The sequence below is a fragment of the Cryptosporangium japonicum genome, assembly GCF_039524755.1.
GTDB classification, from domain to species: Bacteria; Actinomycetota; Actinomycetes; order Mycobacteriales; family Cryptosporangiaceae; genus Cryptosporangium; species Cryptosporangium japonicum.
This window is the reverse complement of the sequence record NZ_BAAAGX010000028.1, coordinates 269,376-323,956: the sequence shown is the minus strand read 5'-3', so window position 1 is coordinate 323,956 and position 54,581 is coordinate 269,376. Positions and strand designations below refer to the sequence as shown.

56 protein-coding genes and 2 pseudogenes (1 of these 58 only partly in view) are annotated in these 54,581 nt (G+C 72.2%); 38 read left to right on the top strand and 20 right to left on the bottom strand.

Features of this window, described 5'->3' with window-relative positions:
- The 4 genes in view from ABD437_RS33080 to ABD437_RS33065 are tightly spaced (at most 10 nt apart) and all read left to right on the top strand, a layout consistent with a single transcriptional unit that may run on beyond the window.
- On the top strand, positions 1 to 879 hold the 3' portion of the coding sequence (locus ABD437_RS33080) for a cytochrome P450 (protein WP_344652883.1). The gene continues 408 nt to the left of window position 1, outside the view; 879 of the gene's 1,287 nt are visible here — the last part of the coding sequence; the start codon falls outside the window, past its left edge; it ends in the stop codon at positions 877 to 879.
- Positions 876 to 1,550, top strand: coding sequence for a TetR/AcrR family transcriptional regulator (locus ABD437_RS33075; RefSeq protein ID WP_344652882.1), 675 nt, complete (start codon positions 876 to 878; stop codon positions 1,548 to 1,550). The genes ABD437_RS33080 and ABD437_RS33075 overlap by 4 nt, the downstream gene beginning before the upstream one ends.
- A gap of 10 nt (positions 1,551 to 1,560) precedes the next feature.
- Complete coding sequence (locus ABD437_RS33070) at positions 1,561 to 2,403, top strand: sterol desaturase family protein (RefSeq protein WP_344652881.1); 843 nt, start codon at positions 1,561 to 1,563, stop codon at positions 2,401 to 2,403.
- Positions 2,400 to 3,080, top strand: a complete 681-nt coding sequence (locus ABD437_RS33065; protein WP_344652880.1) for a FadR/GntR family transcriptional regulator — start codon at positions 2,400 to 2,402, stop codon at positions 3,078 to 3,080. Before ABD437_RS33070 ends, ABD437_RS33065 begins: the two co-directional genes overlap by 4 nt.
- Here ABD437_RS33065 and ABD437_RS33060 read toward each other — a convergent pair.
- A complete protein-coding gene (locus ABD437_RS33060; RefSeq protein WP_344652879.1) occupies positions 3,074 to 3,580 on the bottom strand; it encodes a nuclear transport factor 2 family protein in 507 nt (168 codons plus the stop codon). The two genes, ABD437_RS33065 and ABD437_RS33060, sit on opposite strands and share 7 nt — an antisense overlap.
- Before the next feature lie 97 nt (positions 3,581 to 3,677).
- Between ABD437_RS33060 and ABD437_RS33055 the strand changes: the two genes are divergently transcribed.
- Positions 3,678 to 4,727 (top strand): MFS transporter, encoded by a 1,050-nt coding sequence (locus tag ABD437_RS33055; protein ID WP_344652878.1) that lies wholly within the window; start codon positions 3,678 to 3,680, stop codon positions 4,725 to 4,727.
- 109 nt (positions 4,728 to 4,836) lie between these two features.
- A complete protein-coding gene (locus ABD437_RS33050; protein WP_425558296.1) occupies positions 4,837 to 6,027 on the top strand; it encodes a metallophosphoesterase in 1,191 nt (396 codons plus the stop codon).
- On the opposite strand, the gene kstR is transcribed toward ABD437_RS33050, so the two are convergent.
- Positions 5,996 to 6,661, bottom strand: coding sequence for a cholesterol catabolism transcriptional regulator KstR (gene kstR / locus ABD437_RS33045; protein ID WP_344652877.1), 666 nt, complete (start codon positions 6,659 to 6,661; stop codon positions 5,996 to 5,998). The genes ABD437_RS33050 and kstR overlap by 32 nt on opposite strands.
- Positions 6,662 to 6,846: 185 nt before the next feature.
- On the opposite strand from kstR, the gene ABD437_RS33040 reads away from it, so the two are divergent.
- From ABD437_RS33040 to ABD437_RS33015, 6 genes and pseudogenes are all read left to right on the top strand, one after another.
- Entirely contained in the window at positions 6,847 to 7,878 is a 1,032-nt protein-coding gene (locus ABD437_RS33040; protein ID WP_344652876.1) for an acyl-CoA dehydrogenase family protein, read from the top strand.
- The gene (locus ABD437_RS33035) at positions 7,872 to 9,041 is read left to right on the top strand and encodes an acyl-CoA dehydrogenase family protein (protein WP_344652875.1); all 1,170 of its coding nucleotides are present in this window, start codon (positions 7,872 to 7,874) and stop codon (positions 9,039 to 9,041) included. The genes ABD437_RS33040 and ABD437_RS33035 overlap by 7 nt, the downstream gene beginning before the upstream one ends.
- Entirely contained in the window at positions 9,038 to 9,931 is an 894-nt protein-coding gene (locus ABD437_RS33030) for a bifunctional MaoC family dehydratase N-terminal/OB-fold nucleic acid binding domain-containing protein (protein WP_344652874.1), read from the top strand. Before ABD437_RS33035 ends, ABD437_RS33030 begins: the two co-directional genes overlap by 4 nt.
- Entirely contained in the window at positions 9,928 to 10,296 is a 369-nt protein-coding gene (locus tag ABD437_RS33025; RefSeq protein ID WP_344652873.1) for a MaoC family dehydratase, read from the top strand. The genes ABD437_RS33030 and ABD437_RS33025 overlap by 4 nt, the downstream gene beginning before the upstream one ends.
- Positions 10,293 to 11,459 (top strand): lipid-transfer protein, encoded by a 1,167-nt coding sequence (locus tag ABD437_RS33020; protein ID WP_344652872.1) that lies wholly within the window; start codon positions 10,293 to 10,295, stop codon positions 11,457 to 11,459. Before ABD437_RS33025 ends, ABD437_RS33020 begins: the two co-directional genes overlap by 4 nt.
- A gap of 111 nt (positions 11,460 to 11,570) precedes the next feature.
- A pseudogene (locus ABD437_RS33015) lies at positions 11,571 to 12,278 on the top strand (leucine zipper domain-containing protein).
- Here ABD437_RS33015 and ABD437_RS33010 read toward each other — a convergent pair.
- Complete coding sequence (locus tag ABD437_RS33010) at positions 12,275 to 13,069, bottom strand: SAM-dependent methyltransferase (protein WP_425558298.1); 795 nt, start codon at positions 13,067 to 13,069, stop codon at positions 12,275 to 12,277. The pseudogene ABD437_RS33015 and the gene ABD437_RS33010 sit on opposite strands and share 4 nt — an antisense overlap.
- A gap of 56 nt (positions 13,070 to 13,125) precedes the next feature.
- Between ABD437_RS33010 and ABD437_RS33005 the strand changes: the two genes are divergently transcribed.
- Complete coding sequence (locus ABD437_RS33005) at positions 13,126 to 13,743, top strand: class I SAM-dependent methyltransferase (protein WP_344652870.1); 618 nt, start codon at positions 13,126 to 13,128, stop codon at positions 13,741 to 13,743.
- On the opposite strand, the gene dmpG is transcribed toward ABD437_RS33005, so the two are convergent.
- Genes dmpG through ABD437_RS32990 form a run of 3 tightly spaced genes read right to left on the bottom strand, consistent with a single transcriptional unit; the run spans position 13,692 to position 16,397 of the window.
- Positions 13,692 to 14,729 (bottom strand): 4-hydroxy-2-oxovalerate aldolase, encoded by a 1,038-nt coding sequence (dmpG, locus tag ABD437_RS33000; RefSeq protein WP_344652869.1) that lies wholly within the window; start codon positions 14,727 to 14,729, stop codon positions 13,692 to 13,694. The genes ABD437_RS33005 and dmpG overlap by 52 nt on opposite strands.
- Positions 14,726 to 15,598, bottom strand: a complete 873-nt coding sequence (locus ABD437_RS32995) for an acetaldehyde dehydrogenase (acetylating) (RefSeq protein ID WP_344652868.1) — start codon at positions 15,596 to 15,598, stop codon at positions 14,726 to 14,728. Before ABD437_RS32995 ends, dmpG begins: the two co-directional genes overlap by 4 nt.
- Before the next feature lie 25 nt (positions 15,599 to 15,623).
- Entirely contained in the window at positions 15,624 to 16,397 is a 774-nt protein-coding gene (locus ABD437_RS32990; protein ID WP_344652867.1) for a 2-keto-4-pentenoate hydratase, read from the bottom strand.
- Positions 16,398 to 16,497: 100 nt separating this feature from the next.
- On the opposite strand from ABD437_RS32990, the gene kstD reads away from it, so the two are divergent.
- On the top strand, positions 16,498 to 18,153 hold the full coding sequence (gene kstD / locus ABD437_RS32985; RefSeq protein ID WP_344652866.1) for a 3-oxosteroid 1-dehydrogenase: 1,656 nt from the start codon (positions 16,498 to 16,500) through the stop codon (positions 18,151 to 18,153).
- 7 nt (positions 18,154 to 18,160) lie between these two features.
- A complete protein-coding gene (locus ABD437_RS32980) occupies positions 18,161 to 18,904 on the top strand; it encodes an SAM-dependent methyltransferase (RefSeq protein ID WP_344652865.1) in 744 nt (247 codons plus the stop codon).
- 43 nt (positions 18,905 to 18,947) lie between these two features.
- Here ABD437_RS32980 and ABD437_RS32975 read toward each other — a convergent pair whose 3' ends face one another.
- From ABD437_RS32975 to ABD437_RS32960, 4 genes are read right to left on the bottom strand one after another with little or no spacing between them, the layout of a single operon-like run.
- Positions 18,948 to 19,427 (bottom strand): nitroreductase family deazaflavin-dependent oxidoreductase, encoded by a 480-nt coding sequence (locus ABD437_RS32975; protein WP_344652864.1) that lies wholly within the window; start codon positions 19,425 to 19,427, stop codon positions 18,948 to 18,950.
- Positions 19,424 to 20,431, bottom strand: a complete 1,008-nt coding sequence (locus ABD437_RS32970; protein WP_344652863.1) for a 2Fe-2S iron-sulfur cluster-binding protein — start codon at positions 20,429 to 20,431, stop codon at positions 19,424 to 19,426. The genes ABD437_RS32975 and ABD437_RS32970 overlap by 4 nt, the downstream gene beginning before the upstream one ends.
- Positions 20,428 to 20,670 (bottom strand): hypothetical protein, encoded by a 243-nt coding sequence (locus tag ABD437_RS32965; protein ID WP_344652862.1) that lies wholly within the window; start codon positions 20,668 to 20,670, stop codon positions 20,428 to 20,430. The genes ABD437_RS32970 and ABD437_RS32965 overlap by 4 nt, the downstream gene beginning before the upstream one ends.
- Positions 20,667 to 21,812, bottom strand: coding sequence for a 3-ketosteroid-9-alpha-monooxygenase, oxygenase component (locus ABD437_RS32960; protein WP_344652861.1), 1,146 nt, complete (start codon positions 21,810 to 21,812; stop codon positions 20,667 to 20,669). Before ABD437_RS32960 ends, ABD437_RS32965 begins: the two co-directional genes overlap by 4 nt.
- 153 nt (positions 21,813 to 21,965) lie before the next feature.
- Here ABD437_RS32960 and hsaA point away from each other — a divergent pair, with 153 nt between their 5' ends.
- The 7 genes from hsaA to ABD437_RS32925 all read left to right on the top strand — a co-directional run bounded on the left by hsaA (position 21,966) and on the right by ABD437_RS32925 (position 27,190).
- Positions 21,966 to 23,141, top strand: coding sequence for a 3-hydroxy-9,10-secoandrosta-1,3,5(10)-triene-9,17-dione monooxygenase oxygenase subunit (gene hsaA / locus ABD437_RS32955; RefSeq protein ID WP_344652860.1), 1,176 nt, complete (start codon positions 21,966 to 21,968; stop codon positions 23,139 to 23,141).
- Entirely contained in the window at positions 23,141 to 23,980 is an 840-nt protein-coding gene (gene hsaD / locus ABD437_RS32950) for a 4,5:9,10-diseco-3-hydroxy-5,9,17-trioxoandrosta-1(10),2-diene-4-oate hydrolase (RefSeq protein WP_344652859.1), read from the top strand. Before hsaA ends, hsaD begins: the two co-directional genes overlap by 1 nt.
- Positions 23,977 to 24,876 carry an iron-dependent extradiol dioxygenase HsaC gene (gene hsaC / locus ABD437_RS32945; RefSeq protein ID WP_344652858.1) on the top strand — a complete coding sequence of 300 codons (900 nt, stop codon included), beginning with the start codon at positions 23,977 to 23,979 and terminating at the stop codon, positions 24,874 to 24,876. The genes hsaD and hsaC overlap by 4 nt, the downstream gene beginning before the upstream one ends.
- Positions 24,848 to 25,387: a 3-hydroxy-9,10-secoandrosta-1,3,5(10)-triene-9,17-dione monooxygenase reductase subunit gene (hsaB, locus tag ABD437_RS32940; RefSeq protein ID WP_344652857.1), complete on the top strand. Its 540-nt coding sequence runs from the start codon at positions 24,848 to 24,850 to the stop codon at positions 25,385 to 25,387. Before hsaC ends, hsaB begins: the two co-directional genes overlap by 29 nt.
- Positions 25,388 to 25,446: 59 nt before the next feature.
- On the top strand, positions 25,447 to 25,638 hold the full coding sequence (locus ABD437_RS32935) for a hypothetical protein (protein WP_344652856.1): 192 nt from the start codon (positions 25,447 to 25,449) through the stop codon (positions 25,636 to 25,638).
- 137 nt (positions 25,639 to 25,775) lie between these two features.
- Positions 25,776 to 26,300: a hypothetical protein gene (locus ABD437_RS32930; RefSeq protein ID WP_344652855.1), complete on the top strand. Its 525-nt coding sequence runs from the start codon at positions 25,776 to 25,778 to the stop codon at positions 26,298 to 26,300.
- On the top strand, positions 26,297 to 27,190 hold the full coding sequence (locus ABD437_RS32925) for a hypothetical protein (RefSeq protein ID WP_344652854.1): 894 nt from the start codon (positions 26,297 to 26,299) through the stop codon (positions 27,188 to 27,190). Before ABD437_RS32930 ends, ABD437_RS32925 begins: the two co-directional genes overlap by 4 nt.
- Here ABD437_RS32925 and ABD437_RS32920 read toward each other — a convergent pair.
- The gene (locus tag ABD437_RS32920; protein WP_344652853.1) at positions 27,174 to 28,880 is read right to left on the bottom strand and encodes an AfsR/SARP family transcriptional regulator; all 1,707 of its coding nucleotides are present in this window, start codon (positions 28,878 to 28,880) and stop codon (positions 27,174 to 27,176) included. The two genes, ABD437_RS32925 and ABD437_RS32920, sit on opposite strands and share 17 nt — an antisense overlap.
- A 235-nt stretch (positions 28,881 to 29,115) precedes the next feature.
- Between ABD437_RS32920 and ABD437_RS32915 the strand changes: the two genes are divergently transcribed.
- Both ABD437_RS32915 and ABD437_RS32910 read left to right on the top strand, forming a co-directional pair.
- Positions 29,116 to 29,847, top strand: a complete 732-nt coding sequence (locus tag ABD437_RS32915; protein WP_344652852.1) for an ATP-binding cassette domain-containing protein — start codon at positions 29,116 to 29,118, stop codon at positions 29,845 to 29,847.
- Positions 29,844 to 30,545 carry a hypothetical protein gene (locus ABD437_RS32910; protein WP_344652851.1) on the top strand — a complete coding sequence of 234 codons (702 nt, stop codon included), beginning with the start codon at positions 29,844 to 29,846 and terminating at the stop codon, positions 30,543 to 30,545. The genes ABD437_RS32915 and ABD437_RS32910 overlap by 4 nt, the downstream gene beginning before the upstream one ends.
- Here the strand turns inward: ABD437_RS32910 and ABD437_RS32905 are convergent.
- A complete protein-coding gene (locus tag ABD437_RS32905; RefSeq protein ID WP_344652850.1) occupies positions 30,532 to 31,662 on the bottom strand; it encodes a steroid 3-ketoacyl-CoA thiolase in 1,131 nt (376 codons plus the stop codon). The genes ABD437_RS32910 and ABD437_RS32905 overlap by 14 nt on opposite strands.
- A gap of 103 nt (positions 31,663 to 31,765) precedes the next feature.
- Between ABD437_RS32905 and ABD437_RS32900 the strand changes: the two genes are divergently transcribed.
- Both ABD437_RS32900 and ABD437_RS32895 read left to right on the top strand, forming a co-directional pair.
- The gene (locus ABD437_RS32900) at positions 31,766 to 32,998 is read left to right on the top strand and encodes a cytochrome P450 (RefSeq protein ID WP_344652849.1); all 1,233 of its coding nucleotides are present in this window, start codon (positions 31,766 to 31,768) and stop codon (positions 32,996 to 32,998) included.
- A gap of 88 nt (positions 32,999 to 33,086) precedes the next feature.
- A complete protein-coding gene (locus ABD437_RS32895; RefSeq protein ID WP_344652848.1) occupies positions 33,087 to 34,139 on the top strand; it encodes an LLM class F420-dependent oxidoreductase in 1,053 nt (350 codons plus the stop codon).
- Here the strand turns inward: ABD437_RS32895 and ABD437_RS32890 are convergent.
- Positions 34,101 to 35,633: a long-chain-fatty-acid--CoA ligase gene (locus tag ABD437_RS32890; RefSeq protein WP_344652847.1), complete on the bottom strand. Its 1,533-nt coding sequence runs from the start codon at positions 35,631 to 35,633 to the stop codon at positions 34,101 to 34,103. The genes ABD437_RS32895 and ABD437_RS32890 overlap by 39 nt on opposite strands.
- A 233-nt stretch (positions 35,634 to 35,866) precedes the next feature.
- Between ABD437_RS32890 and ABD437_RS32885 the strand changes: the two genes are divergently transcribed.
- Both ABD437_RS32885 and ABD437_RS32880 read left to right on the top strand, forming a co-directional pair.
- Positions 35,867 to 37,474 (top strand): acyl-CoA synthetase, encoded by a 1,608-nt coding sequence (locus ABD437_RS32885; RefSeq protein ID WP_344652846.1) that lies wholly within the window; start codon positions 35,867 to 35,869, stop codon positions 37,472 to 37,474.
- Positions 37,475 to 37,487: 13 nt separating this feature from the next.
- Entirely contained in the window at positions 37,488 to 38,585 is a 1,098-nt protein-coding gene (locus ABD437_RS32880; RefSeq protein WP_344652845.1) for an NAD(P)H-dependent flavin oxidoreductase, read from the top strand.
- Here the strand turns inward: ABD437_RS32880 and ABD437_RS32875 are convergent.
- The 3 genes from ABD437_RS32875 to ABD437_RS32865 are packed head-to-tail and all read right to left on the bottom strand — an operon-like array spanning position 38,574 to position 41,662.
- Positions 38,574 to 39,434, bottom strand: coding sequence for a TIGR03619 family F420-dependent LLM class oxidoreductase (locus ABD437_RS32875; protein ID WP_344652844.1), 861 nt, complete (start codon positions 39,432 to 39,434; stop codon positions 38,574 to 38,576). The two genes, ABD437_RS32880 and ABD437_RS32875, sit on opposite strands and share 12 nt — an antisense overlap.
- Before the next feature lie 11 nt (positions 39,435 to 39,445).
- Positions 39,446 to 40,495, bottom strand: a complete 1,050-nt coding sequence (locus ABD437_RS32870; RefSeq protein ID WP_344652843.1) for an acyl-CoA dehydrogenase family protein — start codon at positions 40,493 to 40,495, stop codon at positions 39,446 to 39,448.
- A gap of 3 nt (positions 40,496 to 40,498) precedes the next feature.
- The gene (locus ABD437_RS32865; protein ID WP_344652842.1) at positions 40,499 to 41,662 is read right to left on the bottom strand and encodes an acyl-CoA dehydrogenase family protein; all 1,164 of its coding nucleotides are present in this window, start codon (positions 41,660 to 41,662) and stop codon (positions 40,499 to 40,501) included.
- 104 nt (positions 41,663 to 41,766) lie between these two features.
- On the opposite strand from ABD437_RS32865, the gene ABD437_RS32860 reads away from it, so the two are divergent.
- The 4 genes from ABD437_RS32860 to ABD437_RS32845 all read left to right on the top strand — a co-directional run bounded on the left by ABD437_RS32860 (position 41,767) and on the right by ABD437_RS32845 (position 46,197).
- Positions 41,767 to 42,627 (top strand): SDR family NAD(P)-dependent oxidoreductase, encoded by an 861-nt coding sequence (locus ABD437_RS32860; protein WP_344652841.1) that lies wholly within the window; start codon positions 41,767 to 41,769, stop codon positions 42,625 to 42,627.
- 3 nt (positions 42,628 to 42,630) lie between these two features.
- The gene (locus ABD437_RS32855; protein ID WP_344652840.1) at positions 42,631 to 43,395 is read left to right on the top strand and encodes a glucose 1-dehydrogenase; all 765 of its coding nucleotides are present in this window, start codon (positions 42,631 to 42,633) and stop codon (positions 43,393 to 43,395) included.
- A gap of 27 nt (positions 43,396 to 43,422) precedes the next feature.
- Positions 43,423 to 45,354 carry a protein kinase domain-containing protein gene (locus ABD437_RS32850; protein ID WP_344652839.1) on the top strand — a complete coding sequence of 644 codons (1,932 nt, stop codon included), beginning with the start codon at positions 43,423 to 43,425 and terminating at the stop codon, positions 45,352 to 45,354.
- 63 nt (positions 45,355 to 45,417) lie between these two features.
- Entirely contained in the window at positions 45,418 to 46,197 is a 780-nt protein-coding gene (locus ABD437_RS32845) for a hypothetical protein (RefSeq protein ID WP_344652838.1), read from the top strand.
- Here ABD437_RS32845 and ABD437_RS32840 read toward each other — a convergent pair.
- Positions 46,190 to 47,266: an epoxide hydrolase family protein gene (locus tag ABD437_RS32840; RefSeq protein WP_344652837.1), complete on the bottom strand. Its 1,077-nt coding sequence runs from the start codon at positions 47,264 to 47,266 to the stop codon at positions 46,190 to 46,192. The genes ABD437_RS32845 and ABD437_RS32840 overlap by 8 nt on opposite strands.
- Positions 47,267 to 47,338: 72 nt before the next feature.
- On the opposite strand from ABD437_RS32840, the gene ABD437_RS32835 reads away from it, so the two are divergent.
- Positions 47,339 to 47,797, top strand: coding sequence for a MarR family winged helix-turn-helix transcriptional regulator (locus ABD437_RS32835; protein ID WP_344652836.1), 459 nt, complete (start codon positions 47,339 to 47,341; stop codon positions 47,795 to 47,797).
- On the opposite strand, the gene ABD437_RS32830 is transcribed toward ABD437_RS32835, so the two are convergent.
- Positions 47,764 to 48,384 (bottom strand): L-threonylcarbamoyladenylate synthase, encoded by a 621-nt coding sequence (locus ABD437_RS32830; protein WP_344652835.1) that lies wholly within the window; start codon positions 48,382 to 48,384, stop codon positions 47,764 to 47,766. The two genes, ABD437_RS32835 and ABD437_RS32830, sit on opposite strands and share 34 nt — an antisense overlap.
- A 25-nt stretch (positions 48,385 to 48,409) precedes the next feature.
- Between ABD437_RS32830 and ABD437_RS32825 the strand changes: the two genes are divergently transcribed.
- Positions 48,410 to 49,666 (top strand): MFS transporter, encoded by a 1,257-nt coding sequence (locus ABD437_RS32825; RefSeq protein ID WP_344652834.1) that lies wholly within the window; start codon positions 48,410 to 48,412, stop codon positions 49,664 to 49,666.
- Here ABD437_RS32825 and ABD437_RS32820 read toward each other — a convergent pair.
- Complete coding sequence (locus tag ABD437_RS32820; RefSeq protein WP_344652833.1) at positions 49,663 to 51,072, bottom strand: AAA-type ATPase lid domain-containing protein; 1,410 nt, start codon at positions 51,070 to 51,072, stop codon at positions 49,663 to 49,665. The two genes, ABD437_RS32825 and ABD437_RS32820, sit on opposite strands and share 4 nt — an antisense overlap.
- A gap of 128 nt (positions 51,073 to 51,200) precedes the next feature.
- Between ABD437_RS32820 and ABD437_RS32815 the strand changes: the two genes are divergently transcribed.
- From ABD437_RS32815 to ABD437_RS32800, 4 genes are read left to right on the top strand one after another with little or no spacing between them, the layout of a single operon-like run.
- The gene (locus ABD437_RS32815) at positions 51,201 to 52,232 is read left to right on the top strand and encodes an amidohydrolase family protein (RefSeq protein WP_344652832.1); all 1,032 of its coding nucleotides are present in this window, start codon (positions 51,201 to 51,203) and stop codon (positions 52,230 to 52,232) included.
- Positions 52,229 to 52,957, top strand: coding sequence for an iron-sulfur cluster assembly protein (locus tag ABD437_RS32810; RefSeq protein ID WP_344652831.1), 729 nt, complete (start codon positions 52,229 to 52,231; stop codon positions 52,955 to 52,957). Before ABD437_RS32815 ends, ABD437_RS32810 begins: the two co-directional genes overlap by 4 nt.
- The gene (locus ABD437_RS32805; RefSeq protein WP_344652830.1) at positions 52,954 to 53,979 is read left to right on the top strand and encodes an NAD(P)-dependent alcohol dehydrogenase; all 1,026 of its coding nucleotides are present in this window, start codon (positions 52,954 to 52,956) and stop codon (positions 53,977 to 53,979) included. Before ABD437_RS32810 ends, ABD437_RS32805 begins: the two co-directional genes overlap by 4 nt.
- A 9-nt stretch (positions 53,980 to 53,988) precedes the next feature.
- A complete protein-coding gene (locus ABD437_RS32800; RefSeq protein ID WP_344652829.1) occupies positions 53,989 to 54,312 on the top strand; it encodes a putative quinol monooxygenase in 324 nt (107 codons plus the stop codon).
- Here the strand turns inward: ABD437_RS32800 and ABD437_RS32795 are convergent.
- Positions 54,305 to 54,581: pseudogene (locus ABD437_RS32795) on the bottom strand (LLM class F420-dependent oxidoreductase); the annotation flags it as partial. The gene ABD437_RS32800 and the pseudogene ABD437_RS32795 sit on opposite strands and share 8 nt — an antisense overlap.

Below are 54,581 nucleotides of genomic sequence, written 5' to 3'. Positions count from 1 at the left end.
CTGGTCTCCCGCGTCTTCACCGCGCGCGCGATGGCGTCGCTGCGCGGGCGGGTCGGTGAGCTCGCCGACGAGCTGCTCGACCGGGTCGACCCGGAGACCGACCTGATCAGCAACTACGCGAGCATGCTGCCGGTGACGATCATCGCCGAGATCCTCGGCGTGCCGGCCGACATGCGCGCGCAGTTCGTCACCTGGGGGAGCACGGCCGCGCCGGTGCTCGACATCGGACTCTCCTACCGCGAGTACCGCCGGGTGGACCACGCGATCCGTGCGCTCAACGACTGGATGTCCGGCCACTTCGCCCGGCTGCGTTCCGACCCCGGCGACGACCTGATCAGCCGCCTCATCCACGACGACAACGATCTCGACGAGAACGAGCTGCTGGCCATCGCGGGCCTGCTGCTCGCCGCCGGGTTCGAGACGACGGTCAACCTGATCGGCAACGGCGCGGCGCTGCTGATGTCCCACCGCGACCAGCTCGACGGCCTGGAGTGGAGCAACGCGGTCGAGGAGATCCTGCGCTACGAGTCGCCGGTGCAGAACACGGCCCGGCGGGCGCTGCGCGACACCGAGGTCGCGGGCGTTCCGGTGCGCAAAGGCACGTTCCTGTCGATCCTGATCGGCGGCGCCAACCGGGACCCCGCGGTCTTCGACGACCCGGAGCGCTTCGACGTGCACCGCGCGAACGCCCGGGAGCACCTCGCGTTCTCCAGCGGCGTCCACTACTGCCTGGGTGCCTCGCTCGCCCGCATCGAGGGTGAGGAGGCGCTCCGCCGGCTCTTCGAACGCTATCCGGACGTGCGGCCGGCCGGCCCGGCCCGGCGTCGTCCCACCCGTACCCTGCGGGGCTACGACGAGCTGCCGGTGCGGCTGACGTGAACGCCGCGCGCCGCGGTCCGGAGCCGGTGGTGCGGCTGGTGCTCACCCGGGAGCGGATCGTGCACGCCGCGGTCGAGCTGATCGAGCGGCACGGCGTGGACGCGCTCTCGATGCGCGCGGTGGCGGCCGAGCTCGGCGTCGCGGTGATGTCGTTGTACAACCACGTGTCGAACAAGGCCGCGCTGCTGGAAGGCGTGGCCGAGTACGTCGTCGCGGGGCTCGACACGGTGCCGTCGGGAACCGGCGACTGGCGGGCGGAGGCCCGGGCGCTGGTGCGCGCGTTCCGGACGGCGGCCCACGAGTACCCGCACGCGATGCGCGTGGTGCTGACCCACTCGATCGACAGCACCGCGGCGTCGCGGCTGGCCGAGCGGTCGCTCGCGCTGGCGGCGGAGGCGGGGTTCCGGGGCGCCACCGCGGTGCGCATCGTGCACACGCTGATGGCGTACGCGGTGGGGTCGCAGCTGCAGGCGCTCTGGCTCGGGCAGCTGATCGACCGGGTGTCCGAGGGGCCCGGCATGGCCCGCGTGGACCCGGCGCGGTTCCCGCACGTCGTGGCGTCCGCGTCGGCGTTGCTGGCGCACGACCCCGAGGCCGACTTCGAGTTCGGCCTGGACCTGCTGATCACGGCGATCGAGCGACTGGTTGAACCAGTGGACCAATCCACGTAGGCTGCGCGGCATGACCGAATACGTGCTCGTGTTCGCCGTACCGGTTTTTGTGCTGTTCGTAGCGCTGGAGATCGCCTCCTACCGATTCCTGAGCGACGAGAGCGAGCTCGGCTACACCGCGTGGGACACGGTGACGAGCCTCTCGATGGGGCTCGGGTTCCTCGTCGTGGAAGCGTTCTGGAAGATCGTGACGCTCGCGGCGCTGGCCGGGGTGTACGCGCTCACCCCGGTACGGCTCGACCCGACGTCGATCTGGACGTGGGTGCTGTTGTTCGTCGCCGACGACCTGGCCTACTACTGGTACCACCGGTCGCACCACGAGGTGCGCATCCTCTGGGCCTCGCACGTGGTGCACCACTCCAGCCGGCGCTACAACCTCTCCACCGCGCTCCGCCAGCCCTGGACGCCGTTCACCGCGCTGCCGTTCTGGTTGCCGCTGGCGGCGATCGGCATCCCGCCCTGGATGATTTTCTTCCAGCTGTCGGTGAATCTGATATATCAATTTTTCCTCCACACCGAACGCATCGATCGGATGCCGCGCTGGTACGAGGCGGTGTTCAACACCCCGTCCCACCACCGTGTGCACCACGGCACGCAGCAGGTGTACCTCGACCGCAACTACGGCGGCATTCTGATCGTCTGGGACCGGCTGTTCGGCACGTTCGAGCCGGAGGGTGAGCGGGTGATCTACGGCCTGACCACGAACATCGGCACGTACAACCCGATCCGGGTGGCGTTCGGGGAGTACGGGAAGATCGCCCGCGCCGTGCGGGACGCGTCGTGCTGGCGCGACCGGGTGGGCCACCTGCTGCGCGGGCCGGGATGGGCGCCGCCCGTAAAGTCGGTGACGTGACCTTCAGCCCGATCGCGCGCACGGCCGTCTCCGACGCGGTGTACCGGCAGTTGCGTAACGCGATCCTGGCCGGATCGCTGGCGGCCGGATCGGCCCTGCCCGGTGAGCGGGCGCTGGCCGAGGAGTTCGGGGTGGCGCGCCACGGGCTGCGCGAGGCGATCCGGCGGCTGCAGCAGGCCCGCCTGGTCGAGGTGAGCCACGGCGGCGCCACCCGGGTGCTGGACTGGCGGGTGTCCGCCGGGCTGGAACTGCTCGGCGAGTTGGAGCTGCCCGACGAGCTGATCCTGCGCTCGGCGCTGGAGATGCGGCTCGCGATCGGCGTGGACGCGGCCCGGCTGGCGGCCACGCGCGCCACGGCGGGCGCGGCCGCCGAGATCGAGGGGTTCGTCACCGGGTCGGTCGGGGTGACCGACCCGGTCGTGCTGGCCGAGCGGTACGAGCAGTTCTGGCGGTTGATCATCGTCGCCGGGGACAACCTCGCCTACCAGCTGTCGTACAACAGCCTGGTGCTCGCGATGAACCGGAACCCCGAGGTCACGCGCGAGTTGTCCGCACCGGAGGCCGCCGATCTGGCGACCCAGCGGGTGCTCGCCGCGGCGATCGCGTCGGGCGACGTCGACGGCGCCGCCTCGGCCGCGCGGCGGCTGACGTCGGTGATGCTGGCGCGCCTTCAGTGACCGCGGTTCGGGTCGGCCAGCGGCACCAGGGTCCGCTCGCCGAGGCGCGTCATCGCGTGCAGCGGCACGGTCGCGGCCCGGATGACGCGGGCCAGCCCCGGGCGCCCCTGGGCCCGGACCAGCGCCGGCCCGATCGTGCTCATCACCTGCGTGAGCGCGGGCAGCGGGCGGCCGAACAGGGTCAGCTCGACGACGCGGCCCTCGTCGTCGAAGCGCAGTAGCTGCGCCTCCTCGAACGGTTCCTTTCCGGCGCGGCCGGTGAGGAACAGCGACCGGGTGCGCTCGTCGCCGACCTCGGTGTGGTAACGGATGTCGTCGAAGACCTGCATGGCGGCGACGAGCATCTGACGCACCTGTTCGCGGCCTTCGAAGCGGAAGGCGGCGGTGAGCGGGGAGATCGCGACGGCGTTCTCCGCCAGGCAGGCGGTGGCCGCCTCGGCGTCACCGCGCTCCCCGGCCGTGCGCCAGGCGGCGGTCGTGGTTTCGGTGGTGGTCGGCATCGCTACCTCCTCGACGGGGTTGCCGTCGACGGTAGCGCGAATGTCTACACCGTGTCGACGACTATTTCTGTCGTAGGTCGGGGCTAGCTTCCCGGTCGTGGGTCACCTGCTGGCCGATACCCGTCCACTCCGGACCTCACCCGAGTTCCGGAGGGTCTGGGGTGGCCATCTGGTGTCGGCCATCGGCACCGGGATGACCGGGGTGGCGCTGGCGATCCAGGTCTGGGGCATCACCGGGTCGTCGTTCGCGGTCGGCGCGATCGGCCTGGCCACGATGGTGCCGACGCTCGCTCTCGGGCTGCTGGGCGGCTCGATCGCCGACGCCGTCGACCGGCGGCGGCTGGTGCTGGCCACCAGCCTGGGCCTGACGCTGGTGGCGGCGCTGCTCGCCGTCCAGGCCGTGCTCGACCTGCGGCAGCTCTGGCTGCTCTACCTGCTGGCCGCGGCGCAGTCGGGTCTCTCGGCGGTGGACGCGCCGGCCCGGCGTACGTTCGCGCCGCGCCTCCTGCCGCCGGCCCTGATCCCGGCCGCGGCCGCGCTCACCCACCTCGGGTGGCAGGTCAGCGCGCTGGTCGGGCCGCTGGTCGCCGGCAGCCTGCTCGCCGATCTGAACGCGATGGTGCTGGCGATGCCCGCGGCGTTGTTCCCGGCGCTGGCCGACGCCCGGTTCGGCGGTGGGGAGGCGACCGCGGCGCTGCTCTACGCGGCGATCGGTCTGGGTGGTCTGGTGGCGGGCGTGCTGTCCGGCCCGCTGGGCCGGATCCGGCACCAGGGGGCGGCGATGCTGGTGGCGGTCGGGGCCTGGGGAGCGGCGATGGTCGGTCTCGGGGTGAGCCCGGCGCTCGGGCTCGGGGTGGTGTGTCTGGTGGTCGCCGGCGCGGCGGACGTCGTGACGGTGGTGCTCCGCGGTTCGATCCTGCAGCTGACCACGCCCGACGCGCTACGGGGCCGCATCGGCGGCGTCGACTTCGTGGTCGGGGCGGGCGGGCCGCAGCTCGGTAATGCCCGCGCGGGAGCGGTGGCGGCGGTGGTCGGGCCGGCGGCGAGTGCCGCGTTCGGGGGCGTGGCGTGCGTGCTCGGCGCGATCGGGATCGCGGCGGCCATTCCGGCGGTCCGTCGCTACCGCGTCGAGAGCGAGGGCGGCTAGGGCGCCGGTGCGGGTTACGCCGGGTTGGCGGAATCACCGGGAGTAGCGTGCCGTTGGCATTAACGGAGCCGTCGCTCCGCTAGTACGCACCGTCGAACAGGAGTACGTCGTGGCCGAGCCCTCTCCCCGCGTCGCCGACGCCGCCCCGGCACCCACCCCGGAGCGCGGCCGGCGCCCCTCCGCGTTCCTCGGCGTCGTCGTCGTCATCTCGCTGCTGCTCTTCGGCGTGCCGTGGTGGACGCTGCTCGGCCCGGCCAACGACTGGCCGCTCGCCGTCGTGCTGGTCGGGTCGCTGGTGTTCCTGGCCGGCTTCGTCGGGCTGCCGGTCTCGATGATGCGTGGCCACGGCCGCCACGACGACCGGGCCGCGCGGATCGGCGACACGCTGCTCGGCGTCGTCTGGGTGCTGTTCGTCTGGTCGTTGATCGGCACCGTGCTGCGGCTCGCGCTGGGGCTGGGCGGGGTCGACGACGCGCCCCGGATCGCCGCGGTGTTCACGCTCGTCGTGAGCGCCGTGCTGCTGGCCTGGGGGCACTACGAGGCGATGCGTGTCTCCCGCGTCCGCGAGGTCGACGTCACGCTGCCGCGCCTGGGCGCCGGGCTGGACGGCACCCGCGTGGTGCTGATCGCCGACACCCACTACGGCCCGATCGACCGGGCGGAGTGGTCACGCAAGACCGCGGAGCTGGTGAACACGCTCGACGCGGACGTCATCGCGCACGCCGGTGACATCGCCGACGGCACGCCCGACCAGCGCGCGGAGCAGGCCGCGCCGCTCGGCACGCTGAACGCCACCCTGGCCAAGGTGTACGTCACCGGCAACCACGAGTACTTCAACGAGGCCCAGGGCTGGCTCGACCGGATGACCGACCTGGGCTGGAACTCGCTGCACAACCGGCACGTGGTGGTGGAGCGCGGCGGCGACCGGCTGGTGGTCGCCGGCGTCGACGACGTCACCGCGAAGTCCTCGGGGCTGCCCGGCCACCGCACCGACCTCGCGGCGGCGCTGGACGGCGCCGACGAGGAGTTGCCGGTGCTGCTCCTGGCCCACCAGCCGAAGTTCATCCGGCACGCCGCCGAGGCCGGCATCGACCTGCAGGTGTCGGGGCACACGCACGGCGGCCAGATGTGGCCGTTCAACTTCCTCGTGCGGCTCGACCAGCCGGTGGTGCGTGGCCTGTCGCGGCACGGCGAGCGTACGCAGCTCTACACCAGCGGGGGCACCGGTTTCTGGGGCCCGCCGTTCCGCATCTTCGCGCCGAGCGAGATCACGGTGCTGACGTTGCGCTCCGCTCGCTGACGTTGTCCAGGAGGAGGTGCACGGTGAGTTCGAGGCGGGCCGCGACGTCGCTGACCGAGGCCCGCCGGGTGACCCAGGCGACCAGGTTGGAGAGCCACACGTCGCCGATCACCCGGGCGATGGCCAGGTCCTCGGCGTTCGGCTCCTCGTGGATGGCCTGCCCGAACATCCGCTCCATCAACCGGGCCACGGTGTCGACCTCGGCCGACACGCTGGCGTCGGCGAACATGAACGCGCGCGTCATCGCCTCGGTGAGCTGCGGGTAACGCTGCAGCTTGCGGGTGACCCGCCCGAGCACGAACAGCACCCGCTCGCTGGGCGTCTCCCCGGGGATGTCGATGCGGTCGAGCCGCTCCTGGGCGTTCTCGAACTCCCGGGCGAGGCCGGTGACCAACAGGTGGTTCTTCGAGGGGAAGTACCGGTAGAGCGTGCCCAGCGCGACGTCGGCGTTCTCGGCGACCGCGCGCATCTGCACGGCCTCGTAGCCGCCCTTGGTGGCCAGCGCGATCGTGGCGTCGAGCATCCGCTTGCGCCGGTCGCGCTGCGCGGCCGAGCCGAGGTCGTCCTCGGTGAGTGCGTTGAGCGTGTTGAGGACGCTCGGCCCGCCACCGCGCGCACGAGATGGTCCGGCCATCGGGTTCTCCCTGGGTCTCAGCGATACCCGCACAGAATACCCCGAGCCAGGAGTCACACGTTCTAGTGTCGGGGGTCCGTCACGTTCCCGTAACGCACGATCGTCCCTTCGTGACAGTGGAGAAACCGTTCTCTTCACCGCGGAACGCCGCGACGCATGGATAGAACCTGTTCTAGTATCCGGTGGTGGACTTCACTGCCGAACCACCGCTGCGTGACGCCGCGGAGCTGGCCGCGCTGGTGGTCGAGCGCTCCGCCGGCGACGGACTGTGGGACGCGCTCGTCGACGCCGGGCTCGTCGAACTCTCGTTACCCTCCGGCGTCGGCGGCGACGATCTCGGGCCCGCCGGAGCCGCGGCCGTCCTCACCGAGCTCGGGCGCCGGGCGGCCTCCACCCCGTTCTACGCGACGCTCGGCGTCGGCGCGCTGACGCTGGCCCGGTGCGGTGCGGCCGAGCAGCTGCTCCGGCGCGTCGTCGACGACGGCACCGTGATCACCGCGGCGTTGCACGAACCCTCGGCGCCGTTCCCGGCCGAGCCCCGCACGGTGGCCGACGGCCGCTCGGTCTCGGGGGTCAAGGTGGGGGTCCCGGACGCCGACGCGGCCGAGTACGTGCTGGTGCCGGTGGCCGGCCCGGCGCTGCTGCTGGTGAACCTCTCCTCGCCGGGCGTGGACGTCTCCCGGGTACCGGGCGCCGGGCCGAACGCGCCGTACCGGGTGGCGTTCGACGCGGTGCCGGCCGAAGCCGTGGTCGGCGGGGCCGACGCGGTGCGTGACCTGTACCGGCTGGCGCTGGCGGCCGCGGTCAGCTACGCGGACGGGCTCCTCGCCGGTGCGCTGGAGCTGACCGTGGCGCACGTGGCCGCCCGGCACCAGTTCGGGCGTCCGCTGGCCACGTTCCAGGCGGTCGCCCAGCAGATCGCCGACGTCTACCTGGCCTCGCGCACGCTCCACCTGCTGGCGCAGTCCACGGTCTGGCGGCTGCAGCACGACCTCGATCCGGGCACCGACGCCGAGGTGGCCGCGTACTGGGTGGCGACCGAGCTGCCCGCGGCGATCGGCACCTGTCACCACCTGCACGGCGGTCTCGGCCTCGACCGGGACTACGCGCTGCACCGGTTCTCGGCCGCGGCGAGCGACCTCGCGCGGCTCGTCGGGGGCCCGTCGGACACGCTCGACCGGCTCGGCGCGCGGTACCTGGGGGGCGAGAAGTGCTGATCGATCTGACGCCGGAACAGCGGGCGCTGCGCGACGAGATGCGCGCGTACTTCGCCGGTGTGCTCTCGCCCGCCGAGCGGAGCGCGATGCTCGTCGACCGGCACGGCCCCGAGTACCGGGACCTGATCCGCCGCCTGGGCCGCGACGGGTGGCTCGGGCTCGGCTGGCCCACCGAGTACGGCGGGCGGGGCCTCGGCCCGGTCGAACAGCAGCTGTTCGTCAACGAGGCCACCCGCGCCGACGTGCCGCTGCCGTCGGTGACGCTGGAGACCGTCGGCCCGACGTTGCAGCGCTTCGGCACCGAGGACCAGAAGGCGAAGTTCCTGCCCGGCATCCTGCGCGGCGACGTCCACTTCGCGATCGGCTACACCGAGCCCGAAGCCGGCACGGACCTGGCGTCGCTGCGCACGCGAGCGGTCCGCGACGGCGCCGACTACGTCGTCAACGGGCAGAAGATCTTCACCACCGGCGGGCACGACGCCGATTACGTCTGGCTGGCCTGCCGCACCGATCCGGACGCGCCGAAACACCGCGGCATCTCGATCCTCATCGTCGACACCCGCGACCCCGGCTACTCGTGGACGCCGATCATCACGTCCGACGGCGCGCACCACGTCAACGCCACGTACTACCGCGACGTGCGGGTGCCGGTCACGATGCGTGTCGGCGAGGAGAACCGCGGCTGGCGGCTGATCACCACCCAGCTCAACCACGAGCGGGTGATGCTCGGCCCGGCCGGGCGGCTCGGCGGCCTGCTCGACCGGGTGCGCTCCTGGGCGTCCACCCGTACCGACCCGGACGGCACGCCGCTGCTCGACCGCCCCGACGTACGCCGCTCCCTCGGCCGGGTGCACGCGTTCCAGCGCGCCAACGAGCTGCTCAACTGGCAGGTGGCCGCGGCGGCCGGCGGCTCGGGGGAGATCGCCGACGCGTCCGCGTCGAAAGTGTTCGCCGCCCAGGCCGCCCAGTGGGCCGGGCCGCTGCTGGAGGACGTCGTGTCCCGCCACGGCGACCCGGCCGACCCGGAGACCGCCGCGCTGCTGCGCTGGCTCGACGTCCACCGCAAACGCAACACCGTGCTGACGTTCGGCGGCGGCGTCGACGAGATCCAGCGCGAGCTCATCGCCACCGCGGGCCTGGGCCTGGAGAGGGTGCCCCGATGACCGACATCCTCGAAGCCGCGGAGAAGATCCGGGCCCGCGGCGAGAGCGCGCCGTTCGTCGCCCGCGACCCGGTGAACGAGCCGGTGATGCACGCCTGGCTCGACGCGCTGGGTGACCCGAACCCGATCTACGTCGACGAGGACGCGGCGCGCGCGGCCGGTCACCCCGGCGTCGTCGTGCCGCCGGCGATGATCCAGGTCTGGACGATGCCGGGCCTGGGGCGGGTACGCGACGCCGACGACCCGCTCTGGCTGATGCTCGGGGTGCTCACCGAGGCCGGCTACCCCTCGATCGTCGCCACCGACTGCGACCAGACCTACCACCGCTACCTACGCCCCGGCGAACAGCTGACGGTGCGCTCCCGGCTGGGTGAGGTCACCGGTCCGAAGCAGACCGCGCTCGGCGAAGGCTGGTTCGTGACGACGCACAACACCTGGTACGCCGGCGACGAGCCGGTCGCCGAGATGGCGTGGCGGGTGCTGAAGTTCCGCCCGGCACCTCCGCCGCCGGCCGTGCTGCGCCCGGTGGTCAGCACGGACACCGCGTTCTTCTGGGAGGGCACCGCGGCCGGTGAGCTCCGCATCCAGCGGTGCGAGAAGTGCGGAACGCTGCGTCACCCGCCCGGGCCGTTCTGCCGGTCGTGCGGCTCGGAGTTCACCGGCTACCTCGTCGCGTCCGGGCGCGGCACGGTGTTCAGCTACGTCGTGCACCACCACCCGCCGGTTCCCGGGCGGCCGACGCCGTACGTCGTCGCGCTGGTGGAGCTGGAGGAGGGGGTGCGCATCCTCGGCGAGGTGCTGGACGGGCCGCCGGAAATCGGCACGCCCGTCGCGGTGGTGTGGCAACGCATCGATGATTCGCTGACTTTGCCCGCCTGGAGGGTTCGATGACGGAGCTACCTCCGCTGGTTCTCGACGTGACACCGACGTTCATCGTCAGCACCGCGATAGCGACGCGCGACTTCCAGGAGGTGCACCACGACCGTGACCTCGCGGTGGCGCGCGGCTCCCAGGACATCTTCCTCAACATCCTGACCACGACCGGCCTGGTGCAGCGCTACGTCACCGACTGGGCGGGCCCGTCGGCGCGGGTGGGCGGGGTGAAGATCCGGCTCGGCGTGCCCTGTTACGCGTACGACCAGCTGACGTTCTCGGGCTCGGTGACGTCGTCCGAGGGGACGGAGCTCACGGTGGCGGTGGTCGGCCGGGTGAGTCGTGGTGACCACGTCCGCGGAACCGTGAGGGTGACGCTGTGAGTCTGTCCGGCCGGGCCGCGCTGGTGGGGATCGGCGCCACCGACTTCTCCAAGGACTCCGGGCGCAGCGAACTCAAACTCGCCGCCCAGGCCGTGCGGGCCGCCCTCGACGACGCCGGGCTGACCCCCGCCGACGTGGACGGGCTGGTGAGCTTCACCCAGGACAACAACACCGAGATCGCGGTCGCCCGCGAGGTGGGCATCCCGGAGCTGACGTTCTTCAGCCGGATCCATTACGGGGGCGGCGCCGCCTGCGCCACCGTGCAGCAGGCCGCGATGGCGGTGGCGACCGGCGTCGCGTCGACGGTGGTCTGTTACCGGGCGTTCAACGAACGCTCGGGGCACCGGTTCGGCCAGGTGCAGGCGAACCTCGCCGTCGCACCGACGACCAGCGGTGTCGACGCCGGCTGGTCGTACCCGTTCGGGCTCGGCACGCCGGCCAGCTGGGTCGCGATGTTCGCGCAGCGCTACCTGCACACGTACGGCGCCACGTCCGAGGACCTGGGCCGGGTGGCGGTGACGATGCGCGCCCACGCGGCGACGAACCCGGCGGCCTGGTTCTACCAGCGCCCGATCACGCTGGAGCAGCACCAGGCGTCGCGGTGGATCTGCGAGCCGCTGCGGCTCTTCGACTGCTGCCAGGAGAGCGACGGCGGGGTGGCGCTGGTCGTGACGTCGGCCGAGCGTGCCCGTGATCTCCGGCGCAAGCCGGTGCGCATCGCCGGCGCGGCCCAGGGCAGCGGCGACGACGAGTACCTGATGACCAGCTACTACCGCGACGACCTGACCCGGCTGCCGGAACTGGGGACGGTGGCGCGCCAGCTGTGGGGGCAGGCCGGGCTGGGTCCGTCCGACGTGGACGTCGCCGTGCTCTACGACCACTTCACGCCGTTCGTGCTGGTGCAACTGGAGGAACTCGGCTTCTGCGGACGCGGCGAGGCCGCCGGGTTCGTCGCCGGCGGGGCGCTCGGGCTCGACGGCGCGCTCCCGACGAACCCGCACGGCGGGCAACTGGGGGAGGCGTACATCCACGGGATGAACGGCATCGCGGAGGCGGTGCGCCAACTGCGGGGCAGCGCGGTGAACCAGGTGGCGGGCGCGTCGACGGTGCTCGTGACCGCGGGCACCGGCGTCCCGACCAGCGGCCTGGTACTCACCGTCTAGGTGTTCTGTCCATGGACGTTGGTGACGGCCGGGGGTGACGTGAGGGAGGACCTCCGGGCAGGTGTGTAGCTGCCAAGCACACACAGCCTGTCGGTCCACGGAGGTCCTCCAGTGCCCCGCCGTAATGCCCCGCTGACCGAACTCGGACGGCTGCGGCTGGCCCGCTGCGTCGTCGAGGCCCGGTGGTCGTTGCGGCGGGCCGCCGACCGTTCCCAGGTCTCCCACCACCGCGGCCCGCTGGGCCGAGCGTTACCGCCGCCACGGCGCGGCCGGCATGGCCGACCGGTCCAGCCGCCCGCATCGCTCGCCGGCCCGCACCCCGATCAGCGTCGAACGCCGGATCGTGAAGATCCGGGTGGCCAAGCGCCTGGGACCAGCCCCGATCGCCGCCCGCCTGGGCCTGAACCCGGCCACCGTCCACCGCATCCTGACCCGCTACCGCCTGTTGCACACCGCCCTCGACGACCACTCCCGCCTGGCCTACACCGAAATCCTCGGCGACGAACGCGAACACACCGCCGCCGCGTTCTGGACCCGCGCCCAGGCCTGGTTCGCCGCCCGCGGGATCACCGTCGCCCGGGTCCTGACCGACAACGGCGCCTGCTACCGATCCCAGCCCTGGGCCCAAGCCCCGGCCGCGACCGGCATCCGACACAAACGCACCGGGCCCTACCGGTCGCAGACCAACGGCACAGTCGAACGGTTCCACCGCACCCTGTCCGAGGAATGGGCCTACGCCCGCCCCACCGCGGCCACACCGCCCTCGGCGGCCTACCACCGGCAGCCCGCGTCACCAACCTGTCGGGACAGAACATCTAGGGCTTGCGGGCCACCGCCCCGTAGCAGCTGGCCTCCGGCGGTGGCACCGGCACGCCCTCGGGGCGCCACTCGCTCACCGGCACGATTCCCGGCTCGACGAGCTCCAGCCCGGCGAAGAACCCCGCGACCTCGTCCTTCGAGCGCACCTGGGACGGGGTCGGGCTCGTCGCGTCGGCCGCCGCGACCCTCGCACGCACCGCCTCCGGCACCAGGTCGGCCGTGCCGTGCGAGATCACCAGGTACGACCCGGGCGGGAGCGCCTCCACCAGCGTCGCGACGTGCGCGTACGGCCGATCGGAATCCCGGACCAGGTGGAGGAGCGCGACGAGCAACAGCCCGATCGGCTCGTCGAAGTCGAGCGTGGACGCCGCCCGGTCCAGGATCACGCCCGGGGTCCGGAAATCGGCCTCCAGGTAAGCCGTGCCCCCGCCGCGCAGCAACGCGCGGGCGTGCGTCAACACAATCGGGTCGTTGTCGACGTAGACGACGCGCGCGTCGGGCGCCAGCGCCTGCGCGACCTCGTGGGTGTTGTTCGCGGTGGGGATGCCGGTGCCGATGTCGAGGAACTGCCGGACACCCGCCGCGCCGGCCAGGAACGAGACCGCGCGCCGCAGGAAGCGCCGGTTCTCGACCGCGAGCGTGCGGATGCTCGGATACGCGGCGGCGATCGCGTCGCCGGCGGCCCGGTCGACCGCGAAGTTGTCCGTGCCGCCGAGCCAGTAGTCGTACCGCCGGGCCGGGTGGGCGATGGACGTGTCGATACCGGGAGGCGCTGCTTCCACGTCCCTGATCCTAGATGGAGGGCACTCCGATTGCGTGGCCGACGATTCGGCGCGATCGTGGACGGGTGCCCTCGTTCGCGCGTGACCCCGGAACGGCGACGTACTACGAGCAGCGCGCCGCCGAGTACGACGAATGGTACGAGAGCCTGGGGCGGTTCGCTTCCCGCCCGCGCCCCGGCTGGGACGCCGAAGTCGATGATCTGTGCCGGTTCGTGCACGCCCTGGCACCCGCGCGCACGCTCGACGTCGCCTGCGGCAGTGGGTTTCTCACCCGGCACCTGCGTGGCTTCGTGGTCGCGCTCGACCAGAGCCCGTCGATGGTGACGCTGACCCAGCGACGCCTGCCGGCCGGTATCGCGATGCGCGGTGACGCGCTCGACCTGCCGTTCGCCGACGACAGCTTCGAGCGCGTGTTCACCGGCCACTTCTACGGGCACCTGCCCCCGGCCGAGCGCGCGGTGTTCCTCGGCGAGGCCCGCCGGGTGGCGAACGAGCTCGTCGTCGTGGACACCGCGCTGCGCCCGGGCGAGACCGCCGAACAGCTCCAGGAACGGATCCTCAACGACGGCTCGCGCCATCACGTGTTCAAGCGTTTCCTGAGCGCCGAGCAGCTGGCCGACGAGATCGGTGGTCAGCCGGTGCTGGCCGGGGACTGGTTCGTCGCGGCCGCCGCCTCACGCTGAATTTCCAGCGCGATGTCGATCAGCTGGTCCTCCTGGCCGCCGACGAGCTTGCGCGCGCCCGCCCGCACCAGGATCTCGGCGCCGGACACCTGGTAGCGCTCGGCCTGCCGGAACGCGTGCTTGAGGAAGCTGGAGTACACCCCGGCGTAGCCCATGATCAGCGCCATCCGGTCGAGACGGCACTCCTCGGGCATCGTCGGCAGCACCACGTCCTCGGCGGCGTCGACGATCGCGAAGAAGTCGATGCCGGTCTCGATGCCCAGCTTGTCGCACACCCCGACGAACGCCTCGACCGGCGTGTTGCCGGCCCCGGCCCCGAACCGCCGGGTGGACCCGTCGATCTGCTGCGCGCCGGCGCGGACGGCCAGCACCGAGTTGGCCACGCCCAGCCCGAGGTTCTCGTGCCCGTGGAAACCGACCGTCGCGTCGTCGCCCAGCTCGGCGACCAGCGCCGAGACCCGGTCACCCACCTGGTCCATCACCAGGGCGCCGGCCGAGTCGACCACGTAGACGCACTGGCAGCCGGCGTCGGCCATGATCCGGGCCTGCTTCGCCAGCTCCTCCGGTGGGATCGAGTGCGCCATCATCAGGAAACCGACGGTCTCCAGCCCGAGGTCGCGCGCGAGGCCGAAGTGCTGGATCGAGACGTCGGCCTCGGTGCAGTGCGTGGCCACCCGGCAGATCGCCGCGCCGTTGTCGGCCGAGGCCCGGATGTCGTCCTTCACCCCGACGCCCGGCAGCATCAGGAACGCGATCTTGGCCTGCGTGGCGGTGGCCACCGCGGTGCGGATGAGTTCCTGCTCCGGCGTGTGGCTGAACCCGTAGTTGTACGAGGAGCCGCCGAGCCCGTCCCCGTGGGTGACCTCGAGCACCGGCACCCCGGCGGCGTCCAGCGCGCCGACGACCGCGCGTACCTCGTCGACCGTGAACTGGTGGCGCTTCGCGTGCGAGCCGTCCCGCAGCGACGTGTCAGTGATGCGGATCATGCCGTCACCTTCCGGGAAGCGAGCTCGGCGCCGACCCGGGCGGCCGCCGCGGTCATGATGTCGAGGTTGCCGGCGTACGGGGGCAGGTAGTCGCCGGCGCCCTCGACCTCGATGAAGATGCTCACCCGGTCCTCGTCGAACTGCACCTCGTTGAGGAGCCGGTAACCGGGCACGTAGGTGGCCACGTCGGCGACCATCCGCTCCACCGACGCGGTGATCGCGGCCCGGTCGGCGTCGGGCGAGACCTGGCAGAAGATCGTGTCGCGCATGATCATCGGCGGATCGGCCGGGTTGAGGACGATGATCGCCTTGCCCTTTTCGGCGCCGCCGATCGTCTCGAGCCCGCGGCTGGTGACGCGGGTGAACTCGTCGATGTTGGCGCGGGTGCCCGGCCCGGCCGATTTCGACGCCACGGTGGCCACGATCTCGGCGTAGCGCACCGGAGTGGCCCGCGACACCGCCGCGACCATCGGAATCGTCGCCTGCCCACCGCAGGTGATCAAGTTGACGTTCGCCGCGCCCAGTTCGTCGCCCAGGTTCACCGACGGGATCACGGCGGGCCCGACCGCGGCCGGGGTCAGATCGACCGCGACGATGCCGGCCTCCGCGTACCGCGGCGCGTTGGCCCGGTGCACGGACGCCGAGGTGGCCTCGAACACCAGCTCCGGACGCTCGTCCCGCGTCAGGAGCCAGTCGACGCCCTCGGCGCTGACCTCCAGGCCCGCTTTCGCCGCGCGCCGCAGGCCCTCGCTGGCCGGGTCGATGCCGATCATCCACTGCGGCTCGACGGCGTCGGAGCGCAGCAGTTTGTACATCAGGTCGGTGCCGATGTTGCCGGAGCCGACGATCGCTGCCCGTGCTTTGCTCATGCGTCACCTCGCTGGGGTGGGGGAGTCACTTGAACGTGAGGCGCACCGCGCCGAGCGCACCGAACTCGGCGCGGAAGACGTCACCGGGGCGTGCGTCGACCGCGCGGGTGCAGGAGCCGGGCAGCACGACGTGCCCGGCGCGCAGCCGCACCCCGAACCGCGCGACCGTGCGGGCCAGCCAGGCGACCGCCACCAGCGGGTTGCCGAGCACGGCGGCCGACGTGCCCACGCCGACCTGCTCGTCGTTGCGGTGCAGGAGCACCGGGAGCGCGGTGAGGTCCACCGTGCGGGGATCGACGCGTGACTTGCCCAGCACGAAGCCGGCCGAGGAGGCGTTGTCGGCGATCGTGTCGGCCAGGGCGATCTTCCACTCGACGATGCGGCTGTCGATGAGTTCGAGCGCGGGCGCGATGGCCTCGGTGGCGGCGAGCGCCTGCTCCTCGGTGCAGTCCTCCGGCAGGTCCTCGCCGAGGATGAAACCGACCTCGGGCTCGACGCGCGGGAGCAGGTAGCGGCCCGCGTCGACCGGTTCGTCCTCGGTGTGGCGCATGTCGGCGAGCAGGTGCCCGTAGTCGGGCTCGTCGACGCCCATCATCTGCTGCATGGCCTCGGAGCTGAGCCCGACCTTGTGGCCGACCACCGCCGCGCTGCGCCGCTCGATGTTGAGCAGCTGGATGCGGTAGGCATCGCCGGCGCCGATGCCGGGATACGTGGTGATCAGCGGGGGGATCGCCACCCGGTCGCGCTCGGCCGCCCGGAGGGCGTCCGCCGCTGCGTGCAGTTCGACGTCGTCGAGCATGAGGGCTCCGGTCTAGAACGCGTTCTGATTCAAGCCTGGTCACACCATAGCGGTGCGGTCCGACTTTTCTATAACGTGTTACAGATCGAGAGGAGCTTCGATGTCCGCAGCGAAGAAGTTCGACCTGGTCGTCGTGGGTGCCGGCGGCGCGGGCATGACCGCGGCGCTCACCGCGGCCACGTCGGGCCTGCGCGCGATCGTGCTGGAGAAGTCGCCGTGTTACGGCGGTTCCACCGCCCGTTCCGGCGGCGGCGTCTGGATTCCGAACAACCACGTGCTCCAGCGCGACGGCGTCGTCGACGACGCGTCGGCGGCGGCCACCTACCTGGAGCACATCGTCACCACCGCGGCCCGCCCCGGCGACCCCGACGGCGCCGCGCTGCGGGAGGCGTTCCTGCGCCACGGGCCGGCCGTGCTGGCACTGCTGGAGCGCGAGACGCCGCTGCGCCTGGGCTGGGTGCGCGGCTACTCCGACTACTACCCGGAGGCGCCGGGCGGCCGTCCGATGGGGCGGTCGGTGGAGCCACGCCCGTTCGACGCGAGCGTGCTCGGGCCGCTGCGGTCGACGCTCGAACCGCCGTACCTGGCGGCGAAGGGCGGGCTGGCGATCACGCAGGCGGAGTTCCGCTGGCTGAACCTGGCGATGCGTCACCCGCGCGGGGTGTCCACCGCGGCCAGGGTCGGCGCGCGGGCCTGGGCGAGCCGGATGCGCCGGCGCGAGCTGCTGACGATGGGCCAGGCGCTGGCGGCCGGGTTACGGGCCGGGCTGGCGCGCCACGACGTGCCGGTGTCGCTGTCGACGCCGATGGCCGAGCTCGTCGTGGAGAACGGCCGGGTCGTCGGGGTGCGCACCGAGTCGGACGTGCTGCTCGCCGAGAAGGGGGTCGTGCTCACCGCGGGCGGGTTCGAGCGCGACGACACGATGCGCAAGAAGTACCAGAAGGAGCCGATCGGCACCGAGTGGACCGTCGGGGCCGAGGCGAACACCGGCGACGGTATCCGCACCGCGCAGGACCTCGGTGCGGCGGTGCAGCTGATGGACGACGCGTGGTGGGGCCCGTCGGTGCCGCTGCCCCGGGGGCCGTACTTCCTGCTCGCGGAGCGGTCGCTGCCGGGGTGCGTGCTCGTCGACGTCCAGGGCAGGCGGTTCGTCAACGAGGCCGCGCCCTACGTCGACGCCGTGCACGCGATCTACGAGCAGGCCGACCCGGCGGTGCCGGCGTGGCTGGTGTTCGACCAGCGCTACCGCGACCGGTACCTGTTCACCGCGAAGGGCCCGCGGCAGCCGCTGCCCGGCTCCTGGTACCGCGCGGGGGTGGCGGCGAAGTCGTCGTCGCTCGCCGGCCTCGCCGAGAAGATCGGGGTGCCGGCGTCCGCGCTGGAGGCCACCGTCGCCCGCTTCAACGGGTTCGCGTCGACCGGGAAGGACGAGGATTTCGGGCGGGGCGAATCGGCCTACGACCGCTACTACGGCGACCCGAGGGTGAAACCGAACCCCAACCTCGCGGCGCTGGTGAAGGCGCCGTTCTACGCGGTGAAGATCGTCCCGGGTGACCTCGGGACGAAGGGTGGCCTGGTCACCGACGAGCGCTCGCGGGTGCTGCGTGAGGACGGCGGCGTCATTCCGGGCCTCTACGCGGCGGGCAACACCAGCGCACAGGTGATGGGCCGCACCTACGCCGGCCCGGGGGCCACGCTCGGGCCCGCGATGACGTCGGGGTATCTGGCGGCGCTCGACGCGGCGGGTGCGCTGTAATTCCACTGTGAACCCGGAGATTGACACCTCGGTCGCCCATCCGGCCCGGCGCTACGACTACTGGCTCGGCGGCAGCGTGAACTTCGCTGCCGACCGGGCGTCGGGCGACGCCATCGCGGCCGCGTTCCCGAGCACCCGCACCGCCGCGGTGGAGAACCGCCGGTTCCTGCAGCGGGCGGTGAAGTATTTGTTCGACTCCGGCATCCGGCAGTTCCTGGACGTGGGCACGGGGATCCCGAGCGCCGGAAACGTGCACGAGGTCGCGCCCGACGCGCGGGTGGTCTACGTCGACAACGACCCGATCGTGCTGGTGCACGCCGGGCCGCTGCTGAGCCGGAACACCACGTACCTTGAGGGCGACGTACGCAGTCCCGGCGAGATCCTCGCGCGGGCACCGCTGGATTTTGATCAGCCGGTGGCGCTGCTGCTGTTCTCGGTTCTGCACTTCCTCGAGGACTCCGACCAGCCCTACGCGCACGTCGCGGAGCTGGTGGACGCGTTGGCGCCGGGAAGTTACCTCGCGTTGTCCCACGGCACGATCGACCACCAGACGCCGGAACAGCTCGAGGCGCTGGCCCCGATCATGGCGTCGACACCCGGGCAGTTCCGCTCGTTCGCCGAGGTGTCGCGTTTCTTCGACGGGCTCGAACTGGTGGAGCCGGGCCTGGTGGGTATCGCGGAGTGGCGGGCCTCCACCGACCTGGCCCCCGGCGACGTCGAGATGTGGGGCGGCGTGGCCCGCAAACCGTAATTCCGTTGGTGGCGCCCGCGTGGTCACCACCGTTCGGGTGGCGCTAACGGGGTGACAGCACGATCACCGGGATCTCGCGGTCGGTCCAGGACTGGTAGGCCTCGAAGTCGGCGTACACCTCCACGGCGCGTTTCCACAGGCGGGCTCGCTCCTCGCCGGTGGCCACGCGCGCGTGGACGGGACGGCGTTCGGGGCCGACCTGCACCGACGTGTCGGGGGTGGCGCACAGGTTCCGGTACCACTGCGGATGTGCGGCGAGGCCACCCTGCGACGCCACGACGATCAGGTCGTCGCCGTCGACCAGGTAGAGCAGTGGCACCGTGAAGATCCGGCCCGACTTACGGCCGCGGTGGTCCAGCAGCAACGTCGCCACCGGTTTGCGGAAACCGGCACCGATGCGCCACTTCCCGCCGACCCGCCCGCTGGTGCGCCGGTACACCCACACCTGGGCACGCGACGCGTACCGGAAGATCGTCGGCAGCAGCGGCGAATCCAGCCCCTTGGGCCTGGGCGGGAGGCTCATGCGTCGTACGACACTTTGAACGGGCCGGCCTTCGGCGTCGACTGGCACGCCAGCACGTACCCGTCGGCCAGGTCGGTGGCGTCGAGCACCTCGTTGTTGGCCATCTCCACCTCGCCGTCGACGAGCAGGCACGTGCACGCGCCGCAGCGCCCCTCGCGGCACGACGACGGCGCGGCCAGGCCGTGCTCCACCAGGACGTCGAGCATCCGCCGCCCCTCCGGCCACGCCAGCGTGTGCCACGAACCGTCGATCTCCACCTCGAGCGGCTCGCCCTCGGCCGTCCGGGGGGCGAACGCCACGTCGGCGAACGGGTCCTCGGCCAGCGACTGGAACTTCTCGACGTGGATGCGCGCGACGTCCGCGTCGCGCAGCGCGGTGTCGGCGGCCAGCATGAACGGCGCCGGACCGCACAGGAACACCTCGGCGCCGGCGGCCCACGGGCGGAGCAACGGCGCCAGCGCGGCCGGTGTCGGCAGGCCGCTCACCGACTCCAGCCAGTGCAGCACGGTGAGCCGGTCGGGGTACTTCTCGGCCAGCGCGCGGAGCGTGGCGGCGAAGATCACCGACTTCTCGTCGCGGTTGGCGTAGAAGAGCGTCACGTGCCCGGTGCCGGACGTCAGCACCGTGCGCAGGATGCCGAGCACGGGTGTGCTGCCGCTGCCCGCCGCCACCAGCAGGAACGAACCGTCGAGCGAGCGCGGGTGGAACCTCCCGGCGGGCGGCAGCACCTCGAGCGTGTCGCCGGCGGCCACGTTGGCGTGCAGCCACACCGAGCCGTACCCGTCGGACGTGCGCTTGACGGTGATGGTCAGCGGATCACCGGGGGCGTTGCAGAGTGAGTAGCACCGGGCGACGGCCGGCTCGACCGGCACCCGCACGGTGAGGAACTGGCCGGGCTTGTGCGCGAAGACCTCGGTGAGCTCCGGCGGGACGTCGAGGACGAACGACCGGGCGTCGTCGGTCTCGGCCACGACCTCGGCCACCCGCACGTGGTACGAGGTCACGAACGCTCCGCGGCCCGGATCGACGCGCCGAGCCGCGCGCACGCCCGCACCGGGGCGCCGTCGGGCCCCCGGTCGAGCAACTCGGGGCAGGCGGCGTCGGGCGGCCACTGGATCGACGTCTGCTTCGCGCTCGCGTGACGAACCAGCACGGTGGTGGTGCACGCGCCGCACGCCACCGGGTGGTAGCCGCCGTGCAGCTGCTCCTCCCGGTGGTCGTCCCGGGAGAGGGCCCGCGTCACGAATCCGCCTCCGACGACGCCGCCCGGGCCAGGTTCTCGGCCACCTCGGCCTCCCACGTCTCCACCGCGCGGGCGGTGTCGACCTCGAACTCGTACCGGGCCACCATGTCGCCGGTGACCTCGGCCGCGTCCACGTAGAACTGCTCGTACCAGCGGCGCAGCTGGTAGACCGGCCCGTCCTCCTCGCAGAGCAGCGGGTTCTCGATCGGCGTCTTGTTGCGCCAGATCTCGACGTCCTGCAGGAAGCCGGTGCCGTAGCCCTTGGAGAGCTTGCGCGCGATCTTGTCCGACGTCACGTCGTCGACCCCGGGGATCTTCTTGACCATGACGCCCCACTGCAGCATGAACGACGTCGGCGAGACCGGGTAGTGGCAGTTGATGAGCACGGTTTCGAGCGTGAAACCGTTGGCCATCTCGTTCCACAGGTAGTCGATCATGTACGACGGGCCGTAGTACGACGCGTCGGAACGCAGCAGGTCACCCGGATCGCTGTTGGCTCCCAGCCCGGTGTCGGGCCGGGCCCGCGAGTGCAGGTACTGGCTCGCGACGTGGCCCTCGAACACGTTCTTGAAGTACACCGGGAACGCGTGATGAATGTAGAAGAAATGGGCCATGTCGACCATGTTGTCGATGATCTCCCGGCAGTGGGAGCCCTCGACGAGCACGCTGTCCCAGGTCCAGGAGCTGTACGTGTCGCGGTCGGCGATCGCCGGGATGTCGACGCCCGGTGGCGGGGGATTGCCCTCCGGGTCGTTGTAGACGAACAGCTGGTCGTTGCGCTCGAGCGTCAGCCACGAGCGGGTGCGTGCCCGCGGCGGCACCCGGCGCGCGTACGGGATCGCCGCGCAGCGCCCGTTGCCCGACCAGCGCCAGTCGTGGAACGGGCAGGCCACCTCGTCGCCCTTGACCGTGCCCTGGGTGAGATCGCCGCCCATGTGCCGGCAGTACCCGTCGAGCACGTGGATGGCGCCGGCCGTGTCGGCGAACACGACGAGCTTGGTGCCGAACGCCTGCACCGCGTGCGGTTTGCCGTCGCGGAACTGCTCGGCCAGCCCGATGCAGTGCCAACCGCGTGCGTAGCGCGCCTGCGGAGCGCCCGCATCGATCGCCCGCACCTCACCGTCGGAGCTCGTCAGCGTCATGCTGAACCTCCCGATCTTTCGGGCCCTGACATAGAACAGGTTATAGTTTTGATCCCGAGGAGCGCTACCCGGCTCTGACGTGCGGCTCCTCGACACGAAAAAGAACGTGTTCTAGGCTACCTTGACGCACCGATGGACGGAGAGAGCCCAGCGATGGAGACCGTCGACGAAAAAGTGCTGGACGCGGTACGCGACCTCCTCCCGGTGCTCTCCGAGCGCGCCGCGGAGACGGAGGCGGGGCGCCGCATTCCCGCCGCGTCGATCCAGGCGCTGCAGGAGACCGGCGTGCTCCGCCTGCTGCAGCCGCAGCGCTACGGCGGCCACGAGGCGCACCCGATCGTGTTCTACAAGGCCGTCCGGCTGATCGCCAGCGCGTGCGGCGCCACCGGCTGGGTCACGTCGGTGCTCGGCGTCCACCCGTGGCACGTCGGGCTGTTCGCGGAGGAGGCGCAGCGCGAGGTCTGGGCCGAGGATCTCGACACGCGCATCTCGTCGTCGTACGCACCGCAGGGGCGGGGCACCGCGGTCGACGGCGGCTTCCGGTTCACCGGCCGCTGGAGCTTCTCGTCCGGGTCCGACCACGCCAGCTGGGTGCTGGTCGGCGGCCTGGTGATCGGGGCCGACGGCCGCCCCACCGACTTCCGCACGTTCCTCGTGCCGCGCGCCGACTACACGGTGGTCGACGTCTGGGACACCGTCGGCCTGCGCGGCACCGGCTCCAACGACGTGGTCATCGAGGACGTGTTCGTGCCCGAGCACCGCACGCTCTCGTTCCAGAACACGGCGAAGTGCCGGTGCCCGGGCCAGGAGCTCAACGACGGCCCGCTGTTCCGCATGCCGTACGGCACGATCCACCCGTTCGCGATCACCGCGCCGCTGATCGGCATGGCCGACGGCGCGTACGAGGCCTACGCCGGGCACACGAAGGCGCGGGTCCGCGCGTCGTACCTGGGCGAGAAGGCCAAGGACGACCCGTTCGCGCAGGTACGCGTCGCGCGCGCGGCGGCCGAGATCGACGCCGCCTGGCTGCAGCTCGAGCGCGACATCAACGAGGAGTACGCGCTCGCGGTGGAGAACACCCGCATCCCGATCGAGATGCGGTTACGCGCCCGCCGCGACCAGGTGCTCGGCAGCGCGCGGGCGATCGACGCCACCGACAGCCTCTACGAGAGCGCCGGCGGGAAGGCGATCAACGCGCCGTCGGTGATCTCCCGGTTCTGGCGCGACGCCCACGCGGCCCGGGTGCACGCGGCGAACGACGTCGAACGGGCCCTGGTGATGTACGGGCGGGTCGAGCTGGGGCTCCCGGTCACCGACGGGATGTTCTGATGAGCGGCACCACGCTCACCGTGGCGTCCGGTCTGGACGTGCACTACCACGACGTCGGGAACGAGTCGGCCGAGCGGCCGCCGCTGGTGCTCCTGCACGGCGGCGGGCCGGGCGCGAACGCGTGGAGCAACTTCGGGCGCAACGTCGAGGTGTTCAGCAAGTCGGCGCGGGTGCTCGCGGTCGACATGCCCGGCTTCGGACGCTCGGGCAAGCGCACCGAGCATCCCCAGTACTTCACGTACGCGGCGGGCGTGCTCGCGGAGCTGCTCGACGAGCTGAACATCCCGACGGTCGACCTGGTCGGCAACTCGCTGGGCGGCGGAGTGGCGACCCGCTTCGCGCTCACCCATCCCGACCGGGCCCGGCGGCTCGTGCTGATGGCCCCGGGTGGGCTGGGCCTGAACGTGTTCGCCGCCGACCCCACCGAGGGGGTGCAGCGGCTGGGCCGCTTCGGCGCCCCGCCGGGCCCCACCCCCGAGAAGCTCAAAGCGTTCCTGCGCACGCTGGTGTACGACCAGTCGATGATCACCGACGAGCTGGTCGCGGAGCGCTTCGCCGCCGCGAGCGATCCCGAGTCGCTGCAGGCGATGGTCGCGATGGGCATGTCGTTCTTCCAGCACCCCGAGGAAGGCCAGCTCTGGCGGGAGGCGCACCGGCTGCGCCGTCCCACGCTGCTGATCTGGGGCCGGGAAGACCGCGTGAACCCGCTCGACGGCGCCCTGGTCGCGCTCAAGCAGCTGCCCGACGTCCAGCTGCACGTGTTCAGCCGGTGCGGGCACTGGGCGCAGCTCGAGAAGTTCGACGAGTTCAACCGACTGACGGAGGAGTTTCTCCGATGATCAAGTCGCTGGGATATCTCCGCATCGAGTGCACCGACCTCGACGCCTGGCGCACGTACGGGCTGAAGGTCCTCGGCATGGTCGAGGGGCGCGATGCACCCCCGGGAGAACTCCATCTCCGCATGGACGACTTCCCCGCCCGGCTCGTGATCGTCGCCGGTGAGGCCGACCGGCTGTCCGCGACCGGCTGGGAAACCGCGAACGAGGAGGGCTTGCGGGACATCGCCGATCGCCTCGACGCGGCCGGCGTTCCCTGGAAGGACGGCACGCCCGAGCAGAAAGCGTCCCGCAAAGTCACCGGGCTGATCCTGTTCGAGGACCCCTCCGGCAACACGCAGGAGGTGTTCAGCGGCGTCGCCCTGCAGCACCGCCGGGTGGTGAGCCCGTACGGGCACCGGTTCGTCACCGGGGAGCAGGGGCTCGGGCACGTCGTGCTCTCCACCCGCGACGACGAGGAGGCGCTGCGCTTCTACCGGGACGTGCTCGGGTTCAAGCTGCGTGACTCGATGCGGTTGCCCGCGATGGCGGTCGGCCGCCCGGCGGACGGGCCGCCGGCGTGGCTGCGCTTCTTCGGCTGCAACCCGCGCCACCACAGCCTCGCGTTCCTGCCGATGCCGACCCCGTCGGGCATCGTCCACCTGATGGTGGAGGTGGAGGACACCGACGACGTCGGGCTCGCGCTCGACCGGGCGCGTCGTTACGAAGTGCCGATGTCGGCGACGCTCGGCCGCCACGTCAACGACCTGATGCTCTCGTTCTACATGAAGACGCCCGGCGGTTTCGACGTCGAGTTCGGCACCGGCGGACGGCAGGTCGAGGACGACGACTGGATCGCGCGGGAGAGCACCGCGGTGAGCCTCTGGGGGCATGACTTCAGTGTCGGCCACAACGGTTGATCCACGCACGTTCCGGTCCGTGCTCGGGCAGTTCTGTACCGGCGTCACGGTGGTGACCGCGACCCTCGACGGCGAGCCGGTCGGTTTCGCGTGCCAGTCGTTCTCCGCGTTGTCACTCGATCCGCCGCTGGTGGTGTTCTGCCCGAGCGCGACGTCACGCAGCTGGCCGGTCATCGCGCGCGCCGGCACGTTCTGCGTCAACGTGCTCGGCGCCGACCAGGCCGACGTCAGCGCGGTCTTCGGGGCCCGGCGCACGGACAAGTTCGACGTGGTCGAGTGGAGCGCGGCGCCGTCCGGGTCGCCGGTGCTGCACGGCGCACTGGCCTGGATCGACTGCCGGGTCGAGGCGGTGCACCCGGGCGGTGACCACCGGATCGTCGTCGGCCGGGTCGACGCGTTGGAGGCGCCCGGCGCCGGGCACGCACCGCTGCTGTTCCACCGGGGCCGCTACACCGCGACGTCCGACCCGGAGCCGTGGTTCGCCTGGCCGGAACCCGACGACTGGATCTGAACGTGTGATCACCGGCCCACCGGGAATCCATTGTCTGCTCCTAGTTTCGGGAGGAAACAATGGACCATCACGAACTGCGTATCGAGGCACGAACGCCTGAGGAAGTGCTCTACGTCTGTTCGCAGCCCGAATGTGGACGGCGAGTCGTTGCCGGTCCGAACGGGCTCACCGTGATCGACCAGGGTGATTTCTTCGCGACGCACTCGGGCGGATCGCCGGAATTGCGCGTGAACCTCTCGGTGCTCCGCTGAGGACGCCCTGAGCTCGCGCTTAGCCGAAGCTGAAGCCGGGTTCGGGGCGCGGAACGGGAGGGTCGCTAAGCGCGGTCCCTAGCGTTTCTCCGGAGGCCGCCGAGCCACGGCGACCCGGAAGTCCGGAGGTTTTTCCGATGGCGTTGCAGTTCGATCCCTACGTGGGTCCGCGTAATCCGGGTGACCCCAGTTCCATCGAGGGGGCCATCACGTCGTTGGTCGTCATCGATCCGCAGCCGTTCAACGGCGGGAGCGGTAACCACGTCGTGGACCCGGCGAAGCCGTTCAAGCTCCGGGTCGAATGGGAAGTCGCCGGCCAGCTCGCCCCGCTCTTCCTCGACCGCGGTGCGCCCACCTGGCTCGTACGGACCTACGCGGAGTCGATCGGCCCCGGCCAGGAGATCGAGCTCGCGCGGGACACCACCGTCGCGCGGCGCGGTGCGGCGGCGGCGAACCCGGATCCGTTGCGGCCGAACCGGGAGCTGTTCGCGGTCGAGCTGACCGTCCCGGCGAACGCGCTGAGCGAGGACGGCCCGAACAGCAGCGGCCTCTACAAGCTGGTCGCGACCGTGTTCCTGGACAGCCAGTCGGTCGGGTCGCCCGGTTACGACCTGACCGGCTACTTCGAAGGGCCGATCATCCAGGTCGAATCGCAGTCGTGACCGAGCGCCGGGCCGCCGCCGGTCCGGCCGCCGGTGCGAGCTTCCGCGACCTGGAAGGCATCGGGGCGGGTGCGGAGTCGCGTCTGCACCGCGCCGGTGTCCTCACCTGGGCGGCGCTCACCGAGGTCGTGGGCGCGCTGCGGAGCACCCGGCAGCGGACCGGCGACCGGTTGCAGGAGCTGTACGAGCAACTCGCGCAACACGGTGCCGGCGATCCCGGGCCGGCGCTGGACCAGCGGCACGAGGCGTTCGTGCTGCGGCTCTCGCTGACCGAGGACGGCCGGCCGACGCACGGCACGATCACCCACGTGCGCAGCGGACGCGAACTGGCCGTGGCCGGCTGGGGAGCGGACGCGATCGCGCGGTTCGTCGAAGCGGAGGCCGGCGTGGATCCCACGCCGGCCCCCACCGCACTCCCGGCCGCCGCACCCGCGCCCGGACCCGGACCCGCGCCCGGACCCGGACCCGCGCCCGGACCCGGACCCGCGCCCGGAACCGCGGCGGCGGCCGCGCCCGGACCCGCACCCGTCGGGAGTGCGTGGCCGGTGCCGCCTCCGTTGGCGGCGTGCCGGGGGAGCGGGTCGCAGGGATGGGCGGCCGTGTTCGAGGCCGGGACCGTCGTCGGTGGTCCGGGCACCGTCGAGCACACCCTCCGGCCGCTCGACCCCGGCCGGGCGTCCTCGTTCCGCTACTACGCCGACCTGCTCGACCGGCCGTACGGCGAGCCGGGCGGCTGGACGGTCCGCGCCGGGCTGAGCGGCGCCCACGAACTCCCCGCGCCGCTGACGCTCCGGTTCGCCGACGTCCCGCTGCCCCCGGGCGTCCGACGGGTGCGTGTTCGACTCGTCGGGCTCGACGGCGCCCTTCCGCGGCTCATCGCGGCCGGATAGACCGGTAGAGCGCCGTGGTCTCCGGCGCCGGCTCGACCGAGAGCGTCGCGGCGAGCAGGCGCCGGCACAGCTCGTACTGACGCCGGGCCTGGTGGGGTCGTCCCTGGCGGGCGTAACAGCGCATCAGCAGGCGGTGGGCGTCCTCCCGGCAGGGGTCCACCTCCAGCACCCGGTGCGCGGTCACCACGCAGTCGTCGATCCGGCCGGTCCGCAGCGCGATGCGGCCGGCGGCGTCGAGCGCGTCGAGGTACCGCAGGCGCAGGCTCTCGCGGGGAAGCAGCGTCCACGACTCGTACGGCACGTCGGCGGCGAAGTCCCCCCGGTACAGATCGATGGCCTGGTGGTAGGCGCTCAGCGCGACGTCGGGCCGGCCGGCGGAGCGCGCGGCGCCCAGCGCCTCCTCGAACTCCTCGACGTCGGTACGCACGCGCACCGCCGGGGCGATCCGGTACTCACCCGACGCGTACTCGATGACGTGGTCGTTCGTCGCCGAGCGCAGCGCGGAGCGCAGACCGCTGACCGCCACCTGGAGCCGGTTGCGTGCCGCCCGCCCGTCGACGTCGGGCCAGAACTCCTCGAGCAGCTGGTCGCGCGGGCAGCGTCGATCCGGGCGGGTCAGCAGGAACCGCAGCACGCTGCGCCCGCGCCGCCCGGGGAAATCGACCACGACACCGTCCACCCGCACCTCGAACCCCCCGAACAACCGGACCTCGACGACACCCCGCCCCGTCCACCGAGACCCCTGATCCTCCGACGACCGAGACCCCTGATCGCCCGTCGATCGAGACCGCCGATCGTCCGGCGGACGGAGCCGCCGATCGTCCGGCGACCCCGGCCCGGCCGCCGCCGGCCGCGCCACGACCGGAGAAGGCCCCCGCCGGGCCAGCGCGCGCCGCAGCGGCGCCAGCCAGATCGGACGGACCCAGCTCCACGACTCCTCCAGCGGGACGAGCCACGGCCGCAGGTCGGCGGCCCGGACGACGCCGGTGTCGAGCTGCGGGTGCCAGTAACCGGTCGTCGCGCACGTCTCGAGCGCCGAGCGCTGCGCCGGGGTGCAGAGGTCGAGGAGCGCGGCGGTGACCCGCTCGAGCGTCCGGGTGCGTCCCGCGAGCGCGCCGAGCAGGACGTCGTGCGGCCAGACCGCGGCGGCGTCGAGCAGGTCGGTGGCCACGGCCGGCCGCCGCTCGGCCAGGCGGGTCAGCCGTCTCGCGGCCACCGGGGCGGAGGCGAGGAGGCCGACCCGGGCGGCCAGCCCGTCGACGCCCCCGAGCGCGGCCGGCGCCACCAGGGCGTCCGGAGCGAACCGGACCACCGGGAGACGCAGGCCTTCGGCCACCACGACGAGGCGGACGCCCCGGTCCGACGCGAGCGGGCGCAGGCCGGTCATCAACCGGCCGATCGCGGTGGTGAGGTCGGTGACCTCGACGACCACGACGGCTCCCTCCGGCGAGCCGAGCAGCGCCCGTTCCAACCGGCGACGCGGGTCGTCGGTGGGGTGCGTGTCGGCGCGCCACCGTTTCGCGCACGCCTCGGCGAGCGCCGCGTCGAGGGACCGGAGGTTCCGCTGGGGCCGCCGTAGCCAGACGCACCCGTTCCAGCGGTTGCGCGACGCTATCGCCGCCGCGAGCCGTTCGGCCAGGTAAGAGCCCACCGGGCCGGAGATGACCGTATAGCCCGAGGCGTCGAGCATCCCCGCGTGAGGTGGTGCTCCGGGCGGACCCGCCGGCAGCGGCCGCATCAGCTGAGGAAGGAGCATCGGTGCCCCCGACCGACGCTGAGATCAGCACTGGAGGTTTCCAGCCACGAACAGGCATACCAGGAGTCGGCGCCCGGAGTCAGCAGGGTTTTCCCTCGGGACTGTGGACAGTGGTCCGGCTGGGCCCGTGCGCCCCACGGCTAGCTTCGTTTGCGTACCATCGCTCACCGTGACCGGTCTGGCGCTGCAGAACGTCTCCGTCCGGTTCGGGCGCCGCGACCCCTGGGTGCTCACCGGCGTCAACGGTGTGCTGCCGCGCGGCACGGTGACGGCGGTGACCGGCCGCAACGGCGCCGGGAAGACGACGTTGCTGCGGGTGCTGGCCGGGGTGCTGGCGCCGAGCCGCGGCGAGGTGGTGGGGCGCCCGGCGATCGTGGGGTGGGTGCCGGAGCGGTTCCCGGCCGAGCAGTCCTGGACGACCAGGCAGTACCTGACCAACGTCGGCCGGGTCCGCGGCCGGACGCTCGGCGCTGCGGTGATCGACGCGTGGGCCGAGCGCCTGCACCTCACGCCGTTCCTCGACACCCGCCTGACCGAACTGTCCAAGGGCACCGCCCAGAAGGTCGGGCTGGTGCAGGCGCTCGTGGTCCGCCCCGACCTGCTCGTGCTGGACGAGCCGTGGGAGGGGCTGGACGCGGCGACCAGGACCGAGCTGCCCGTGCTGGTGCGTGAGGTCACCGCGGCCGGGGGCGTGGTCGTGGTCTCCGATCACCGGGGTGAGCTGGCCGGGCTGCGCCCGGATGCCGAGTGGTGTCTGGCCGACGGCCGCCTGACGGCGCGGGCCACGTCCCGGGAAGCGCAGGTGATCGAAGTGGTGGTCGACGCGGAGGAGGTCGCCGCGGTGGTGGCGTGGCTGCGTGCCGGCGGGCACGTGGTGCGATCGGTGGAGGCCGCCCGGTGAGCGTCGGGACCGCGTCGCGGGTCGGCGCGCTCGCCGGCAACCGGGTGTCCGGCTACGCGCGCACCCGCCGTGCGCTCGCACCGCTGATCGCCACCGTGGCGCTGCTCGCGATCCTGCACGCCGGTGGCGCCGCGCCCGGCGTCGAGGCGTACGGCACGTCCGCGCTGGTGCTGCTGCCGGTGCTGGCCTGGCAGGCCAAACTCGTGCTGGACGCCGAGCCGGACACACAGCGGCTGCTCTCCAGCGTGCTGGTCGGCGGGCCGGCGCGGGAGGTGTTCGCCGGGTTGCTGGCGGCGTTGCTGCCCGCGGCGCTGACGATCGCCGTCGCGCTCGTGCTGCCCTGGGTGATCGGGGCGATCCAGACCGGGCACGCCGTCACCGGCCTGCTGTTCGGGCTGTGGATCCACCTGCTGAGCGCGCTGACCGGGCTGGCGATCGGGGCGTGGGCGTCCCGGGCGACCAGCCCCGACCTCGGCCGCGCGACGATCGTGCTGGTGGCCGGCGTCGTCCTGGTGCTGGGCCTGGGGTCGGGGTCGGTCGATCCGCTCGGGTGGCTGGTGCCGCGCCTGACCGCGTCCGTTCGCGCGGCCAACGACCACGCCGTGGCCGACGTCGTGCTGCTGAGCGTGCACGCGCTGGTGTGGATCGGGCTGGTGCTGGCCGGTTACGTGCGGACGAGGCTGACTACACGCGCGTGAGGATCGTCGCGGTGGCCAGCGCGCCGCCGGCGCACATCGTCACCAGTGCGGTCTCGGCGTCGCGGCGTTCGAGCTCGTGCAGCGCGGTGGTGAGCAGCCGCGCGCCGGTGGACCCGACCGGGTGCCCGAGCGCGATCGCGCCGCCGTTGACGTTGACGCGGTCGGCCGCCGGTTCGTGCACCGACATCCAGGACAGCGGGATCGACGCGAACGCCTCGTTGACCTCGAACACGTCGATGTCGCCGATCTTCATCCCGGCGGTGGCCAGCACCTTCGCGGTGGCCTGCACCGGCCCGTCGAGGTGGTAGTACGTCTCGGCGCCGACCAGCGCCTGCGCGACGATGCGGGCGCGCGGCGCCAACCCGCGCTCGGCCGCGGCCGCGGCGTCCATCAGCAGCAGCGCGGCCGCGCCGTCGGAGATCTGCGACGACGTACCGGCCGTATGCACCCCACCGTCGAGCACCGGCTTCAGCGCGCCCAGCCCTTCGAGCGTGGTGTCGCGCAGCCCCTCGTCGCGCCGGACGACGGTGCCGTCGGGCAGCTCCACCGGCACGATCTCGCGCTCGAACCGCCCCTCGGCCCAGGCCGCGGCGGCCAGCGCCTGCGACCGGACGCCGAACGCGTCGGTGTCGGCGCGGGTGAGGCCCCGGCGCACCGCGATGCGCTCGGCGGCGTCGTACTGGTTGGGCAGGTCGATGGTCCAGCTGTCGGGCTTCGGCTTCTTCTCCGCCGAGATGTTGCTGCCCAGCGGCTGGCGCGACATCGCCTCCACGCCGCACCCGATGCCCGCGGTGATCGCGTCGGCCGCGATCAGCGCCGCGACCAGGTGCGTGGCCTGCTGGGCCGAGCCGCACTGCGCGTCGATCGTCGTCGCGCCGGTGCTCTCCGGCAGGCCCGCGTGCAGCCAGGCCACCCGGGTGACGTTCCCCGCCTGCTCACCGGCCTGGGTGACGCACCCGCCGATGACCTGCTCGACCTCGGCGGCGGGGAGACCGGCGCGCTCGACGGCCGCGCGCTGGGCGACGCCGAGCAGCTCGGCCGGGAACAGGCCGGAGAGCTGGCCGCGGCGACGCCCGATCGGCGTCCGCACGGCCGACACGATGACCGGGGTTCCCATACGTGCTCCTTCGCTCGGGGGCGCCCCAATACTAGAACAGGTTCCAGTTGATCATGTAGCGTCTGGTTACTCGCACGGATACCTCACAGCGGAGGTCGTCGTCATGACCGCTCCCGACATTCCCGCCGGCATCGACTTCACCGATCCCGACCTGTACATGCAGGAGGGCGTGCCGCTGGAGAAGTTCGCCGAGCTACGCCGCACCGCCCCGGTCTGGTGGAACGCGCAACCGCACGGCATCGCCGGCTTCGAGGACGACGGGTACTGGGTGGTCACCCGCCACGCCGACATCGTCGACATCTCCCGGAACCCGTCGGTGTTCTCGAGCACCACCAACACCGCGATCGTCCGGTTCGGGCCCGACATGACGCGCGAGGCCATCGACATGCAGTCGCTGATCCTGCTGAACATGGACCCACCGAAACACACCGCGCAGCGCTCGATCGTGTCCAGGATGTTCACGCCCCGGGCGGTGAACAGCCTGCGTGAGGAGCTCGCCACCCGGGCCCGCACGATCGTCGACGAGGCCGCCGCGAAGGGCGAGGGCGACTTCGTCAACGACGTCGCGGTCGAGTTGCCGCTGCAGGCGATCGCCGGTCTGCTCGGCGTCTCCCAGGAGGACCGGCACAAGGTCTTCGAGTGGTCGAACCAGATGATCGGCTCCGACGACGACGAGCTGGCCACCGAGGCGTCGAACATGGCGTCGGCGAACATGCTCGGGTACGCGATGGGGATGGCCGAGGAGCGCCGGAAGTGCCCCGCCAACGACCTCGTCACGACGCTGATCAACGCGCAGGAGGGCGAGAGCGGCCTCTCCGACGACGAGTTCGGGTTCTTCGTCCTCATCCTGGCCGTGGCCGGCAACGAGACCACGCGCAACGCGATCACCCACGGGATGAACGCGTTCCTCGACCACCCCGATCAGTGGGAGCTCTACAAGAAGGAACGGCCGCGCACCGCGCCCGACGAGATCGTGCGGTGGGCCACGCCGATCATCGCGTTCCAGCGCACCGCGACGCGCGACACCGAGCTCGGCGGCCAGCAGATCAAGGCCGGCCAGCGCGTCGCGATGTTCTACAGCTCGGCCAACAACGACACCGAGGTCTTCGACCACCCGGAGAAGTTCGACATCATGCGCAGCCCCAACCCGCACCTCGGGTTCGGCGGCAGCGGCACCCACTACTGCATCGGCGCGAACCTCGCCCGCCTGGAGATCGACCTCATCTTCAACGCGATCGCCGACCACATGCCCGACATCCAGAAGATCGCCGAACCGGCCCGCCTGCGCTCCGGCTGGATCAACGGAATCAAACACCTCCCCGTGAAGTACGCCTAGTGGGCGGCCCGGCCAGCGCCGCCCTGGGCGGGCTCCAGGTTTCAGACACTCGCGCCTGGCGGCGCTCGACAAGCTCGCGGAGGCCTTGATGCGGCTCGGACTGCAGCTCGGGTATTGGGGGGCGGCGCCGCCCGAAGGCGCGCCCGCGCTCGTCGCCGCGGCCGAGGAAGCCGGGTTCGACGCGGTCTACACCGCCGAAGCGTGGGGGTCGGACGCGTTCACGCCGCTGGCCTGGTGGGGTGCGTCGACGCGGCGGATCGGGCTGGGCACCGCGGTCGTGCAGATCTCGGCACGCACCCCGGCCGCGTGTGCCATGCACGCGCTCACGCTCGACCACCTCTCCGGCGGCCGGTTCTCGCTCGGGCTGGGCGTCTCCGGGCCCCAGGTCGTCGAGGGCTGGTACGGGCAGCCGTTCGCCAAGCCGCTGGCCCGCACGCGCGAGTACGTCCGCGTCGTCCGGGACGTGCTCGCCCGGCAGGCCCCGGTCACCAACGACGGGCCGCACTACCCGCTGCCGTACTCCGGCGAGGGCGCGCTCGGGCTCGGCAAGCCGCTCAAGCCGATCACCCACCCGCTCCGCGCCGACCTGCCGATCCTGCTCGGCTCCGAAGGCCCGAAGAACGTCGCGCTCACCGGCGAGATCGCCGACGGCTGGATCGCGGTGTTCTACTCCCCGCGCCTGGGCGGCACGTACGAGGAGTGGCTCGGCGAAGGGCTGGCCCGGCCCGGCGCGCGGCGCACCCGCGACGAGTTCGAGGTGGTCACGAACTGCCAGATCATCGTCACCGACGACCGGCGTCCCGGCCTCGACGCGCAGAAGCCCGCGTTGGCGCACTACATCGGCGGGATGGGCGCGCCCGGCATGAACTTCCACGCCGACCTGTTCGTGCGCGCCGGCTTCAAGGAGGCCGTGGACGACATCACGTCGTTGTTCGCGGCCGGCCGCCGGGCCGAGGCGGTCGCCGCGGTGCCCGACGAGATGGTCGACGAGATCTCGATCGTCGGCGACGCCGACCACGTGCGCCGGGAGATCGCCCGCCGCGAGGCGGCGGGCGTCACGATGCTCCTCACCGGCTGCCGCACAGCGGCCGAGATCCACGCGTTAGGCGCTGTCGTAGGTACGGCGGAGCTCTCGCTTTAGCACCTTCCCGGTGGGCCCGAGGGGGAGCGCCTCCACGTAGTCGACGACCTTGGGGAGCTTGTAGCCGGCCAGCCGGGTGCGGGCGAACGCGATCAGGCCGTCGGCGTCGGGCACGCTGCCCGGCCGGGCCACCACGACGGCCACCACGGCCTCGCCCCAGGTCGGGTCGGGCCGCCCGACCACGGCCACCCCGGCGACGTCGGGGTGGTCGGCGAGGACGGCCTCGACCTCGGCCGGGAACACGTTCTCGCCCCCGGTGATGATCATGTCCTTGAGCCGGTCGGAGATCGTCAGGTAGCCCTCGGCGTCGAGGCTGCCGATGTCGCCGGTGTGCAGCCACCCGTCCGCGTCCAGCAGCGCCGCGGTGGTCTCCGGCTGGTTGTGGTAGCCGGGGGTGTTCACCACGCTCCTGACCAGGATCTCGCCCGGTGCGCCCGCGGGCACCTCGGTGCCGTCCACCGGGTCGACGATACGCAGCTCCACCCACGGGTACGGCTTGCCCGCCGCGCGCAGCAGGTGCTCGCGCGGCCCGCCCGGATCGTGGTCGTCCGCGTCGAGCTGCACGATCGCGCCCTGGGTCTCGGTCAGGCCGTAGAGCTGGAAGAGCGGGCGGCCGAACGTCGCCAGGGCCCGGCGCAGCAACGCCGGGGTGATCGGGGAGGCGCCGTAGGCGATCGAGCGCAGCGCCGAGTAGTCGCGCTCGGCCGCGCCGGGCAGGGCGACGAGCATGCCGATCACCGACGGCACCAGGAACGTGTTCGTCACGCGCTGCTCGACGATCAGGTCGAGCAGGTCCTGGGGCACGAGGTCGCGGATGATCACGCCGTGCGCGCCGAACAGCAGGCCCACCAGCGCGAAACCGAGCCCACCGATGTGGAACATCGGCATCGCGACGAGCGTCACCGAGTCGCCGTCGATGCCCCACGAGCGCGCCGCGCCCTCCTCCCCGACGCTCAGCGTGCGGTTGGTCGTGAGGACGCCTTTGGGGCGCCCGGTGGTGCCCGAGGTGTAGAGCTGGAAGACGACGGTGTCCAAGTCGCCGCGGAAGCCGGTGTCGTCGGCCGGGGCGGCGCCCAGCCACTGCTCGTAGTCGGCGCCGAGCTGCACGGTCTTCACGACCGAGCCGACGGCCACCGCGACCCGCTCGGCGGTCTCCGCGAACTCGGGCGCGGCGAACAGCACCACCGCGCCGGCGTCCTCCACCACCGGGGCCAGCTCGGACGCGGTCAGCCGCCAGTTGAGCGGGATCAGCACCGCGCCGAGTTTCCAGGCCGCCACCAGCACCTCGACCGTCTCGATCGAGTTCTTGTCGAGCACCGCGACCCGATCACCCTCCCCGACCCCGTCGGCACGCAGCGCGTTCGCGATGCGGGCGGCGCGTTCGTCCAGTTCGGAGTAGGTGAGCGTGCGGTCGCCCCAGGTCAGGGCCGGGTGGTCGCCGCGCTGCGCGGCATGTCGTCGAGTGAGATCAGCTACCCGGAAATCAGCGTCCATGCCGGCCACCTCGCTGTCGCCGCAGTCGGAGTGCCCTCACGGTAAGCGCGGTCTCCGGGGACGATCAACCGTCCGCGCCGGTCAAGTTAACGGTGATTCGACGCCTGGACGTTCGGTCGTCGGGCGCTCCAAGCCGGACGGTCCCGGGGGAGTCGGGCATTTGGGCGTCAGGCGATGGGCGGGAGTCGCCGTTGACCGTTGTGATCAACAGGAACCTGTTCTAATTTGATGCCATGGTCCTCACCGTGGCAGACCTCGTAGAACATGCCGTCGATCTCGTGCCCGACCGCGACGCCCTGGTCTTCGGGGAGCGCCGCGCGACCTATGCCCAATTCGAGGCGCGGGCCAACCAGTTGGCCCACCACCTGGCCCGACACGGCGTCAAGCCGGGCGACCACGTCGCTCTGCACGCGGCCAACTCGATGGAGGCCGCCGAGACGATGTTCGCCGTGTGCAAACTGCGCGCCGCGACCATCAACATCAATTTCCGGAGCACCGAGAACGAGTTACGATATGTCCTCCGTGACTCCGATGCCGTCGCGGTCGTCTCGCAGCGCGGGCTGGCCGCCGAGGTGGGCGCGGTCCGCGACGACTGCCCCGACCTGAAGCACGTGCTCGAGTTCGGCGATCCGTCGACCGGGTACGAGGAGGCGCTGGCCGCCGAGTCGCCGGAGCGGGACTTCCCGGAACGCGATCCCAACGACCTGTTCATCATCTACACCGGCGGCACCACCGGGCGTCCGAAGGGCGTGATGTGGCGCCAGGAGGACATCTGGCGGGTGCTCGGCGGCGGCGTCGACTTCATGACCGGCGAGCCGATCCAGGACGAGTGGGAGCAGGCACGCAGCGGCGTCGACTCCGGGCTGGTCCGGCTGGTCGCCGCCCCGCTGATCCACGGCGCGGCCCAGTGGACGCTGTTCGGCGGCCTCTTCACCGGCAGCACGATCGTGCTGATGCCGCGCTTCGACGCGCACGAGGTGTGGCGGGCCATCACCGCCGAGCGGGTCAACGTCATCGCGATCGTCGGTGACGCGATGGCCCGTCCGCTGCTCGAGGCCTACCGCGAGGGACCGCCGGACGGCGGGACGTACGACCCCTCCTCGCTGCTCGCGATCTCCAGCACCGCCGCGCTGATGTCCCCGTCGGTGAAGCGCGAGTACCTCGAGACGTTCCCCAACAGCTTCCTCACCGAGGCCGTCGGCTCGTCGGAGACCGGCTTCAGCGGCATCGGCGCGATCAGCAAGGACAACATCGAGCCCCGCGGCCCCCGGGTGAACTCCAGCCGGGAGACGATCGTCATCGACGAGTACAACAAGCCGATCACCCCCGGCTCCGGCCAGGTGGGCCGGCTGGCCCGGGGCGGCTACCTGCCGCAGGGCTACTACAAGGACCCGGAGAAGACCGCGGCGCTCTTCGCCGAGGTCGAGGGCAAGCGCTACACGGTGCCCGGCGACTTCGCGATCCCCGAGGCCGACGGCACGTTCCTGCTGCTCGGCCGCGGCAACACGTGCATCAACACCGGCGGGGAGAAGGTGTTCCCGGAGGAGGTCGAGGGCGCGCTCAAGGCCCACCCGGGGGTCTACGACGCGCTGGTCGTCGGCGTCCCGGACGAGCGGCTGGGCTGGCGCGTCGGCGCGATCGTGCAGTGGCGCGAGGGCCACGAGCCGGACGCCGCGGCGCTGGACGCGACCGGCCGGGAGGAGCTGTCGGGGTACAAGATGCCGCGGTCGTACTGGTGGGTGGACCAGATGCCGCGGCTCGCGACCGGCAAGGCCGACTACACGGGCGCCCGGCGTCACACCGAACAGAACCCGCCGTCGCAGGAACTGGCGCGCCACTAAGGAGACATGCAGCTTGCGTACAGATCTGTGTGACCGGCTCGGCATCGAGCACCCGATCTTCGGGTTCACGCCGTCGGAACACGTCGCGGCCGCGGTCAGCCGGGCCGGTGGCCTCGGGGTACTCGGCGCCGTCCGCTACAACGACCCGGCCGACCTGGCGGCCGCGCTGGACTGGATGGACGCCAACACCGACGGGCGGCCGTACGGGGTCGACGTCGTGATGCCGATGAAGGCCCCCACCGAGGGCTCGATCGGCGACCTGTCCGCGCTCGTGCCGCCCGCGCACCGCGACTTCGTCGAGAAGACGCTGCACGAGCTGGGCGTCCCGCCGCTGCCGGCGGAGGAGAACGACCAGGGGGTCCTCGGCTGGCTGCACTCGGTGGCGCGCGCCCACGTCGAGATCGCGCTGGAGCACCGGCCGGCGCTGATCGCCAACGCGCTCGGGTCCCCGCCCGCCGACGTGATCGGCCAGGCCCACGACCGCGGCATCCTCGTCGCGGCGCTCGCCGGCCGGGTCGACCACGCCCGCCGCCAGGTCGCCGACGGCGTCGACATCGTGGTGGCGCAGGGCTCGGAGGCCGGTGGGCACACCGGCGAGGTCGGCACGATGGTGCTGGTGCCGGAGATCGTCGACGCGGTCGGCGACCAGGTCCCGGTCCTCGCGGCCGGTGGCATCGGGTCCGGGCGGCAGGTGACCGCGGCCCTCGCGCTCGGCGCGTCCGGGGTGTGGATGGGGTCGACCTGGCTGCTCACGTCGGAGTACGCGGAGGGCCTGCCGGGCCAGACCGCGGTGAGCCGGGCGCTGCTCAACGCGTCGTCCTCCGACACGGTCCGGGCCCGGATCTACTCCGGGAAGATGGCCCGGCTGCTGAAGAGCAAGTGGACCGAGGCGTGGGCCGCGCCGGGTGCGCCCGACCCGCTGCCGATGCCGCTGCAGAACCTGCTCGTCGGCGAGGCGCACCGGCGGATCTCCGCCGCCGACGACCCCGAGGTCGTGGCGATGCCGGCCGGCCAGATCATCGGCCGGTTCGACACGCTGCGTCCGGTCGCCGACGTCATCGCCGACATCGTGGAGGAAGCCGAGGAGACCCGCGCCCGCCTAGCGAAGTAACGCCGCGGGGGTGTCGCGCACGAACCGCAGCAGCGCCTCCTGGTCGCGCCGGACGCGGCCGGGAGGCGAGACGATGAGGCGGTCCACCCCCGCCTCGGCGTAGGCGGCGACGAGCGTGGCGTCGAGCGGTGTGCGGCCGCTCGGCGTCACCGAGATCTCCAGCGTGCCGAGCTCCGCCGGCCGGTCCAGGTTGTCGGCGAGCTCGGCCAGCTGGGTGACGGTCGCGGCCGTCTCCTCCGGGGTGACGGCCCAGCCGTACCAGCCGTGCCCCCGCAGCACCGTGCGGCGCAACGCACCCGGTGACGCCCCGCCGACGTGCAGCGGCGGCCCGCCGGCACGCACCGGGCGCGGTTCGGCGGTGACCCCGCTAATCGACACCCGCGGCCCCACGACATGCACCGACGACGTCGTCCACAGGGCCTGCAGCGCGTCCAGGTAGTCGTCGGTGCGTACCCCGCGGTCGGCGAGCGAGACGCCGAGCGCCCGGAACTCCGGCTCGAGGTAGCCCACCCCGACGCCGAACAGGAAGCGGCCCCGCGACAGCCGGTCGACGCTCACCACCTGCTTGGCCAGGATCACCGGCTGGTGCACGGGCACCACCGTGACGCCGGTGCCGAGCAGCAGCGTGCTGGTGGCCCCGGCGAGGTGGCCCAGCGCGACGAACGGGTCGAGGAACGGCGTCTCCGGCCGGGTGGGCGACGCCGGGACCGGCGGGTCGGGCAGCGCGTAGTGCTCGCCGGTCCAGACGCTCTCCCAGCCGGCCTCCTCGGCCGCGACGGCGACGTCGACCGCGAGCTGCGGGTCGAGCGCGCAGAGGTCGGTGTTGATACCGAACAGCCCCAGTCGCATGGGGGAGCAGGCTACTCCGTGGCCAGCACCGTACCCAGCCCCAGGAGCGCGGTGGTGGCGCCTCCGCCCTCGAACTCGACCCGTTTGGCCGCGGTGAAGTAGCGGTGCGCCGGGTGCGAGACGTCGATGCCGGTGCCGCCGTGGATGTGCACGAGCGTGTGGGCGACCCGGTGCCCGGCCTCGGCCGTCCAGAACTCGGCCGTCGCCACCGCCGCGGTCGCGTCGTCGCCGTCGGAGACCGCGAACGCCGCGTTCCAGAGCGTCAGCTCGACCGCCTGGACGTCGACGTACGCGTTCGCCACCCGCTGGCTCACGGCCTGGAACGAGCCGACCGGCTTGCCGAACTGCACCCGGGTGCGTGCGTGCTCGGCGGTGAGCTCGAGCGCCGCCTGCAGGACGCCGAGCTGGTACGCCGAGCGGGCCACCGCCGCGCGGGCACGCAGCCAGCCGGCCACGTCGTCGCCGTCGAGCCGCCGGTCGTCGGTGAGCTCCACGTCGTCCAGGCGCAGCCGGCCGGCGTCGTCGAGGTCGGTGGTGGCCTGCCGCTCGATCGTCACGCCGGGGTCGTCCGAGGCCACCACGAACACCCCGGCCACGGTCTCGACCAGCAGGGCGTCGGCGATCGGGCCGGCCGGTACCGCGTCCACCGCGCCGGTCAGCAGCCAGCCGCCGCCCGCCCGGCCCGCGGCGGCCGGCGGCCGCACGTCGGGATGGGCCAGCGCGGCGGTGAGCACGACCTGTCCGCTGACGGCCGGCGCCAGCCACCGCAGACGCAGGTCGGCCGAGCCGAACCGGGCCAGCGCCGGTGCGGCGACCGCGATCGTCGGCAGGTAGGGCACCGGGGCCAGGCCGCGGCCCAGCTCGATCAGGACCGAGCACTGGTCGAGCAGGTCGTCGGCGCCGAGGATGCCGGTCTCGGCGAGCACGTCCCAGAGTGCGCGGTCGAACCGCGAGCCCGCGGCCTCGGCCGCCCGCAGCCGTTCCGCGGTGACCTGGTCGGTGACGATGCGCCGGGTGAGGGCCGCGAGCTCGACCTGGGTCTCAGTGAGGGAGAAGTCCATCGTCTACCGCCGTCCGACCGGCAGCCGGAGTCCCGCGGCTGCGATGATGTCGCGCTGGATCTCGTTCGTGCCGCCGCCGAACGTGAGGATGAGCGCGGAGCGGTGCGCCCGCTCGATGCGGCCCCTCAACGCGCCGGCGCGCAGCGTGGCCGACGGCCCGAGCACCTCCATCAGCAGGCGGTAGGCCTCGGTGGCCAGCTCGGTGCCGTAGACCTTGGTGGCCGACGCCGCGGCCGGCGTGAGGTCGGGCTCCCAGGCCGTGCGCAGGTTCATCAGCCGCAGCACCTCGACGTGGGCGTGCACCCGCGCCAGGTGCAGCTGCACCCACTCGGCGTCGAGCAGCCGCTTGCCGTTGCGCCCCGGCGTGGCCGCCGCCCAGGCGCGCACGTCGGCCAGCGCCCGGCGCAGCGGTGCCGCCGAGGTGAGCGCCACCCGCTCGTGGTTGAGCTGGTTGGTGATCAGCGCCCAGCCCTCGTTCTCACCGCCGATGCGTGCGTCCACCGGCACCCGGACGTCCTCGTAGTACGTCGCGCTGGTGGTGACCCCCGCCATCGTGTGCACCGGCGTCCACGAGAAGCCGGCCGAGTCGGTGGGCACGACCAGCACCGACAGCCCGCGGTGACGCACGGCCTCCGGGTCGGTGCGGCAGGCCAGCCAGACGTAGTCGGCGTACCCGACCAGGCTCGTCCACATCTTCTGGCCTTTGATCACGTACTCGTCGCCGTCCCGGACGGCCTTCGTGCGCAGCGACGCCAGGTCGGTGCCCGCGCCCGGTTCGGAGTAGCCGATCGCGAAGTGCAGCTCGCCGCCCGCGATGCGGGGCAGGTAGTCGCGCTTCTGCTCCTCGGTGCCGTGGCGCATGATCGTCGGCCCGACCGTGTTGAGCGTCAGGAACGGGATCGGCACCCCGGCGATCGCGGCCTCGTCGAGGAAGATCAGCTGATCGAGCTGGGAGCGGCCCTGCCCGCCGTACTCGGTGGGCCAGCCGAGCACCAGCCAGCCGTCCTTGCCGAGCTGCCGGACGACCTCGCGGTAGGCGTTGCCCTCGCCGTAGTCGTCCTCGCCGGTCTCGAGCGCCTCGCGCCGCTCGGGCGTCATCAGCGCGTCGAAGTACGCGCGCAACTCGGCGGCCAAGGCCTGTTGCTCCCGCGTGTAGCGCAGCCGCATCCGCCCCTCCTCGGTCGAACGGTTTCCGCTAGCGTAGAACGTGTTCTAGATTGTTGGCGAGTGATCACGGTGACCGACTACCTGAGCATCGGAGAACGGGTTCTATGTCGCTGGAAGGACGGGTCGCGATCGTGACCGGGGCCGGCTCCGGTCTGGGGCGGGCGGAGGCGCTCGCGCTCGAGGAGGCCGGCGCGTCGGTCGTCCTGAACGACGTGGCCGATCTGCCGCCCGGCGCCGTCGGCGTGCGCGGCGACGTCAGCGACTCGGACGTGGCCCGCGCGCTCGTCGACACCGCGATCAGCCGCTACGGGCGGCTCGACGTCGTCGTCAACAACGCCGGCGTCGTGCGTGACCGGATGCTGTTCTCGATGTCCGACGAGGAGTGGGACCTGGTTGTCCGGGTGCACCTGCGCGGCCACTTCCTGCTCTGCCGCAACGCCGGGGCGTACTGGCGCGACCTCTCCAAGTCCACCGGTGAACCGGTCTACGGGCGGCTGATCAACACCACCTCGGAGGCCTGGTTCCTCGGCGCGGTGGCGCAGCCGAACTACGCCGCGGCCAAGGGCGGCATCACCGCGTTGACGGTGGCCGCCGCGCGCGGGCTCTCCCGCTACGGGGTGCGGGCGAACGCGATCTGCCCGCGGGCACGCACGGCGATGACCGAACCGGTCTACGGGCCGGCGCCCGCCGAGGGCCCCGATCCGCTGGGCGTCGAACACGTCACGCCGCTCGTCACCTATCTGGCGTCGCCGGCCGCTGACCGCGTCAACGGGCAGGTGTTCTTCGTGCACGGCGGCATGGTGGCGGTGCTGGCGCCGCCCACCGTCGGGGCCCGGTTCGACGCGGCCGACGCGGCCTGGGCCGACGGCGAGCTGGACCAGGCCCTCGGCGACCACTTCGCCGACTCCACGCCCGACCAGGTGTTCACCGGCCGGGAGATCTCGTTGCTCGAGCGGAAGGTCTGACGCATGCGGCTGAACGGCAAGATCGCGTTGATCACCGGCGCGGCCCGCGGGCAGGGTGCCGCCGCGGCCCGGCGGTTCGTGGCCGAGGGCGCCCAGGTGCTGCTCACCGACGTCCTCGAGGAGGACGGCGCGAAGCTGGCCGCCGAACTCGGCGACGCGGCCACGTTCCTGGCCCTGGACGTCAGCGACGAGAACGCCTGGGCCACCGCGGCCGGGGTGCTGCGTGAACGGTTCGGGCGCCTGGACGTGCTGGTCAACAACGCCGGGCTGTTGCACTTCTCCGCGCTGGCCGACACCACGCTGGCCGACTACGAGCGGGTCATCCGCGTCAACCAGTTCGGCACGTTCCTCGGCATGCGCACCGCGGTGCCGCTGATGCGTGAGCGCGGCGGGTCGATCGTCAACGTCTCCTCGATCGAGGGCCTGGGCGGGATGGCGCTGCTGGTCGCGTACGCGTCGAGCAAGTTCGCGATCCGCGGCATGACGAAGGTCGCCGCGATGGAGCTGGGCCAGTACGACATCCGGGTGAACTCGGTGCACCCCGGCGCGGTCGACACCGCGATGGTGTCCAACGCGCTCGGCGGCATGCCCGTCGACGTCGAGCCGATCGGCAAGCGGGTGCCGCTCAGGCGGGTCGCGTCGGCCGACGACATCGCGAACATGGTGCTGTTCCTGGCCTCCGACGAGAGCAACTACTGCACCGGCGGTGAGTTCGTCGTGGACGGTGGCGTGACCGCCTCGCATCTGCTCGCGAACATCCTTCGGTAGTGGACCGGCGCGGGTAGCGTCGATGCGGTGATCGTCGATCGGGAGCAGGTCGCGGCGGGCCTGCCGGAGCTCGTGGTCGGCCCACCGATCGGGTCGGGTCCGCGCGGGCCGGTCTTCGTCGCGACCGACCGGGTCACCGGGGCGGCGCGGGCGGTGAAGGCGCTGCCGGTTCCCGCGTCCGGCACGTCGCTGGGCGCGCCCGACCATCCGCACGTGGTGCCGGTGGTGGAGCACACCACGTCCGGCGGGCTCTGGCTGGTCGTCAGTGAGCTGATGGCCGGTGGTTCGCTGGACGAGCAGCGACACCCGACGCCGGAGGCGGTGTGCGCGTGGGCGCTGGCGGCCGCCTCGGCGCTGGCGGCGGCGCACGGCGCGGGCCTGGTGCACGGCGGGATCACCGCCACGAACCTCCTTCTCGACGCCGAGGGCGCGCTGAAGGTGAGCGACTTCGGGTACGCCGTGCTCGGGTCGGACGTCGACCCCGAACCGGCCGACGACGTGTCCGCGCTGGCCACCGTGCTCGACCGTCTGCTGGCGGCCGTGGACGAGCCACTGCCCGAGGTGGCGGCGGTGCTGGGGGACATGCGCGACGACGAACCGCGGGCCCGGCCGTCGGCGGAAGCCTGCGTGTCCCGGCTCGCCGCCGCGGCCGCCAGCGACCTGGGCCCCGACTGGCCGTGGCGCTCCGGCGTTCCGCTGCGCATCGTCCCGGCCCGCGGCCGGGGCTTCGGCGCCGGTCCACCCCGGCCGAGCGGCGCGGGCTCGCGGCGGCCGGATGACGCTGCTGGGTCGTGGCGGCCGGATGACGCTGCTGGGTCGTGGCGGCCGGATGACGCTGCCGGGTCGTGGCGGCCGGGTGTCGGGGCCGGGTTCCCTCGGTCGGGCGCTGCGGGGTCGCCGGGCGGCTCGGCGCCTCGGCTCGGGCGCCGTCGGGTCGCGGTCGCGGCGGGGTGTGCGCTGGTGCTGGCCGCGATCGGGGCCGGGGTCCGGCTCGTCGACGTCGGAGCGCCACCGTCACCGTCCGCCCCCGCGGTGGAGCGCGCGCTGGCCCCGAAACCCACCGACGCGTCGGCGATCTACCACGGCGCCCCGGGCACCGCGACCCGCCTGGCGTACGGGTCGGTCAGCGACCGGGTCGCGTTCCTCGACGCGACGGGCTCGCTGTACGTCTGGACGCCCGGCCAGGTCTGGGCACCGGGCCGGCCGGACGCGGTCGGCCCGATCGGGGCCGCCTCCGCATTCGACGACGTGCGCTTCGACGAGGGCGGCAGCGGCGTCATCACGGCCGGGTCCGACGGCACGGTGCGGGTGTGGTCCCCCGACACCGGCCGGCTGTCCTACGGCCCGCTGCCCGGCCTGGACCGGGGCGTGGTGGCGCTCGCCGAGACGGGCCAGGGCGCGGTCGTCGCGGTCGCCGACGCCACCGGGATCCGCATCGACCGCGACGAGACGTTCGTCGGGAAGGCGGCGATACCGGGGGTGCGTGTCGCCGAGCGGGGCCTGCGCTTCAGCCCCGACGGCCGGACGCTCGCGGCCGCCGGTCCGGCCGGGGTCCAGCTGTGGGAGGTGGCCACCGGCGCGCTACGCACGCCGGTGACGGGGGCGACCGGGCACACCGCGCCGGTGTTCAGCCCGGACGGGCGCCGGCTCGCCGCGGCGTCCGGGCCGGAGACCGTGCGGGTCTGGGACCTCGGCACCGGCCGCCCGGTCGGGCCCGACCTGCCGGTGGGCGAGCTCAGCACCGACAGCGCGATCACGTTCGACGAGTACGGCGAGCAGCTCGTCACCGCCGTGGACCGCACCGTCACCCGCTGGAACCCCGTCACCGGCGCCACGGGGGGCGACACCCGCGCCCTCTCCACCGGGGCGACGCCGGGCAGCGCCGCGTTCAACCGGGACGCCACCCGGCTGGCGGTCGCGTTCGACGACGGCACGGTCCGCGTCTTCGCCCTGCGCTGACCCCGGCCGCCGCCCGCGAACCCGCGCGGTGCGCCCCTCCGCCCGCGCCCTACCCTGTCCGACGTGGACCAGTGGCAGCAGGAACTCACGACGGCCTTCGAGATACTGCTGGGCCGCCCGCTCGGCACGTTCTCGACGTCGTCGCGGTACGTCGTCTACGCCTGGGCGGACGAGATGTCGGCCGATGCGTTCGACGACCTCTTCCACGGTGACCTCGACCTGGCGACGATCGCCGACGGTGAGCTGATCGACGAGCCGGGTGAGCCCCACGAAGCGATGCTCTCCTGGGACCGGTTCGCCGTCGACCACGGCCGGTCGGTCTGGTCGATCGAGGACGGGGTGGTCGACGACCTGGGGGTGGTGGCGGCCGATCTGCGTGCCGCGGGCCGCCGGGACGACTCCACCTGGACGATCGCCGGCGCCGACCTCGCGCGGGTGCTGCTCGCCCACCGCGACACGCTGGACGAGGCCGAGACCGACGACGCCGCCGGTGACGTGCACTGGCTGCAGCGCGTCCACACCGACGGCACGCTCGCCGGCGCGATGCGCGCGGCCACCTGGACTCTGGACGGGCCGTCCGGTCTGCTCCCACCGGCCGACGCGGTCGGGGTCGAGCCGGAGTGGGCCGAGGCGCTCACCGGGGTCGGCGACCCGCGGTTGCGTGATCACCTCCGCATGCTCTGCCTCACCGCGCACTCGGCCCGGAGCGAGGGCGCCTACTACCTCGGGCGCGGCTACTCCTTCTGTTTCGAGGTGATCGCCGGCCGGCCGGGGCATGAGGTGGTGGCCGGCTGGGAGTTCGGCGAGGGCCAGGGCGCCCTGGCGGTGTTCGAGGTCAAGTAAGCCCCACCGGTGCCGACGACCGAACGGGCGAGAAGAACGCGCGGAGGTCGGCGGCCAGGAGTTCCGGCACCTCCAGGCCGGCGAAGTGGCCGCCGCGGTCGAACTCGGACCAGTGCCGGACGTCGTAGACCCGCTCGGCGAGGGAGCGCACCGGCCGGGTGATGTCGTGCGCGAACACGGCCACGCCGAGCGGCACCGGGCAGGGGAGCGGCCCGGCGACGGTCTCACGGTGCAGGCGCGCCGAGGTGTTCGCCGTGCGGGTGAGCCAGTACAGCATGACGTCGGTGAGCAGGCGGTCCGCGCCCACCGGCGTCGCCGGGTCGCCCCACTCGGCGAACCGCTCGGCGATCCACGCGAGTTGCCCGACGGGGGAGTCGGTGAGCGCGTAGGCCACGGTCTGGGGGGTCTGCGCGTTGAGCACCCGCACCCCCGGCTGGTGCGCGAGGTACTGCCGGGTCTGCGCCAGCCGCTCCTCGTCGTCGGGTGAGTACGCTCCGTCGGCCGGCGGTGTCGGCAGGTAACTCAGGTGGACGCCGACGACCCGCTCGGGCGCCAGCGCGCCGAGCACCCGCGAGATCGCCGATCCCCAGTCGCCGCCGTGCGCGCCGAACCGGTCGTAGCCGAGCCGGTCCATCAGCTCGAGCCACGCGGCGGCGACGCGGGGAACGTCCCAGCCCCGCGTCGACCGGGAGAACCCGAAGCCGGGGATCGACGGGATCACCAGGTGGAAGTCGGAGAGCAGCGGGACGACGTCGAGGAACTCGACGATCGAACCGGGCCAGCCGTGGGTGAGCAGCAGCGGCAGGGCGTCGGGGCGCGCGGAGCGGACGTGCAGGAAGTGGACGGTCGTGCCGTCGAACTCGGTCGTGAACTGCGGGTACGTGTTGAGTTCGGCCTCGGCCGCACGCCAGTCGTAGGTGGAGCGCCAGTAGGCCGCCAACTCGTGCAGCGCGGCGAGCGGATAGCCGTGGCCGTCCGGTAACGCCGAGGGCCAGCGGGTGGCGTCGAGCCGGGCGGCCAGGTCGTCGAGGTCGGAGTCGGGGACGCCGACGCGAAAGGGGAAGATCATCGTTAGTGCTCCTAACGTTTGTGAGCCTAACGATAATTGGGCCGAGACCGTTAGGTCAACTAACGTTCAGGCATGGAACCCGCGTTCTCCCGGCTGCCGACGCTCCCGAGCTGGCTGCTCTCCCAGGTCGCGCAGCAGGCCGGACGGCTGGTGTCCGACGGGTTCGCGGCCGTGGGCGCCCGCGGCTACCACTACCGGCTGCTCGGAGCGCTCGCCGAGGCCGGCCCGTCGAGCCAGGCCGAGCTCGGCCGCCGCAGCGGGATCCACCTGAGCGACGTCGTGGCGGCACTGAACGAGCTCGAAGCCGACGGCCACGTGCGGCGCCGCCCCGACCCGTCCGACAAGCGCCGCAACGTCGTCACGCTCACCGCGGCGGGCACGAAGCGCCTGGCCGCGCTGGAGGACCGGGTCGCCGAGGTGCAGGACGAGATCCTGGCCCCGCTGGACGCGGCGGAACGCGAGCAGTTCGTCGCGCTACTCCGCCGGCTGCGCGCCCATCACTCGAAGCGGGACGTGTCCCCGGCGCCGTGACGCAGGATCTCCGGCTCGTCGCCGGAGAGGTCCACGACCGTGGTGAGCTCCGTGCCGCACTCGCCGGCGTCCACGACCGCGTCGATCTGGTGGTCGAGCCGGTCCTGGATCTCCCAGGCCTGGGTCAGCGGCTCCTCGTCGCCGGGCAGCGTCAGCGTCGTCGAGAGCAGCGGCTCGCCGAGCTCGGCGAGGATCGCCTGGGTGACCGTGTGCTCCGGGATACGCACGCCGACCGTCTTCTTCTTCGCGTGCAGCAGCCGCTTCGGCACTTCCCGGGTGGCCGGGAGGATGAACGTGTAGGGCCCCGGCGTCGACGCCTTCACCGACCGGAACACCGCGTTGCTGATCTGCACGAACTGACCGAGCTGGGCGAAGTCGCGGCAGACCAGCGTGAAGTGGTGCCGGTCGTCGAGCTTGCGGATCGCCTTGATGCGGTCCAGGCCCTCCCGGTTGCCGACCTGGCAGCCGAGCGCGTAGCAGGAGTCCGTCGGGTACGCGATCAGCCCGCCACCGCGGATCAGCGTCACGATCTGACTGATCGCGCGCGGCTGCGGATTGATCGGGTGGACGTCGATGAACCGGGCCATTCCCGGGAGCCTAGCCTGGAGCCTCGTGACACAAGCTCCGGCCCGGTTCGCCGCGCTGAGGAATCGCGACTGCCGGCCGTACCTCATCGGTGCGGCGCTCGCGATGATGGCCGACAACATCGAACACGTCCTCACCTACTGGGTGCTCTGGGAGAAGTTCCACTCCCCGGCGCTCGCGGGCTTCGAGGTGATCAGCCACTGGCTGCCGTTCCTGCTGTTCTCGGTGTACTTCGGCGGCCTGGCCGACCGGTTCGACTGCCGCCGGGTGATCCAGGCCGCGCAGGCGCTGTTCATGCTCGTCTCGGTGGGGTGGGGCGTGCTGTTCCTCACCGACACGCTGCAGGTGTGGAACGCCTGCCTGCTGCTGGTGCTGCACGGCCTGGCCGGTGCGCTCTGGGGACCGGGCGAACAGCTCATGCTGCACGACTTCGTCGGCGACGACGAGTTGCCGAGCGCGGTACGCCTCAACGCGACGTTCCGCAGCCTGGGCATCCTGTTCGGCCCGGTCGTCGGGTCGGCGCTGCTGCTGAGCATCGGCCCCACCGCGGGCATCTTCATCAACGTGCTGTTCTACCTGCCGCTGACGCTGTTCCTGTTCCGGACGAAGTTCACCGGCCACACCCGGGACGGCTTCACCGTCAAACGGGTCGGTGTCCTGGACTCCCTCCGCGTCGTCAAGGACATCGCGGCCAACCGGACGCTGATCAGCATGATCGTGCTCGGCGGCATCGGGTCGCTGTTCATCGGTGCCTCGCTGCAGTCGACGATGCCGATCTTCGCCAACGACCTCGGCGCGGGCAGCGAGGGCACCGCGTACGGCGTGCTGCTGTTCGCCAACGGGGTGGGCGGTGTGGTCGGCGGCATCGTGCTGGAGGCCACCGGCTGGGTGCGCCCGAACGTGAAGGCCGCCGTGGTCAGCACGCTCGTCTACGGCGTCACGACGTTGATCTTCGCCGTCACGACGAACTATCCGCTGGCGCTCGGGATGCTCGTGCTCGGCGGCGTCGCGAACCTCGCCGCGATGTCGATCGGGCAGACCGTCGTGCAGCTGCTGGCCCCGGCCCCCGACCGCGGCCGGGTGCTCGGCGTCTACGGCACCGCGTCGATGGGGCTGCGGTTCGGCAGCGGCGTGACGGTCGGGCTCTTCGGCGCGGTGGTCGGCATCCACTGGGCACTCGGTCTCAGCGCCGCCGCCCTCTGCGTGTGCACGATCGCGGCCGGCCTTTACGCTCGAGCACTACGCCCCCCACCCGCCCGCCCGGAATCGGAATTCTCGTCCTAACGGGGTGGCACCGTGATGCGGTAGTGCGCGATCTTGCGGTACAGCGTCGCGCGGCCGATGCCGAGTTCCTCGGCGGCGTGGGTCATCGTCTGGTCGGGCTGGGTCAGGCAGCGGACGATCTCGTCGCGCTCCAGCTTCTCCAACCGGGTCAGCGGCCGGGCGCTCGGGTCGAGCACCTCCGGCGCCAGGTGGTGCAGGTCGACGACGTTGGCCCGGGTGACGGCGTCGCGGACCACCCGTCTCAGCTGCGCGACGTTGCCCGGCCAGGAGTACGCGGTGAGCGCGGCGGCGGCCCGCGGGGTGAACTCGATCGGCCGGTGCCGGGCCGCGAACGCGAAGTACCGGGCCAGCGGCGGAACGTCGTCGGCGCGACGGCGCAGCGGTGGCACCTCGACCAGCGCGTCGACGAGCGGCGCCAGCTCGTCGGGCAGCGCGGTGAACTCCGGCGCGGTGAGCACGAACCGCGCCGGCGCGGCGGCCAGCAGCCGGGTCAGGTCGCCCGCCGCCCACGCGGGGAGCCGGTGCACCCCGGACACGACCAGGAAGGTGTCGGGTTTGTGCAGCTCCGGTGTCCAGAGCTCGAGCCACGCCGGCACGTCGCCGGCCTCGGGGGCCCGCGCGTGCAGAACGCGTGAACGCGGCGCCAGCCGCCGGTGCGCCAGCGCGGCCACCACGGACTTGCCCGCGCCGGGTTCGCCGATCACCGTGACGACGCGGCCGGCCGCCACCGCCGCGACCGCGTCGCCGACGGCCAGCCGCCAGCCGGAGGAGACGCACGGGTCGTCCGGCCCGGTGGCCACGTGGAAGATCTCGCCGCGCGGCGCCGGGCGCACCGCCCGCCCGGTCGCGCGCACCAGCATCAGCGCGCTGGTGGCGCCGGCCGCGGCCTGGGCGAGCGCCAGCAGCAGCTCCGACGACGACTCCGACCACGTCGTCAGGTTGATGCTGCCGGCCAGGTCGCCGGAGACCGGATCGACGACCGGCACCGCGGCGCACGTGTACTTGCGCAGCTCGGTGGTGTAGTGCTCGTCGGCACGCACGAGGGTGGGAGCGCGGTCGGCGAGCGAGAGGCCGAGCCCGTTGGTGCCCGCGTCACGCTCGGCGTAGGAGAAGCCCGGGGCCAGGTAGACGCGGTCGAGCGAGCGGCGGATCGCCGGGTCGTTGCACAGGCGCGCGAGCACGAGCCCGTTGCGGTCGGCGACCATCAGCCCGATCGGTTCGTTGGCGATCGTCGTCTGCAGCCCGTTCAGCACCTCACCGGCGCAGTCGTAGAGCAGGGAGTCGGTGTCGATCGACTCCGCGAACACCGGGCTGACCACGTCGGGAGAGACGCCGTACCGCTCGCTGCGGCGCCACGAGGCACGTAATCGTCCCGGCGCGGAACGGCCGGTCAGGGCATCGTCCACGAGTCACCCCCGCAGAGAGGCTGGGCGTCCAGCGTACGTCTCAGAGTGAGACAGCGCTCGTCTTGAAGGGGTAGGAGGCTCTGCCTAGCGTCCCCCTAAAGGCATCCACCACCCCTCGGAGGCCCAGTATGTACAGCAAAGATGCTGAGAACTACTACGTCGTCGACGCGCACATCGCGCTCTGGGACGCCCGCCCGGAGAACCTGCGCAACGTCCACGGCAAGCAGTTCATCGACTGCTTCTACGACTACCACCGCAACCTGAGCCCCGAGTCCGAGCTCTGGTCGTACGAGGAGTACCTGTACCAGGGCGGCGAGCGGCTTCTGCACGACATCTTCGAGATCGGGTACGCCGACCACGCGATCTTCCAGCCCGCGCTGCTCGGCGAGTTCTACAACAACGGGTTCGGCCAGACCGAGGAAGCCTGGGCGCTGACCCAGCAGCACCCCGACAAGCTGACCTACAACCACTGCTTCGACCCGCGGTTCGGCGAGCAGGGCCTCAAGCAGCTCCGGGAGGACGCCGCGCGCTTCGGGCTCAAGGGCGTCAAGCTCTACACGGCCGAGTGGCAGGGCGAGTCACGCGGCTACAAGCTGACCGACCCGTGGGCGTACCGGTACCTGGAGGCCGCCCAGGAGCTGGGCATCAAGAACATCCACGTCCACAAGGGGCCGACGATCCGGCCGCTCGACCGGGACGCGTTCGACGTGGCCGACATCGACCACGTGGCCACCGACTTCACCGACCTGAACTTCGTCGTGGAGCACTGCGGGCTGCCGCGCCTGGAGGACTTCTGCTGGATCGCCACCCAGGAGCCCAACGTGTACGCCGGGCTCGCGGTGGCGATGCCGTTCATCCACACCCGGCCGCGGTACTTCGCGCAGATCATCGGCGAGTTGCTGTACTGGGTCGGTGAGGACCGGATCCTGTTCTCCAGCGACTACGCACTCTGGACGCCGAAGTGGCTGGTCGAGCGATTCGTGGACTTCCAGATCCCGGCGGACATGAGCGAGTACGCGCCGCTGAGCCTCGAGGCGAAGAAGAAGATCCTCGGCCTCAACGCCGCGCGCCTCTACGACCTGAAGGTCCCGGCGGAGCTCCAGCTCCCGGCCGCCGACGAGCCCGCCACCGGCCCGCGTGAGCCGGCCGCCGCCTCATGACGGCCGCCACGGAGGCGGTTGCCGTCACCGGCGCGGCGGTGCGGACGGCGCTGGACGTCGTGATCGACCCGGAGTTGGACGAGCCGATCACCGATCTGGGATTCGTCCGGTCCGTCGAGGTCGACGGCTCCGCCGTGGAAGTACACCTGCGGCTTCCGACGTCGTTCTGCGCGCCGAATTTCGCGTGGCTCATGGCGTCGGACGCCTACGAGGCGGTGGCGGCCCTGCCCGGCGTCGAGCGGGTGGTCGTCGAGCTCGACGACCACCACGACTCGGAGCTGATCAACGCCGGCCTGGCCGCGTCGGCCGGTTACAAAGGCACGTTCCGGCACGAGGCCGAGGACTCGCTCGACGAACTACGCGTGACCTTCCAGCACAAGGCCCACACCGCGGCGATGGAACGCGCGATCACGGCCTTGCTGCGCGTGGACGGCACGACCGACATCTACGCGCTCCGGCTGGGTGATCTGCCGGACGAACCCACGACCGCGGCGCTGCGGGCGCGGCGCGCCACGATCGGCCTTCCGGTCGACGACGACGCTCCCGTGCTCGTCGAGTCGGACGGGACCCGACCCGCGCCGGAGAAGGCCGAGTTCATGTTGCGCCGCGCGCGCTCGGTCCGGATCTCCGTCGACGGGAACGCGCATTTCTGCCGGGGATTGCTCGCTACTCGTTATCCCGGTGCCGAGCACGATCAGTCGATTCGAGAGGACGCATCACGATGAAGGCCGTCCGTGTCGTCGGTTACCACGAGCCGCTGCGCCTCGACGACGTGCCGGAGCCGGAGATCACCGGCCCGCACGACGTCGTCGTCCGCATCGGCGGGGCGGGTGTCTGCCGCACCGACCTGCACATCCTCGAAGGCCAGTGGGCGGAGAAATCCCAGGTCGCGCTGCCGTACACGATCGGGCACGAGAACGCGGGCTGGGTTTCCGCCGTGGGCAGTGCCGTCACCAACGTCGCCGAGGGCGACAAGGTGATCCTGCATCCGCTGGTGACCTGCGGGCTCTGCCGGGCCTGCCGCGACGGCGACGACGTGCACTGCGAGAACAACGCGTTCCCCGGCATCGACACCGACGGCGGGTACGCGGAGTACCTGAAGACGTCCGCGCGCAGCGTCGTCAAGATCGACGACCGGCTCGAGCCGTCCGACGTCGCCGCGCTGGCCGACGCCGGGCTCACCGCCTACCACGCGGTGGCGAAGTCGAGCCGCCGGCTGCGTGCGGGCGACAAGGTCGTGCTGATCGGGGCCGGCGGCCTCGGCCACATCGGCATCCAGGTGATGGCGGCGCTGTCCCCGGCCGAGATCATCGTCGTCGACCGCAACCCGGACGCGTTGAAGCTGGCGCTGGAGCTGGGCGCGCAGCACGGTGTGGTGGCCGGCGGGAACCACGTCGACGAGGTGCTGGAGCTGACCGGCGGGCACGGCGCCGAGCAGGTCATCGACTTCGTCGGCGAGGGCGGCTCGACCGCCGAAGGGCTGCGGATGACCCGCCGGGCCGGTGACTACCACGTCGTGGGGTACGGCGAGAACATCGACGTGCCGACGATCGACCTCATCTCCACCGAGGTCAACATCGTCGGGAACCTGGTCGGCTCGTACAACGACCTGGTGGCGCTGATGGCGCTCGCGGCCGCCGGCAAGGTCACGCTGCATACTGCGAAGTACCAGCTGGACGACTTCCAGACCGCGATCGACGACCTCGACAACGGGCGTGTCCGCGGGCGAGCCATCCTGATTCCCTAGGAGCAATCCTTGATCTTCATCACGGCGAAGTTCCTCGTGAAGCCCGAGTACGCCGACGACTGGCCCAAGCTCAGCGCCGCGTTCACCGAGGCGACCAGGGCCGAGCCCGGCAACCTCTGGTTCGACTGGTCGCGCAGCGTGGAGAACCCTGACGAGTACGTCATCAACGAGGCGTTCCGCGATCAGGACGCCGGCGTGGCGCACGTGACCGCGGAGCACTTCAAGACCGCGCAGCGCGAGCTGCCGCAGTACCTGCAGGCGACGCCGAAGATCGTGAACACGACGGTGCCCGGCACCGACTGGTCCGAACTCGGCGAGTTCGAGGTCAAGTGAGCGAGCCCAGCAGCTCGTAGGTGCGCTGCTGGTCGGCGGGGCCACCGAAGTGCGTCTGGGTGACGACCACGTCGGTGGCCCCGGCGTCGTAGTAGCGCCGGATCGCGGCCTCGACCGTCTTCTCGTCGCCGAGGACGGCCAGTTCGGCCGCTGTGCTGAGCCCTTCGCGGGCGACGACCCGCTGGTAGGACGGGATCGAGTCGTAGAACGCGAGCTGCCCGGCGGCGGCCTCGTGGGCGGCGTCGGGGTCGCTCGCGAACCCGCCCGGG

Excerpts from the sequence above, each read along its gene's own strand:
- ABD437_RS33070 (WP_344652881.1), top strand. The coding sequence starts at position 1,561 with ATGACCGAATACGTGCTCGTGTTCGCCGTACCGGTTTTTGTGCTGTTC.
- ABD437_RS33060 (WP_344652879.1), bottom strand. The coding sequence starts at position 3,580 with ATGCCGACCACCACCGAAACCACGACCGCCGCCTGGCGCACGGCCGGG.
- kstR (WP_344652877.1), bottom strand. The coding sequence starts at position 6,661 with ATGGCCGGACCATCTCGTGCGCGCGGTGGCGGGCCGAGCGTCCTCAAC.
- ABD437_RS33030 (WP_344652874.1), top strand. The coding sequence starts at position 9,038 with ATGACCGACATCCTCGAAGCCGCGGAGAAGATCCGGGCCCGCGGCGAG.
- ABD437_RS33025 (WP_344652873.1), top strand. The coding sequence starts at position 9,928 with ATGACGGAGCTACCTCCGCTGGTTCTCGACGTGACACCGACGTTCATC.
- dmpG (WP_344652869.1), bottom strand. The coding sequence starts at position 14,729 with ATGATCCGCATCACTGACACGTCGCTGCGGGACGGCTCGCACGCGAAG.
- ABD437_RS32995 (WP_344652868.1), bottom strand. The coding sequence starts at position 15,598 with ATGAGCAAAGCACGGGCAGCGATCGTCGGCTCCGGCAACATCGGCACC.
- ABD437_RS32990 (WP_344652867.1), bottom strand. The coding sequence starts at position 16,397 with ATGCTCGACGACGTCGAACTGCACGCAGCGGCGGACGCCCTCCGGGCG.
- kstD (WP_344652866.1), top strand. The coding sequence starts at position 16,498 with ATGTCCGCAGCGAAGAAGTTCGACCTGGTCGTCGTGGGTGCCGGCGGC.
- ABD437_RS32975 (WP_344652864.1), bottom strand. The coding sequence starts at position 19,427 with ATGAGCCTCCCGCCCAGGCCCAAGGGGCTGGATTCGCCGCTGCTGCCG.
- ABD437_RS32960 (WP_344652861.1), bottom strand. The coding sequence starts at position 21,812 with ATGACGCTGACGAGCTCCGACGGTGAGGTGCGGGCGATCGATGCGGGC.
- hsaA (WP_344652860.1), top strand. The coding sequence starts at position 21,966 with ATGGAGACCGTCGACGAAAAAGTGCTGGACGCGGTACGCGACCTCCTC.
- hsaD (WP_344652859.1), top strand. The coding sequence starts at position 23,141 with ATGAGCGGCACCACGCTCACCGTGGCGTCCGGTCTGGACGTGCACTAC.
- hsaC (WP_344652858.1), top strand. The coding sequence starts at position 23,977 with ATGATCAAGTCGCTGGGATATCTCCGCATCGAGTGCACCGACCTCGAC.
- hsaB (WP_344652857.1), top strand. The coding sequence starts at position 24,848 with ATGACTTCAGTGTCGGCCACAACGGTTGATCCACGCACGTTCCGGTCC.
- ABD437_RS32935 (WP_344652856.1), top strand. The coding sequence starts at position 25,447 with ATGGACCATCACGAACTGCGTATCGAGGCACGAACGCCTGAGGAAGTG.
- ABD437_RS32930 (WP_344652855.1), top strand. The coding sequence starts at position 25,776 with ATGGCGTTGCAGTTCGATCCCTACGTGGGTCCGCGTAATCCGGGTGAC.
- ABD437_RS32920 (WP_344652853.1), bottom strand. The coding sequence starts at position 28,880 with ATGCTCGACGCCTCGGGCTATACGGTCATCTCCGGCCCGGTGGGCTCT.
- ABD437_RS32905 (WP_344652850.1), bottom strand. The coding sequence starts at position 31,662 with ATGGGAACCCCGGTCATCGTGTCGGCCGTGCGGACGCCGATCGGGCGT.
- ABD437_RS32900 (WP_344652849.1), top strand. The coding sequence starts at position 31,766 with ATGACCGCTCCCGACATTCCCGCCGGCATCGACTTCACCGATCCCGAC.
- ABD437_RS32895 (WP_344652848.1), top strand. The coding sequence starts at position 33,087 with ATGCGGCTCGGACTGCAGCTCGGGTATTGGGGGGCGGCGCCGCCCGAA.
- ABD437_RS32890 (WP_344652847.1), bottom strand. The coding sequence starts at position 35,633 with ATGGACGCTGATTTCCGGGTAGCTGATCTCACTCGACGACATGCCGCG.
- ABD437_RS32885 (WP_344652846.1), top strand. The coding sequence starts at position 35,867 with ATGGTCCTCACCGTGGCAGACCTCGTAGAACATGCCGTCGATCTCGTG.
- ABD437_RS32875 (WP_344652844.1), bottom strand. The coding sequence starts at position 39,434 with ATGCGACTGGGGCTGTTCGGTATCAACACCGACCTCTGCGCGCTCGAC.
- ABD437_RS32870 (WP_344652843.1), bottom strand. The coding sequence starts at position 40,495 with ATGGACTTCTCCCTCACTGAGACCCAGGTCGAGCTCGCGGCCCTCACC.
- ABD437_RS32865 (WP_344652842.1), bottom strand. The coding sequence starts at position 41,662 with ATGCGGCTGCGCTACACGCGGGAGCAACAGGCCTTGGCCGCCGAGTTG.
- ABD437_RS32860 (WP_344652841.1), top strand. The coding sequence starts at position 41,767 with ATGTCGCTGGAAGGACGGGTCGCGATCGTGACCGGGGCCGGCTCCGGT.
- ABD437_RS32855 (WP_344652840.1), top strand. The coding sequence starts at position 42,631 with ATGCGGCTGAACGGCAAGATCGCGTTGATCACCGGCGCGGCCCGCGGG.
- ABD437_RS32840 (WP_344652837.1), bottom strand. The coding sequence starts at position 47,266 with ATGATCTTCCCCTTTCGCGTCGGCGTCCCCGACTCCGACCTCGACGAC.
- ABD437_RS32835 (WP_344652836.1), top strand. The coding sequence starts at position 47,339 with ATGGAACCCGCGTTCTCCCGGCTGCCGACGCTCCCGAGCTGGCTGCTC.
- ABD437_RS32830 (WP_344652835.1), bottom strand. The coding sequence starts at position 48,384 with ATGGCCCGGTTCATCGACGTCCACCCGATCAATCCGCAGCCGCGCGCG.
- ABD437_RS32815 (WP_344652832.1), top strand. The coding sequence starts at position 51,201 with ATGTACAGCAAAGATGCTGAGAACTACTACGTCGTCGACGCGCACATC.
- ABD437_RS32810 (WP_344652831.1), top strand. The coding sequence starts at position 52,229 with ATGACGGCCGCCACGGAGGCGGTTGCCGTCACCGGCGCGGCGGTGCGG.
- ABD437_RS32805 (WP_344652830.1), top strand. The coding sequence starts at position 52,954 with ATGAAGGCCGTCCGTGTCGTCGGTTACCACGAGCCGCTGCGCCTCGAC.